The sequence below is a fragment of the Aliivibrio sp. A6 genome, from assembly GCF_028765505.1.
Taxonomy (GTDB): domain Bacteria; phylum Pseudomonadota; class Gammaproteobacteria; order Enterobacterales; family Vibrionaceae; genus Aliivibrio; species Aliivibrio finisterrensis_A.
This window is the reverse complement of the sequence record NZ_JARACR010000024.1, coordinates 1-57,671: the sequence shown is the minus strand read 5'-3', so window position 1 is coordinate 57,671 and position 57,671 is coordinate 1. Positions and strand designations below refer to the sequence as shown.

The window sequence follows — 57,671 nt, the reverse complement described above, 5'->3', positions numbered from 1 at the left end:
AAGAAGGCTATCCATTAAGGTTGATCGACTTCTCGCTGTATCGCTATAAAGGGGTTAAGTGCCTTTCTGAATTACGATTAACCGACGAGTTTAATGCCGGATTTTGGGAAAATAAGGCTGGTTATTGTAAAACAGGAAAAATCAAGGCAAAACGTTATCGTATCGTCGATTTACAAGAACATCGCTTCATTGAAGGAAACAAAGAAGTAACTGAATTTTAAGGATAAATAATGAGTCTTTTTTTAGCTATGGCAATGTTTGCCTTTGTCACCTCCCTCTCACCAGGACCTGTAAATATTCTTGCTACTATAACTGGTGCTAATCATGGATACACAAGAACAATTCCACATATTTTTGGGGCAACTGTTGGTTTTGTGTCTATTCTTATTATATTGGGGCTTGGGCTAATACAAGCCTTTGATGATTCGCATACAGCAACGCTAGTTCTAAATTACCTTGGTAGCGCTTTTCTACTTTATTTGGCTTATAAAGTAGCAACTAGCGAAAGAACCGAACAAAATAAAAACAAAAAGGACGATGCCCCAACCATGTTACAAGGCTTATTGTGTCAATGGTTGAATCCAAAAGCTTGGATTGTATCTTTGTCTGGTGTCACCGTATTTTCTAGTAACGGTGTGATTCCTATCGAAGACCTCGGGGCATTTAGTGTGATATTTTTTATCGTATGTTACTGCTGTATATCAACTTGGGCTTTATTAGGTTTAACCATTGGTAAATACCTTGAGCACCCTATTCATTATAAAATCTTTAATCGAGCGATGGGAGGCTTGCTTGCGTTAACAGTAGTGTATGTATTCTTTATATCAAAATAATAAATGGACGTTACGTTGGCTAATTCAAACCCTCACTTTTTAAGATCATCTGTTCTTCCGTTTGAACTACGGTATTCCGATAATTCAAACGCCTGCTATAAAAAACACACTCACCCAGAGTTTTCAATTGGAGTGGTAGATAGCGGGATTAGTGAGTATGTAAATCAAAATATAAAACAAACTATTCGACCGGGTTCAACTGTTATCGTGAACCCGGAAGAAGTCCATTCATGTAACCCACAAAAAGGCACTCACTGGAGCTACAAAATGCTCTATGTTGAACCAGACTGGATTGCCGATCTTCAATCTCAAATATCGAATGGAAGCAATCAAGAATTTCAACCAATTCAAATGACACACAGTGATTGCCCTTTCTTATATCGAGGATTCCAATCACTGGCTAAAACTCTAATAGAAGATGAATCTGCAATCAAAGTTGAACAAACCGCCATTAATTTTTTCTCTGAGTTAATTCTAAAAGGCAGTGATAACCCTTCTCTTGATATCATATCGAAAAAAGCCATTGAGTGTGCTTATCACTATATTTCAGATAATTTTGATAAAAACATTTCTATTTCTGAGATTGCTGAAACTTCTGGATTAAGTGATTATTACCTCATCCACTCGTTCAGAAAGCAATACGGCATTACCCCACATGCGTATCAAATAGTAATGCGGATAAATAAAGCCAAAGCCTTGCTAAAAGAAGGAGAAAATATCGCCTCTATTGCCACAGATCTTGGTTTTACCGACCAAAGTCATTTCCATCGCAACTTTAAAAACATGGTTGCCGCAACGCCGAAACAATATAAACAGAGTTTATAATTTCTAAATAGCACTTCTTTGTTGATATTTATGCGTTAGTGTTTCACTATGGTTAATTAATAATAATTCAAGGAATGACTCTTTATGAATTTACGTAATTTCTCATTCATTTTATGCGTGGTTACACCTTCGGCAATGGCTCAACTTGCAGATAAAGAAGGCATTAGTGGTGAAATTGCATTAACAACAGGCTTTGCATCTTCAACATCCAATTTTAATACCGAAGGTGAAGATACTATTAGCTCCGAGTACCAAAAAGGCTCTAGCGATAACGGATTTATGGCTTTTCCTCTTGGCAGCATAGCCTATACATTTGGCCAAGAGTTAAATCAGCAAGTGTATGCAGGTACCACTCGCCAAGATATCGCCACAGGTACTGTTGTTCTTGAGGTGGGTTATAAGTATCAATTTGATTCAAGAATGGTAGTTGACGTATCTATTTTACCAACCGTTATGTCAAGTAAGACATGGGCTAACCCATATTTAGTCGACTCAGCTCGAACAGAAACAGATGCATCAGGCAATGCATTTCGTTTTAAAGTGAATAATATTGCGGGCTCAAATTTTACTATTGATAGCGCTTATGCAACCAAAGATATCGAGAACGATGATGTCGTAGATGTACTAAAAAGAGACGCAGATACAATCTACTTAAAAGGTCAATATCGTTTACCATTAAGTCGTACTTCATTCGTCCTACCTTCTGTTATTTACCAATCTTCATCTGCGGACGGAAAAGCAAGCTCTTACGATCAATATGGTGCGGAAGTCAGTTTCTTTAAAATAATGCAAAGACACCAGTTAGTATTAACTGCCGGTTATAATCAACGAACATTCGGTGCTGAAAACCCAATTTATACTGAGATTCGCAAGGACAACAAATTGAGCTTCTTTGCCGCTTACGAGTACACTAAATTCATGGATTGGCAAGATTGGTCGTTCATCTCTTTTGCGGGTTACAGCTCAACCGATTCAAATATTACCTTCTATGACGAGTCAGAATACATTGTTACTGTAGGTCTAAATTATAAATTTTAATACTCGAACTGCCCTGCTTAACATTATTTAACTGGGCTTTCTCATAAACAATTAGTTAATATCAAAACAGCCTTCTAGTTTTAGGTCTATATAAAAAGCTATTATTTATCAATAAAAACGGTAATCACTTGTAAAGAAATCGAGCAGTTTATTAATCGCTATATCTCTATAAATGTCTTTCTCTATCAACATATCATGATAAGCGCCTTCAACTTGTTCTAAATGGCTTGAGTTACACTTCTCATGAAACTCCGACTGCGCAATATTACTCACAACAAGATCATCACCGGCTTGTAAGATCAGCATTGGAATTTTTATTTTATGTGCAGTAGCGATGCATTTTTTACCTGCTTTTATTGATTCTGTTATCCAATGCGTACTTGGTCCACCTAATCGTAATCTAGGGTTATTTACAAACAAGTCTACAAATATTTGATACCGTGCTTTACTGTGCGTAAGTACGTTTTCTTCGTATCTCACTTTTTTGAAATGACTTTGACCCAATGCATAATTTGGTTTACTTGCTAGCACATCAAGTAGATTCAATGTCTGCTTTTTTAAACCATGAGCTTTACCCGGAATATAGACCCCAAGCATAGGCGATGTAGCCGCTGACGCTTTCACCGGATGGTCAAATGTCGATAAATATTGAGTCATTACCGCAGCTCCCATTGAGTGAGAGAGCATAAAGCATTCCCCCTCCAAGTTTGGCCTCACAACTCTCTCCATAAAGATATAAAGATCCATAACATAATCATGAAAATCATCCACATGACCTAATTCGTGATCTTGAGTCATCCGTCCTGATTCACCTTGGCCACGGTGATCATAGGCATAAATATTGTAATACTGACTCAGCTCTAAAATGACTTCTTTATATTTCCAATAGCTTTCATTGCGTCCATTTACAATAACTAACGTTTGCTTTTTCTTATTAGGATTAACGTTAATCCATTTTAACGGAATACGCTCAACCCCAAGAACCTCCCCGCAAATTTTACTATTCCAAATAGCATCTATTTGAGTATTGTACTCTTGCTGTTTTCTTTCATCGGTGAAACGCTCTTCACGAGTCTGTATTAAGAACTGCTCTTGTTGAAGGTGCGATAAGCTCAATTTAGAAGCTATTGTTTCAAGAAATAAATTACCTAACGCTTTACCGTGTTGATAATCGGCATCTAATTGCTTTTTCGTACTACCAAGCACTTTAGATTGAAGCGCTTTATTTGGCGATATTTCATAAATGATGACATCGTCAGGAGGGTTCGCTAAAAATTCTTGGGTCTTACGATAGTTCTCTTCATGAGTCACTAGCATCGCAGCCATATGATCCAGTGTGTTGTTCTTTGTCATCTTAGCAAGAGAGATCAACCAATCATGATTCTCTTTAAAATCAACAGGTACGGTACGAATAACAACGATATGCCGAAAACCTCGATCATATGCCGCTTGCACTGGAATAGGCGTTGTTAAGCCACCATCAAGCCAACGTTTATCATCCATAATAACTGGCTGTTTATGCAAAGCAGGAATTGCGCACGAGGCCCGTAGGATGTCTTTCCAGTTACTGGTGGATAGGTCAAAATACTTAGTTTCAAAATTGGTTGCATGGGCGGCGACAGCAAGTACCTGCTTAGTCGTTAAATGTTCTTCCCCTACTTTCCAATTTAAAGGAATGTCAGATTCAGTTTTATCGATTAGCCAATCCAAATCCATCCCTTCGCCAGTCAATAAAAAGCGAGACAATTTGAAAAAATCAGGACTGCGAGTCACTTGATCAATAATGCGGTAAGCGTGTCCTTTATGCCCACAAATATAAGAGGCTAAATTCAGAGAACCCGCAGAAGTGCCAATTAATAAATCAAATGGATTAAAGTTTGCCTGTAAGAAGCTATCAAGTACTCCAGCAGTAAACACACCTCTTTGACCACCACCTTCCGTCACTAAAGCAATTTTATCGACTTCCCTTTTTGAAAAGCGCAAAACATCAAAGCTATTTTTACTGATCGAATAATGTTCACCCATCATATTTGACCATTTCCGATAGAGTAATTATGTTCTTCTATTATTGCATATTGCTATAAAATCAGGGGAAATAAATAGCCTTTCTATAAATAATGCCGTCATTCCTTTTGCAATACCAATCGTAGTAAATAACTGATCATCCTCGCTGGTTAAAATGATCGATAACTCGATATTTAAAATCCATCTATGTTATGGTTCTTGCAACAATTAAGGAGAGTTATGAACGACTATGAACTTTTCATCAAAATAAATGATGCTATTTTACTTGAGTTCGATGTCTTTAAAGCATGGGAAAAAACGTTGCTTTTAAATGCTCAAAACCAATTGATGGATAGGTTCCCGATCTCAGATCCACAAAGGGAACTACTCACTAATGTACTCGAGAAAAAAAGACCAAAAAAGAGAAAGAAAAGAAGAACATAAAAGCCATAATGATATTTCATCACTATGGCTTTTTTATAGATTACAATCTTGTACCAATGTAATTAATTAGCTGCTCATATTAGTGGAATTGATATTAATACAAGACCATTGTGAGATAACCAAGAACGAGCACTATCATAGAAGTAAGAGCATAAGGAACCGGGTAGCCTACCGCAGGCATATCACTTTGACATTCGTCCTGAGCCCCTTTCATTGCAGGGGTACTATTACGCCCACCAGCACAAGCACCAGCGAGAATCGCAGGGTTCATCTTACGGAAATAGAAACCATAAATCCAAGCAAGCAGCGGTGGAAGTAACGCAGCAACTAAACCTAGACCTGCAATTTTAATAACCACAATACCTTGGAACGACGCTAGAATCTTAGGACCAACAGTCGCAGCTAATACCGCAACAAACAAACTCAAACCAATATCTTGTAAGAAGCTACGAGCCCCTTCACTCATAGGGCCACCAAATGCAGGGTTACGAGTACGTAGGAATGAGAAGACAATCCCCGTCAACATACAACCTGCAGACGTACCTAAAGCAAATGGAATACCGCCTAAAGTGACACTCAAATGACCACATACATAACCAATCAATAAAGAAAGTGCTAAGTAGAAGGTTTCAGTCAGTGTACTTTCAACAATTGGATTACTATTAAGTTTCTTCGCGGTTTGCTGAACACACCAATCAGAGCCAGCAACACGGATCACATCTCCAACTTCAACTACGGTTTGCGGCAAAATAGGAAGTTGGTGCCCTTGTCTAAATAAGGCTTTCATATAGATGCCAAACCCAACTTCTTTGCTTATATCTTCAATTGTTTTGCCTGTGTAAGCCGATTTACCTAAGTGAATATCAGCCACTTCTATATCGACATTACGCGCTCTTGGTTCATCAACTTCAACACCAACCGTAGATTCCCCACCCTCGATTAAAACATGGTAATCACCACGAATACCGATAATATCACCAAGCTGTAACTGTGGATTATCAGCAGAATCAATAACCTCATCTCCACGAACTACTTTAAGAATCGCCGCATGAGGGTAACGATGAAAGAGTGTTTCTACATTTTGACCAACCAATTCTTGGTGATCAACACGATAAGCTCGAATATCTAAAGGAAGCACGCCTAAATTTGAAAAACCATTAGTGCTTGGCAATGCTTCTGTATCACCACCCGCACCAAACTCAGCCTCTGCATCTTTACCGGCTTTAACCGGATCGACACCAAACATGGCAGGCAGATATTTAATAAGTAAGATAATAAATACGCTAGATAAAATATAGCTGATGGCATAACCCGCAGCAATATTGGCACTTATTTGATCAAGCGTCATCCCCGCAGGCGCTTTAACCGCCCCAGAATCAATAGCAGATTGAGCAACCCCCATGACTGCGGTTACTGTGTAACTGCCTGAAATAATCCCAGCCGCATAACCAGGTGCTAAATCTAATAATTTCGAACCAAAGAAAACAATAAGAAAGTTACTAAACACTACAATGAGGCCTATAACGACAAAATCTAACCCTCCTCGTGCGAGACCTGAGAAAAATTGAGGCCCAACTTTCATACCAATAGCGTACATGAACATCATTAAGAAGATATCAGATACCAATCCCGGTGCATTTATATGTAAGCCATAAACAGAAAAAGCCGTTAATGCAATAGCAACACCTACAACCAAGGTACCCGCGGTTGACCCTAAATTAATTCCTTTAATGGTGACTTTTCCTAACGGATAGCCAATAGCAATACTTAAGAAAAGAAACACAAACGGATTGTGAGCAATATAAGAAAAGAGAAAACCAAAGACACCAGATGCATCTTGAGCAGCCTGACTTTCTAATGATTCAGCCAAAGCCAAATGACTAAAGAAGGTAACACACAGCAAAGTAAATAATTGAACCCAACCTTTGGAACGGACCCAAGTAAATGGACGACCTATTTGACCGATATTCATAATTATTTCCTATATTTTTAAGGAGGGAAGATCCTCTATAGAACAATAGAGGATCTAAAAACACTGTTTCTATTTAACCACTAAAGGGATTAACCGTGGTTAAAACCTGACGATTCCAACTCATCACTACCATGGGAAATAGGATGCTTAGCAAAAAACTCAACACAATGTTTTAAGTCCGCAACCAATAAATCAGCCTGATCTCGACTGAATCCATGACGAACCAAAATACGCATGATGACTAAGTCCTCACGTTTTGGCGGCATCGCATACGCGGCAATTTGCCAGCCTCGAGAACGAATTCGGTCCGATAGATCAAACAAATTAAAACCGGGATCAACGCCTTCCTTCAATGACCAGCTCATTGCAGGAATACCCCCTTTACCATCATAGATAATCTCAAACATACCCAGTTTTTCAATTTCAGATGATAAATAAACAGCCGTGTCGTAACAGGCTTGGTGGATCTTACGATACCCTTCTTTGCCTAAACGTAGGAAGTTGTAGTATTGCGCTACAATTTGGCCACCAGGGCGAGAGAAGTTCAATGCAAAAGTCGGCATATTGCCACCTAAGTAATTCACATTAAAAATCAGATCTTCATGTAAGGCTGACGCATCACGCCAAATAACCCAGCCCACACCGAGTGGACTTAAGCCAAATTTATGGCCTGACGCATTAATCGATTTAACTCGAGGTAAACGGAAATCCCACTCTAAGTCAGGATCACAGAATGGAGCCAAGAAACCACCACTCGCCGCATCAATGTGCATTGGGATGTCTAATCCTGTGTCTTCTTGTAGTTTATCTAGTGCTTCATGCACGGCTTTTACAGGTTCATACTGACAAGTAAATGTCACACCCAATGTTGGAACAACGCCGATGGTGTTTTCATCGCAACGTTTAATCACCTCTTCAGGCGTCATGATCAAACGATCACCTTCCATTGGGATTTCGCGTAATTCAATATCCCAGTAACGCGCAAATTTGTGCCAGCACACTTGAACAGGGCCACAGATCATATTGGGTTTATCTGTTGGTTTGCCGAGCTTTTTCATTTTTTCTCGCCAAGCCCATTTTAGAGCCATACCACCCAACATAGCCGCTTCACTTGACCCTGTAGTTGAGCAACCGAGTGTGTTTTCTGCATCTGGTGAGTTCCACAAATCGGCTAACATGTGCACACAACGTGCTTCAAGTTCAGCGGTTTGAGGATATTCATCCTTATCGATCATATTCTTATCGATGCACTCATCCATTAATTTATGGACTTCATCTTCAACCCAAGTTTGGCAAAATGTAGCTAAGTTCTGTCGAGAATTACCATCCATCATGAGTTCATCATGAATGACTTGGTAGGCATGACGAGGGTCATGTTCTTGTTCAGGCATTTTATATTTTGGCATAGATAACGAAAGGTCAGCTGACGAATAAACATCGTCAAGGAGATCATCTCTGACTGTATCTTTAGAATGAAGAGGCATACGTTTTAGCTCCATTGAATTGAATAAACAATTAAGAATATAAACTGTCGAATTTAAAAAATTCGGCCTTAATTACTGAGTAATTAATAACAATGTCAATTAGTTAATCAGTAATATTTATTTACATTTCTAGACCCTTTGATAATGAATGTCAATGTCATTTATAAAGTATGCATGCTGTTAAGTTGGCTATTTTGCGAGCGAATTATCTCTTCGTCTACCCATTTTAATAGCTGTTTAATCGCTTTAGACAACACCTGATTTTGCCTAACAATATAACCTAAACTAGTCGTTGGAAACTTAGGTAATGGCGTTACCGTCGCTTTAAGGTTACGCTTTGGATGAATCGAAAATTCAGGCACAATTGCCACACCAAAACCTGCCTCAGCCCAATCAATCTGAGCATCTACGCTTCCTACTTCCATTATTCGATATTTGGGCAAATTCAAAGACGGTAAAGCCAAATCAAGTAAATCACGAGTTCGAGTATCATGGCCTAACAAAATCAGTGTCGGTTCATCATCTAAGGTAATTGTAGGATCAAGATTCGCTTGCTGCCACTCTGCCAGGTGATTACCCAATGCACACCATTTGATTTGTTGTAATTCAGTAAAATGCAGGGGCTGACTTTCTTTCTGTGCAATAACAAACCCTAAATCGGCCTCTGCACTTTTCACTAATTCAGACGCTTGCGAAGAAGTGGTATTAAGTAGAGAAAAATCGATGCCTGGGAACTCTTGCTTAAATAATTGGAATGGCCCAATCAATAATAAACGCGAAATAATATCACTGGCTGCAATGGTTAATGTCCCACGACTCAAATCATTAATCGCATTCAAATCCGCTTGGCACACTTGTAATGCCATTAGCGTATCTTGACTGGTTTGTAATAAACGAGTCCCTGCTTCCGTTAAATGAAAAGGATTTCTCTCAATCAACTTTACTCGAGTCGAACTTTCTAACTGTTTAATATGTAAGCTGACATTGGGTTGCGTCATATGAAGGGCTGCCGCCGTTTTTCCAAAGTGTTTTAACTCTGCTAACGTGACAAATGTTTTAAGCCAGTTAAGATCAAGCATGCCTATACTCTCTTTTTGAATACATTTCACTCAATATGATATATGGATTTCTTATCAAGTCGATAATTATAATTAATTTCTCATATTGCAAATCTACACTTAACATAGCCTCTTAATCATTTAGGAGTTTGTGTTATGCCGTCTATTGTTGTTGTTGGTGCTAATTGGGGCGATGAAGGTAAAGGCCGTATCGTTGATTTTCTTGCTGCGGATGCGTCTGCAAGTATTCGTTTTCAGGGCGGTAATAACGCCGGTCATACTGTGGTAAATGACTTTGGTACCTTTAAGCTACACCAACTTCCAAGCGGTATTTTTAACCCAGACTGTACAGCGGTTCTTGGCCCTGGCATGGTAATTAGCCCTGCGGCATTAAGCGAAGAAATCGCAGAAGTTAAAGCGGCTGGTATTGAAGTAAAAATGCACATATCTGACCGTGCTACGCTTTGCCTTCCTATTCATGCACTTGAAGATACACTTGAAGAATTACGTTTAGGCGACGGTGCTTACGGTTCAACTCGTCAAGGTATTGCTCCTGCATACGGCGACCGTGTAATGAAAAAAGGCATCCTTGTTGGTTGGTTAATGCAACCTGAGGTTCTTCTAGAGCGTATCAAGTTCATGCTTGATTGGAAAATGCCACAACTTAAAGCACTTTACCCTACTTGTGATTTCAACCAAACAGCGGAAGAAATGACAGAATGGCTACTAGAAGTAACGGCACCTTGGCGTAAATTCATCTGTAACGTGACTGAGCCTTTAAAAGTAATGCAGAAGAACGATGCAAACTTATTGTTTGAAGCACAACTCGGTGCTGGTCGTGATTTAGTTTACGGTGAATACCCATGGACTACCTCTTCAAACGTAACAGCGGCTTATGCGGGTATCGGCAGTGGCTTACCTGCATTACGCCCTGAGCGTATTATCGCTGTAGCGAAATCATTTAGCTCGTCTGTTGGTACAGGTACGCTAGTTACTGCAATGGAAGAGCAAGATAACTTCCGTGAAGCAGCTAACGAGTATGGTGCAGTAACAGGCCGCCCACGTGACATGGGTTACTTCGATGCAGTAGCAACGCGCAACGGTGTTGAGCTACAAGCAGCAACTGAAATCGCACTAACAAAAATTGACTGTTTAAGTGGTATGGCGGATCTTAAAATCTGTACGTCTTACGCTGGCGAACACACTGAGAACCCAATCTGGCCTCAAACATCAGCACTAAGCCCTGTTTACGAAAACATGCAAGCATGGCAAGAAGACATCACTGGTTGTCGTACTTTCGAAAGTCTACCAAAAGCGGCTCAAGCGTATGTATTACGTATTGAAGAACTAATGGGCGTGCCAGTAAGTATGGTGTCTGTTGGTCCTGAGCGTGAGCAAATGATCATTCGTTAATCGGACGTTATCTAAGAATAATGAAGCCACGCAACCTTTTGGGAATTTTAGGTTGTGTGGCTTTTTCTTTTTAAGAAGAAATACATAAACAAGAATTAACGAATTTACGACTCTTCTCTATCAACATAGACGTCATGGTTTTCTTGATAGATACACATCACCATCCCAAGACCACAAGCTACTAATACAATGAAGACCCACATAATAATCCACATACTCTTCTCCTATTAATATAATCGAGCGCTGTTTTCTTTAACGTAATTCGTATCAATACGACCAAACATTTTTGAATAACACCACACTGTGTATCCAAGAATAACGGGGACAACCAATACCACGACAATTGAGATGATTTGCAGTGTCAATTCACTCGATGTTGCATCCCAAATAGTCAGACTATGATCAGGATTAATGCTCGACGGAATGATCATCGGAAACAGTGCAATACCAGCAGTTAAGATTACACAAGCCATTGCTAGGCTCGATGTTAAAAATGCAAAGCCACTTGAACGAACATAAGACAATACCGCTGTTAATAAATACATTACAATACCGAGCATTGGAATAATGTACAGTAGATGATACTCACTGTAGTTATGCAATAGACCATTAGTAACGCTAGCAACTTCTTTATGTAATGGGTTTGATGGTAAGTGAGTAATAACCTCACTTGTTATAATATAACCATTCATATTTACCGCTAAAAAACCACCGAGAATAAATAGTCCGACGCATACCATTGAACATATGATTGTCACTTTCTGACTTCTTTTTCTGATCCCTAGTATTGTTTTTAACTGTAGATAAGCTGCACCTTGAGATAGCACCATAAATAGAGATAGAAGTCCACAAACGATTGGAAAAACGGTTAGTAAATCCCAAAAACTACCACTGTAATGAATCATCATTAAATAGTTCATATCAAATGGCACGCCGACTAAGAGGTTCCCAAAACCTACACCGAAAATAATAGGAGGAACAATACCACTTATCATTAAGCCAATATCGCACTTTTTACGCCATGATGAGCTATCCACTTTTGCACGATACTCAAAACTTGCTGGTCGTAGCCACAATGCTGCAAGCGCTAACATCATTGCGATATAAAACCCAGAGAATGATACCGCATAAGCTGTAGGCCAAATGGCAAAGATGGCACCACCAGCCGTAATCAGCCACACCTGATTACCATCCCAATGTGGCGCTACAGAGTTAATCATTACTCGACGTTCATTGTTCGTCTTTCCAATAATAGGAAGTAATGCCGCAACCCCCATATCAAAGCCATCGGTTATAATAAATCCAATTAATAAAAACCCAATCGCTCCCCAAGTAAATAAACGTAACCATTCATAATCAAACATTATTTATTTCCTCCTTGGTATGAAATTAACATTAATTCATGTTCATCTGTGTTTTCTCTTTCAAAGTGATATTGACCTGTTTTTAGTGCACTAGGTCCAATACGCGCATACTTAACCATCAGACGAACTTCGATAATAAGTAAGAAGGTGTATAACCCAAAAGCAACGGCTAATGATGTGAGTATTTGATTAACGGTAAGATCCGATGCCGCCATTGCTGTTGGCAGTATTTCTTGAATCGACCATGGTTGACGACCATATTCTGACACTAACCAGCCGCACTCAATCGCTATCCAGGGTAGTGGCATTGCCAAAAGGCAGGCTTTTAATAACCAACGTTTATCTTCTAAACGATTTTTACACATATACCAGAAAGACAGAATGAATAAACCAAACATCAACATTCCGCATGCAACCATGATTCTGAAGCTCCAGAAAATTGGAGAGACATTAGGGATGGTGTCTTTTGCCGCTTGCTGTATTTGCTCCTCTGTCGCATCAATAACATTATCTGTGTATTTTTTCAGTAATAGGCCATAGCCAAGGTCGCCTTTTAGCTCGTTAAACTTATCCATATTCTCTGGTAGTGTTTTGAGTAACCCATAAGCGACCATACCATTACGAACACGTTGCTCATTCGTCTTCACCAGATCATTTAATCCAACAACAGGAGTATCGGTAGATCGTGTTGCAATCAGGCCCATTACATAAGGGATCTTTATTGCATAATCGGTTTCCATTGTATCTTGATTAGGCAAACCCAATAATGTGAATGATGCAGGAGCTTCTTCGGTTTCCCATTCGGCTTCCATTGCTGCCAATTTTACTGGTTGATATTGGCCTGCTTCATAGCCTGACTCATCTCCCAAAAATAGCGTTGAAATAATAGTTACTAAGCCAAAACAACACGCCACAGTAAAGGAGCGAAGTGCAAATGAGCGATCTTGCCCCTTCAATAAGTAATAAGCACTTATCCCCATAATAAACATGGCACCAGTGACATAACCGGCAGAAACGGTATGTAAGAACTTAACTTGAGTGATCGGGTTTAAAATAACATCCATAAAACTCGTCATTTCCATACGCATGGTTTCATAATTAAATTCCGCACCCACAGGGTTTTGCATCCAACCATTGGCAGTTAAGATCCAAAAACCTGAAAAATTAGAACCAATTGCGGTTAACCATGTACATAGAGCATGCTTTCCTTTGGACATACGATCCCAACCAAAGAAAAACATCCCTACTAACGTCGATTCAAGGAAAAAGGCAAGCATCGCTTCTATTGCTAATGGAGCACCAAAAACATCACCAGAATAATGGGAATAGTATGACCAATTAGTCCCAAACTGGAACTCCATAGTAAGTCCGGTTGCGACCCCCATGGCAAAGTTAATACCGAATAATTTCCCCCAAAACTTAGTCATGTCTCTATAAACCGTTTTTCCGGTAACGAGATAAATAGTTTCCATCACTGCTAATAAAAATGACAAACCAATAGTCAGTGGCACAAAAATGAAATGATATAAAGCCACACTTGCAAATTGAAATCGTGAGAGATCAACGACATCTGTTAACATAATACTTCTTTCCCAACGTCGATATAATCAGCGATATTTAACCGCTTTTGATTAATAACTATATAAAGTAATGAAAAATAGGGGTCAGCCTCCCCTATTAATCCCACTTATCCTTTTATTTCTTTACGGTTAAATTTCTTTTTCAACCAATAATCCATACTTACGTAACGGCCACCACCATAAATAAATAACACGGCAAGCATGACAAAATAGGTCGTCGCGAACTCCATGCCATTGTTCAGCATCACAGGGTCACCCAACTCTGTAATGTAGTTATAACGACCAGGGTAATTAGCAGATAACCACTCAATAAATCCATTCAAACGCCATGTTGATTCCATACTTCCTGTTGCTATCGCATCCCAGCCATGCTTCCAGTGCACCGTTAAGCTTGCAGCACTCATTAAAAAGATCATTGGGATAGAAATAATTCGAGTAAATAACCCCATAGCGATACAAATACAGCCAATAACTTCTGTCGCTGCTGCTGCAAAGGCCATCAAAGTAGGAAAAGGAAGACCAAGTTCGACCATTAATTGAACCGCACCATCAAAGCCTGTTACTTTTGAATGTGCTCCTACATAAATAACTGGAATAAGAAATAATCGAATACCAAGTAAAACAACAAAGTCCCATTTCTTGCATTTCACAATAAAATTGTCATACCCATCAATAATTGAATTAATCATGTTTATCTCCTAAAAACTGAATCGTAATAAGTTGGTTTTGAGTAAAAGAATGCACCCAATACATAAAATTAAACTCTGCTAAGTGTGTATGTATATGCTGCTCTGCTTTTGCTAATGTGATTTTGGGTGTTTGAGAAATAAGCTGAATAATCGCAACATCAATATCCCTAAGCTTTTGAGATACGACGATGTTTTCTTTTGTTCGATAAACACCGTACACAACAGAGTCTTCATCTTTAGAAAGAAAATTAACCGCATCTTCTTCAACTAAGAATGGAACCTCTATCAATTGCATCACTGCATTACAACTCAATGTAAAAGCGTTAGGTTGAGCTGAAATTTCTTCCCATGATGAGTGTGTTTCGTTCGTTCTTATCATTGCTATTTCGGCATTAAAAGTGACCCACTCGTACTCAATTAATTTCAACAGTCGTGGCATTAATTCCACTTTGTTTTGAATAAATTGAACAAACTCTGTCGCTATTTGATGAAACTCTGGTTCAGTTGCGCTGTGATAATAAATAAACTCATTAGCTAACTGATTAAGATCATCAGCACTCTGTGTCCCTGAGAATAAAGGGAAGGTATTTTCAATCACTCCTACAATATTTTCACAAATAAACTCATGGTAACGGCGAGTAGACTTCTGTTTTGGTTGCTGTCGAATCGCCTTAGAAAATAATTCAATTTCGGTCAACATCGTTGCAGGAGTATTAAGCATAATGACCTCCCTCACTTGCTTGATTCAATCCTCGTTGTTGATTGATAATATTCTGATGAATAGTGCAAAGCTCGCTTGTTAATTCATTTAATGGCGGTAAGTTATTATCTCTCTCAAGCAATAAAGGCTTACAACCATGAACCTCAAACGTATATTTTGCTAACTCCACCACCTCTTCTTGTACTGATTTACCGTGGGTATCTAAAAGGAAATTATTGTCATCTTTTAGGTGCCCAGCGATGTGGTAATAAGCAATTGAATCACTCGGTAAGGCTCTTAGCATTTCATAAGGACAGTAACTCTGATTATGGCTATTTACGTAAATATTATTTATATCTAGCAATAACTTACAGTCACTTCGCTTTATTATTTCCGAGAAGAAATCACCTTCTGGCATCTCATTCCCATAATCGTGATAGTAAGAGATATTCTCTAGTATTAATGGACGCTGAATAATATCTTGCACACACTGAATTCTATCGACTAAATAAGAGATATTTTCTTTACGTCTAGGGATTGGAAGAAGATCATATAAATACCCTTGCTTATCACGCGACATACTTAAATGATCGCTATACATCTCAATATTAAATTCATTAAGGAAACGAGCAACTTGTTGTATAAACTCTCTATTCAGAGGCTGGCCATCACCAATAGATAACGTTAGACCATGGGCTATCAATGGATAATGCTCGGAAATCTGCTTTAAAAATTCACGTCGCTGCCCTCCTATGTTCATCCAGTTTTCAGGCGCTAATTCAAGAAAATCAATGTCTTTATGTTTTGGAGATGTACATAGCTCTTCAATATGCTCACTGCGTAATCCAATACCTTTACTTGTATTGATTATTGACCGCATAATCCACCTGTAATTTTACTTTTATCTGCAATCACAGCAGGGGCATTAATACCCTCTCCTGACAGGCCGCACTTACCGTCTCTCGCTCTCACTAAACGACCTTGTGGATCACCGTTTAAATCTGCTTTTCCAAAACGTTTTTCAGTACCGCATTTACCCGCCGCACAATGACCACCATTACCAGAACTGACTTGCGCTACAATAGCTTCTTCTACTGGTTCTGCAGCAGAAACCATCCCTGAATTAAGCGCAATCACAGAGGTCATAACAATTGATAAAGTAAGTTTATTTTTCATTGGTTTTATCCTTAACTGCATTCATTGGAAAACTAGAGAGATCACGCGCCGCTATCACTTCACCTTTGTAATATTGTTTTATAATGTCTAGAGACTCTGCTTTATATTTCAAGCTCAAACCCATCATGTGATCAACAACAAGTAACTTAGGGTTTATTTGAGCGGTTATTTTCCCAACCGTCGATGGTTTTGCATGCATAAATGCCGAAACTTCTTCGTCTGCATTTTCAGCAATTGCCATTGGCATCATTAAAATGTCAGCGCCCTTTGCAAAATCAACAAACCCAGGGTTAGTTCCGTTTTGATCAGCAGAAACAACAAACACACCTTCACTAGTTTCAATTCGATAAGCAAGACAAGGAACATTGCCGTGAGGAATACCAAATGCAGTGATTACCACTCCATCTTTATCGTATACTTTGGTTTCATTTTTTGATTGGTATGGAACGTCAATCAAGGTGACAGGAAAGATCCCTTCGCCAGTAAGCAAGCCATTAAGGTAAGCATAAGCGCCTTTGTCTGAATTGAATTGCGCATCCATGTATTCAGTTAAACTTGGAAATCCAGCACCTGCGGTTGGTCCTGAAATATCTAACGCATCCTCACGATTAAAGAAGAATCCACCTTTTAAAATGGCAGGTAAATCTGTTACATGATCGGTATGGAAGTGAGTGATACCTAAAAAGTCTAAATCTTCAAGTTTTGCACCTGATTGTCCAAAGCGAAGATAGGCACCACCTCCGGCATCAATCATAAATCTAGATTTTCCTTTCCACCAAATCACAGCAGCGGAAGAGGCACGAAGGTCATCAGAAATAGGACCACCCGACCCTAATACTTGTAACGTGTATTCCTTGTCTAGTGGTTCCATACTAATGGCGTAGGCATTTGCTGCACCGAAAGTGAAACCAAGCGCAATAACAAGTGCTTTTAAAGGCTGTTTCATATTTATTACCTCATATCTGATTATGAAAACTTTTGGGTGAGCTACCAAAAGTTACGCTACTAAATCATTATTATTTGATGTAAATCAAAGCAAGACATAAAGTAAACGATCTTCATGGTTAAATATATATTTGTATTTTTAACCAACCATTAAGTTAAACTAAACGATGTAAGCGCTACTGATTCTTAAATGGAAAGAAAACAAAGTTATATTTACATAAATTAAAATACGTATAATTGCTTCGTTTATTACTTTTAATTTCAAACTGTCGCTTTTGTTCAATCTTTGTTTTTCTCTTTTATTTATTATCCACTCAAGAACAGCCCATCACTTATGGGCTTATCCATACAGTTACTAAATAGTTACCACCATCAAAGATAGGCAATAGAAAATGATCACTATCGAAAAAATTGAACAGCTAGAAGAATTAAGCACACTAAAAAAAGAATACGTTAAGCAAGCTACAGCGCCACTAGATGGTATGTGGTTATGCGGATTTGTGCCGATGGCAGACCATTTTGGTTTTTATAAAGATGCAGAGTTGATTGGATTTTGTTGTATAAATAGCGATGGTTACCTACTTCAGTTTTACATAAACCAACCAAATCAGGATCTTGCTGATGATATTTTCACTTCTATTATCAATAAAAAAAACGTGCTTATTGGTGATGTGACTGGCGCATTTTCTAGTACTGCAGAAACGCATTATTTATCATTATGTCTTGATCATGCGGCGAAAACCCAGGTAAATACGCTAATGTATCAACAAATCGAAAAACCCGTAAAGCAAAAGACTGACTTGCCAATGACAGCAGCAACGGTTGAACAGCTAGCCGAGTTTGTTGAATTTGCAAAAGCAAACATAGGTGCGCCTGAAGAATGGGTTACTGGGTATTATGCAAACCTAATTAGTCGCCAAGAGTTATTTGGTTACTGGAAGAAGAATAAGTTACTGGCTGCTGGTGAATGTCGCTTGTTTGACGAACATCAAACAGAGCATGCTGATTTGGGAATGGTTGTTGCTGAATCTGAACGCGGTCAAGGCATTGCAACTCAAGTGCTCACTTACTTGATTGCTTTAGCAAACAGTAAAGGGCTAACCGCCATGTGTTCAACTGAGAAAACGAATATTGCCTCGCAGAAAGCCATTACTCGTGCAGGTCTTACTTCTTCGCATCGTATTGTTCAGTTTGATTTTTAAACTCAGCAACAGATCAACTTAAATACTAAAGCTAGTGACTTATTCTTTGAGTCATTAGCTTTATATTCTTACTATAATGGTTATTGATTATTCAATTCCACCATATATATCAATCGTAAGATCTCGTTGCTTTGCGTACTCCCCAGGGGTAACTCCCAAGGTACTTTTCAAATAACGGATCAAATGTGGCTAATCACTAAAACCAAACTCGTAAGTAACCGTTAACCAATCAATATCGGTTTCTTCTCGCTGATACAGATACGTAATTAACGCTTCCAATCGATTCATTGACTGGCATTGTTTTAAAGTAAACCCAGTAACTCGAACAAAACTTCGCTCTAACGTTCTTTGTGAGCAATGCAATAACTCCCCTAATTGAGCAATGGGCGTTTTCGCTAATAGAGGTAGCGCTTTTGTTGTCAGTTGATAATGTTTATCTTCTTCCACTTTAGATAACCACGGTAACAATATCTCATCTAACTTAGTACAAAGCCTCTGAGGATCTTGTTTGGCTAGCTCAATCAGATCTATTTCATTTATCCCTTCAGTTCCAAATAACAGATTCAAATCTGCTGAAACAATAGTATCTGCTACTGATTGTTGTGGTTCTTGGTTTAATAAGTACAACGCACCAACATGAAATTTAACCCCGATGATCGCAAAGCCATGCGAGTGATCCATCTGTAATGTCTTGCTGTATGGGTATAGCCAATGTGACCCTTTTCCCTTTAATCGATCAGATGCAATATCATAATGATAGGGCTGCTCTGAAGCCGAAATGATCAAATGCCCTGCAGGCTCAGGGTTTAATTTGGGAAATGGGTTACTGTCTGTCTCTTCAGGTCTTTCTAAAAACCAATAACAATCGATCAGTTTAGCCACATCCGAATTTTTAGGGGGGTGAATCCAATTGATCATCATTAATACCGTAAAGAGAAAGAAATAACCATTCTAACTGACTTATCTCATTAACAGCACAACAGATCACCATAATTATCTATATGATCCTGTTCGTAGTTGAGCTAGAGATCTGATTTTTGACTAAAAACTCAACAGAGTACGATTGAAAAAAGAGGAGTTCAGGTACACTCTGCATTGCATATTTAAAAACCAAGGATAGGAAAATGAATTCGGTTCGTTTTGGAGAAAAATTAATTACTCCATCTAAATTATTATGTATTGGCCGTAATTACGTTGCCCATATTAATGAGTTAAATAATACGATCCCTGAGCAAATGGTGGTGTTTAATAAACCAAATTCATGCATCACTTCAACCCTATCTTCTTTCCATCAAGAGCGTTTACATTATGAAGTAGAGATCTGTTTTTTGATTGAAAAAGAACAGCTATCTGCCGTTGCAATAGGTTTTGATTTAACCAAACGAGACTTACAATCTGAGCTAAAAAGCAAAGGACTTCCTTGGGAGCGAGCAAAAGCCTTTGATGGCTCAGCGGTATTTAGCCGTTTCATCCCTCTTGATGGTATAGACATTAATCAACTTCAAATTGAGCTCTTTATTAACAGTATGAGAGTCCAATGTGGTCAAGTTAGCCAAATGATTTACTCTCCAGAAACTATCCTTGCTGATTTAAAATCCTATACCCAATTGTGTGATGGTGATGTCATCATGACTGGTACACCTCAAGGCGTTGGTGAAATTCACATGGGTGATATTTTTCTTAGTCGCTTAAAACTCGATGGAAAAACACTGATTGAAGCTGAGTGGGTTGCAAGATAAGCGAAATGACAAGTTACCGTGGTAATTTTATCAATTTACAAACATAAAAGTCGCATTGAAAACCAATTAATAACAAAACTATCATTATTTTTTAATATGCTGATTATTTATTCTATGATGGCACTTTAAAAATGGAAAAGTAGATCTCACTACTATAAAATCCGCCTCCTGATTTATAATTCAAAATAAAATAATGATTGATATTACTATTCTTCCGGTTTACTTAACCGCTGTTATCGCCCTACTTTTATTACCAGGCCCTGATATGCTGTTGATTGCTAGTTCAAGCATGAGTTACGGCCGTAAAGTCGGTTTATTTGCCAGCTTAGGTAATGCGACCTCAGGTATTATTTTAACCTTGCTTGCTGCTTTAGGCGTATCTGCACTGATTGCGATGAGCCCTATTGCCTTAAAAGCATTACATCTCGTTGGTGGTGCCTACTTATTAAAAATGGGTTGGGATTGTATTCGGGCAGAAGCGGATGAAGCACCAGAATTACAACAAGGTTCGACAATGGCAACTACGTTTTATCAACGTGCTTTAGTCAGTAATTTATTGAACCCTAAAGCGTTAGTCTTCTTTGTGATGTTTTTACCACAGTTTGTTTCTACCAATATTGCTGCAACCTCTGGCGAGCAAATGTTGGTGCTTGGCTTATTGCTTAACGTTCTTGGTTTATTGTTTAACTTAATCTTGGTAGCGTTAGTAGGAACACTTGGAAAGTCGCTAATCAATAACGTGAAATTCAGAACGTATCAGCATAAATTCATGGGCGGGATTTTTATCATTCTTGCATTGTGGATGTTAAGTTCTTTTGTTACTGCACTTTAATTCAATTCAAAATATAAAAACGGTGAGCATTGAGCCCACCGTTTTTATTTCTATCCTACTTTTTAAAAGCTTAGTTTCTTGATCTTCTCACTTTTAAACTAGGCTCTTTTGATGCTCTTCAATTAAATAACCCATCGCTTCATTGGCTTTCGTTTGAATAACCGAGTATTCATCTGTTGGTGCAATCGCTGCCACCACTTCGTAATAACACTTCAGTTTTGGCTCAGTACCTGATGGGCGAACAATAATACGAGAGCCGTCTTCTAAATGATAAATCACGACATCACTGGCTGGTAAATCGATTGATTCTGTCGTGCCATCTGAGAGATATCTCAATGACGCTTTTAAATCTTCAGTAACCGCAATATTCACTCCAGCAATTTGCTTTGGTGGATTCGCTCTTAGCTTATCGCCAACCGGTGGAGAATTTGGTGCTAAAGCGATACTGCGCTGTGCATTTATATACAATCCGTGAGTGCGATAAATTAATTCCAACTCATCCCAAACGCTCTTACCTTGTGTTGAAAGTTCTGCCGCTAATTGAGCAAAAGCAACTAAAGCAGATAAACCATCTTTATCCCACACTTCACTGCCAATGGTGTATCCAAGTGCTTCTTCATAAGCAAAAAGAAATTGTTTTTCTTCACTTTGCTTTTGCATCGCAACATTAGTGAGCCATTTGAAGCCCGTTAGCGTTTGGAAATACTCGGCCCCTTTCGATTCAGCAATCTTTTTCAATAACGTGGACGAAACAATGGTATTACCAACAAGCTGCTTACTTGGTTCTGTATGTTTCAACAGATAATGTCCAAATAGAATACCTACCTGATCACCTGTGAGCATTTGATAGTTACCGTCATCTTTTCGTGCAGCCAGTGCAAAACGGTCTGCATCAGGATCATTAGCGCATGCAAGCTCTGCCTGTACTGAATCAGCTAACGCGATAACCATATCCATAGCCCCTTTTTCTTCAGGGTTAGGGAAATTTACCGTTGGGAAGGTTCCATCTGGTTCTCTTTGTTCTGCCACGCTTACCACATGATTAAATCCAGCATCACGCAATAAGGTTTCTGCCATATCGGCACCCACACCATGCATCGCTGTATAAGCAATTGAAATTGCTGATGGGTTGGTATGGTTTGAAAGCAGCGGATTGCTGTTCATTGCATTACGATAACATTGATAGTATTCGTCATCTAACCACACTAAAAGCCCTCGAGCCTCAGCATCACTCAATGACATCAGTGGAATAGGCTTTGTGGCTGCAATATCGATCTCATTGGCAATACCTGAATCATGCGGCGGAATAATCTGCGCTCCATTCTCCCAATACACTTTAAAGCCATTATATTCTGGTGGATTATGACTTGCCGTAACCACTACCGCTCCTGCGGCGTTAAATTTCTTAATCCCATAAGCCACAATAGGGGTTGCCGCAACTTTGGTTGTTAAAAAAACTTTAATCCCTAAAGCCGTTAAAACGCTAGCGGTATCATGAGCGAATTGTTGAGAATCAGTACGACCGTCATAACCAATAACAACACCTCTTTCGCTAGCATTCGTGATGTTGTCTATTAAATAATGACCTAATCCTGTGGCTGTTTCTTGAATTACCAGCCGATTCATTCGGTTAGGTCCTGCTCCTACCATTCCTCGTAATCCAGCGGTACCAAATTGAAGTCGAGAAGAGAAGCGATCTTTTAGTTCTGCCATGTTTCCGATATCGACAAGATACTGAAGTTCTTCTCGAGTTCTTGGTTCTGGATCTCTACTCAACCAATTTGTTATTTTCTGCATCATAATAAAAAACCTCATTACTGAATATTCATTAAGTCTAGATGATATCTATTATCAATTACATGAGCGCAATCGCTAAACTCAGGAAAATAATAGTTAACTATGAACAAATTATAGTTCTGATACGTAAATACTCTTAATACCATAAGTATTAAAACATTTTATTCATCAGTTTTATCTTATTTTTAGTTAAAGAAGTGGTAAAGTGGAAAGAGTTAGCATTATTATAACCTGTTTATTTGTAAGGATATTATATGAAAATCGCAATGTTCAGTACTAAATCTTATGATGAAGTTTCTTTCAATAGTATCAATCAAAATTACCAATTCGAATGTCAATATTTCAACTTCCAACTCACTGAAAGTACAGCCCCAATTGCAGATGGTGCCGATGTGGTTTGTGCATTCGTTAATGATGATTTATCTGCTCCTGTCCTCACTAAACTTGCGAATCAAGGCACCAAATTAATCGCTATGCGTTGTGCGGGATTTGACCGTGTAGACCTTGATGCGGCAAAAGAACTCGGTCTCCAAGTGGTTCGAGTGCCCGCTTACTCACCAGAAGCCATCGCCGAACATGCTGTCGGAATGATGATGTGCTTAAACCGTCGTTTCCATAAAGCATATCAACGAACTCGTGATGCCAACTTCTCTCTAGAAGGGTTAACAGGTTTCAATTTCTTTGGTAAGACGGTTGGTGTTATTGGCTCGGGTAAAATTGGGCTCGCAACAATGCGAATTCTTAAAGGATTAGGAATGGAAATCTTGTGCTATGACCCATACCCAAGCCAAGTAGCGATAGATTTAGGAGTGAGATACACTACCCTTGATGAGATTTTTGCGAAATCAGATGTAATAACACTGCATTGTCCATTAACGCCTGAAAACACGCACTTATTAGACACAGATTCATTTGAAAAAATGAAAGATGGCGTAATGATCATTAATACCAGTCGTGGTGGGTTATTAAACTCAGCCAACGCTATCGAAGCCTTAAAAGCAGGTAAGATCGGTGCGCTCGGTTTAGATGTTTATGATCATGAGAAAGAGCTATTCTTCCAAGATAAATCAAACGACATTATTACCGATGATGTTTTCCGTCGTTTATCTGCTTGCCATAATGTACTTTTCACTGGCCACCAAGCCTTCTTAACGGAAGAAGCATTAGATAATATAGCTGCAACAACACTAGGTAGTATTGATGCCTTTTCAAAAGGTGAGCACTCCGGTAACGAATTAATTCAAGCGTAGTAACCTATAAAAGCGCCTTACATAGTTTGCTTATGTAAGGCGTTTTAATTTGGTACTATCTTAATCGGCTAAGAACAACTTGTTGATCTAAATGTTCTTGATAGTCAGTATATTCCAACCCTTTATCAAAAATATATTCCGTCACTAAACGAGTAACTAACACTCTTAATTCGTCCCCGTTCCATGGTTTTTCAATATAGCTTTCAATACGCGCTCGATTAATAGCGATAATTGTATCTTGATGAGTTGCTTGCCCTGTTAACAGAACTTTTTTTGTTCTTAAAAAGCGATAATCGTGGGAAACATCAGTCAATAATTCAACACCATTTTTTCCTGGCATTACGTGATCGGATAATACTAAAGCGATATATCCTCCTTCACTGTCTAGCTCATCCATCAAGTCTAATGCTTCATCCGCAGATTCACATTCCTCGATATTAATCCATGATTTAAGTGGTGCAAGATCTTGCAAAACGGCACTCAGCACTTCCCTTTGATCGTCTACACAAATCAGATTAAGTTTTTCCATGACCGTCCTCGACTGGCAATTTAATTCTAAAAATGGTTTTCTCTTGATTGCTCTTTACTGCAATTGAACCACCGTATCCTGTTATGATTCGTTTTACGATGGCTAGACCGAGCCCTAAACCAAAAGAAAGTCCGCCCTTTTTGGTGGTAAAATTCGGTTGGAATATTTTACGTCGAGTCACTTCATCTATTTCAGGACCATTATTCGCAATCGTCACTAAAACAAATCGATCTGATACTCGCGTCGATATTTCAATTTCTGGTGATTGTATTTTCTCCATTGCATCGCTGGCATTTTTAATCACATTAGCCCACACCTGAACTAACTCAGTGGCTGATGCTTTTACCATTGGCATTGCTGCTGGGCTCATATGCACAGAGACGCGTCTCAAATCACTCTGTAATAAGACGAGCGCTTTATTAATGCTGTCATTCACATCAAGGATTTCATCGGTATCTATATCTGTTCTGCCTAGTTGTTTCACCGAGCGAACAATACCAACAGAATGCCTTGCCGCTAACCTCATGTCATGAAGATCTCGACCGATATTCCAATAGCGTATGGCTTTTTCAGGAGCGCTTAACCAGTACGTTGATAACTCACCACTAGGCACCGCACGAGCTAATTCACGCGCGAGATCTCTTTCAAGACCATAACGTTCTTCTATTTCACGCCCTCTTGTGCGAACTTCTGATGAGCTAATGTTTTGACCATTCATTAAACCTTGATCAACAAAACTACTCGCTTCTGGGTGTATCTCTTCTAGTAACTCTAAAATGATAGACTGCAGACGCTCTGTTTTACTGCTTAAGACTCCAACCGCATTATTAAGCTCATGAGCAATACCCGCAGCCAATTGACCAAGTGTGGTCATTTGCTCTGCAGAGTAGAGTTTTTGTAGCGCTTTTTCTTTCTCTATCGATTCTTGCATGGCTCTGCGCTGACGACGAGAAAGCTCATTAACAATAATAGGCGTAAACTGCGCGGTAAGTGGTCCATAGCGCTCTAGCTCAACTGCCGTGGTCTTTGTATCTATCCACCCAAGTTCACTTTCTGTTTTACTCACTACGGTTGATGAAGCAATTAAGGTTTCAGAAAAGAAACTATGAACGCCTATGAATGCGCCTTCAGAGGCACTAAATACCATAACTTGGCTTTCACTCTCTTCTTCTTGATAGAACCCTTCTAACTCACCAGAGCAAACATAGTATAGACGGTCATTGTCTGCACCCTGCTCTAAGATCGTTTCACCCGCAGGAATAACAATTCTTCGCTCTTCTTGACTAAAATAGGCATCAATCAAACGTTGTAATTTTTCTTGATTCATAGGCTATCCAATATGGCCCACAGTATGAAGGATCCATACCATTACAAAACTTAATAACACACCAACGACGCCCAATATCACACCTGTTTTTGCCATTTGATTACTTTCTACATTACCGGTTGCATGCGCCAATGCATTTGGTGGTGTACTGATTGGTAATGACATACCTAGAGAAGCGGCAAATGTAACTATCAGTATTAAGGTTAGCTCACCACCTAATGGGGTCAATGACGTCATTGAAGTACCTAACGCTGCCATGATCGGCATCAATAAGTTCGCCGTTGCTGTATGAGACATGAAGTTTGCCATGACTAAACATAAGAATGCCGCACCAAATAAAACCACATAAGGAGAATAAGCATCAAAAGGAATACTGTGAACCACTAACTTAGCCAAGCCTGTTTTATCTAACGCTAAACCAAGAGCAATACCACCTGAAACTAACCACAGCACATCCCATGATATTTTCTTAAGATCTTCTTTGTTGATGATCCCCGTCAGAGAGAAAACCGCAACTGGAATTAGCGCAACAGTATATGAGTTCATGCCATGACTTGATCCCATTAGCCATAAAAGGATCGTACCTGCGAATGTGATGTACACCATGATCGCTTTTGGTGTTTTTAAGAACTTCCCTTTGATATCTAAATTCATTGTGGTTTGTTTTGCTGGGTATAAGTAGGTAATTAGGAACCAAGCAAGCGCCATCATCACGATGACAAATGGCACACCAAATGCCATCCACTCACCGAATGTGATTAGGTTGTCTCCAACAAGATATTTCAAGGCAATGGCATTTGGTGGGGTTCCAATCGGGGTTCCAATACCACCAATGTTCGCCGCAATAGGAATACACAAAGCAAACGCAACTCGGCCTGGATCTTTCGGACCAAATACGGCAATAACAGGCGTTAAGATCGATAGCATCATCGCCGTTGTTGCCGTATTCGACATAAACATTGAGAAAATGCCTGTAATCAACATTAAGCCAAGCATGACAAACTTAGGGTTGGTTCCAAATGGTTTTAACAATACTCTGGCTAAGTTGACATCCAATCGATATTTCGTTGCCGCCATTGCTAGGAAAAAACCACCTAAGAACAGCATAATTATCGGACTGGCAAAGGTTGCCATAATATCACTGTAATTTAGCAACTCTCCAAAATCAGGTGCATCTTGATTCATCTTAAATAAGATAAAACCTTTATCAGAAACCATTAATAGTTCGAGAACAATAATGACTACTGAGGTTGCGTAAATTGGAATTGGCTCAAATACCCAACACAGTGCTGCCAATAAAAAGATAGCAATCACACGCTGCTGAATTATTGTCATTCCTTCAAAAGGAAAAGCGGACAAAGGGAGTAATAAAATAATTAAAGGAATAACTGTTGGGATTAAATACTTCATGTATTGACGCATAACGCTACCGACTTCCATAGAACAGTAAAAATATATTGTCTTTATTATGGTCTTAGTTGCTGTTCGGTATACCGAGTTAGATCAATGAATATAGTAAAATAATTAAAAATATGAAGAGTTATGATTTAATCACATAAAAAAAGGAGCCCATGTCTGAGACTCCTTTTTAACTTTTAGTTAGCTATTTTCAAAAAAAGATTATTTATCTTCTTTCTCGGCTTTTGGTTTTTTACGCTTATCCGTAATTGCCCACTTGCCGTCGATGTATAAACCAGTCCAACCTGATGGCTTGCCATCACTTTCAGTACGAACATAGTTCTCTTTCGTTTTACGACTGAAACGAATCACTGCTGGCTTACCATCTGGATCGTGCGTCGGTGCTTCTGTTAAGTACAAGAACTTAGGAGACAGACGCTCTTTAAAGCGAACAAGCTCTTCCACTAATGGTGCACGAGTTTCACGTGATTTAGGGAACGTACTTGCTGCTAAGAATAAACCTGATGCGCCATCACGTAACACAAAGTACGCGTCTGATTTTTCACATTCCAATTCAGGAAGGTGTACAGGATCTTCTTTTGGTGGCGCAACTTCACCATTTCTTAGGATCTTACGTGTGTTTTTACACGTTTCACTCGTACAATCCATATATTTACCAAAGCGGCCGTTCTTAAGTTCCATGTCTGAACCACATTTGTCACATTCGACAATTGGACCATCATAACCTTTAAGTTGGAACTCACCTTTCTCAATAATGTAACCTTCACAGTTCGGGTTATTACCACAAACATGAAGCTTACGATCTTGATCAATTAGATAAGGATCCATCGCTGTTTCACACTTAGGACAACGTTTCTTCGCTCGTAATGCTGCGGTTTCTACGTCTTCTTCAAGAACATTAACAATGCCCTCTTCACTGCCTAAGTTAATCGTTGTTTTACAACGTTCTTTTGGTGGTAATGCGTAACCCGAACAACCAAGGAATACCCCAGTTGATGCAGTACGAATACCCATATTACGGCCACATGTTGGACATTTAATATCGGTTTCTACGATATTATTTGGTGACATGCCACCTTCAGATTCATCAAGCTCCGCTTTGGCAATATCATCAGTAAAGTCTTGGAAGAAAGCGTTAAGTACGTCTTTCCAATCTTTATCACCTTCAGCAATTTTATCTAAGTTGCCTTCCATACGAGCCGTAAAATCGTAATCCATTAAATCATCAAACGATTGATTTAGACGGTCTGTAACGATTTCACCCATTTTCTCTGCATAGAAACGGCGACTTTCAACACGAACATAACCACGGTCTTGAATGGTTGAGATGATTGATGCGTAAGTCGATGGACGACCAATGCCTTTTTTCTCAAGTTCTTTAACCAATGCAGCTTCTGTGAAACGCGCTGGTGGCTTAGTAAAGTGTTGTTTTGGATCAAGCTGTTCTAGTTTTAGCTTATCGCCAAGTTGAACCGCTGGTAATAGCTGATCTTCATTTTTACCCATTGGACGTTGTACGCGAGTCCAACCATCAAACTTCAGGATACGTCCTTTTGCCTTTAAGGTGAATTCATCGGCTTTTACGCTCAATGTGGTTGAATCGTATTGCGCAGGTGTCATTTGACAAGCAACAAATTGATTCCAAATTAGGTTATAAAGTTTGTGAGCGTCCGCTTCCATACCTTGTAGGTCATCAACTTTCACATCAACACTTGAAGGACGAATCGCTTCGTGAGCTTCTTGTGCGCCTTCTTTGCTACCGTAAAAAATCGGTGCTGAAGGCAAATAGCTGTCGCCATACTCAGAACCAATGAACTCACGTAACGCCTCTACAGCCTCTTTACTTAAGTTAGTTGAGTCAGTACGCATATAAGTGATGTAACCGCCCTCATAGAGGCGCTGAGCTAACATCATGGTCTTTTTCACACCATAACCTAGACGTGTACTTGCTGCTTGTTGCAATGTTGATGTGATATACGGTGCTGATGGCTTACTTTTTGTTGGGCGATCTTCACGTTTACACACTTCATATTCTGCTTTTTCAAGAATACTAACCGCTGCAAGCGTATCCGCTTGATTTAACGGTTTGAAGGCAGAACCATTACGTTGTGCAACTTGTAGGCGGAAGTTTTCTTTATCCGCAGTTAACGTATCCGCATGAATATCCCAGAACTCTTCAGGAATAAATGCATTGATTTCACGCTCACGCTCAACCAATACCTTCACAGCAACTGATTGAACACGACCAGCAGATAAACCACGAGCCACTTTTTTCCACAACAATGGAGAAGCCATGAAACCAACCACACGATCTAAGAAACGACGTGCTTGCTGTGCATTTACACCTGGCATACTCAACTCACCTGGAGTTTCAAAAGCCTGCTGAATTGCATTTTTAGTGATTTCATTAAAAACCACACGTTTAAAGCGTGAATCATCACCACCGATGATCTCGCGAAGGTGCCACGCAATAGCTTCCCCTTCACGGTCCAAATCGGTTGCGAGATAAATAGTATCTGCGCTTTCCGCTAATTTTTGTAATTCAGCAACTACTTTTTCTTTACCTGGAAGAATTTGATAGTTAGCTGCCCAATCATTGTATGGGTCAATTCCCATTTTATTGATTAGATTTTTTTTATCTCTTTCTTTTTTAATGCGTGCTTTTTCTTCAACACTTAAGCCTTTAGTCGATGCCGCAGCCGCTTTTTTACCTGTGCTCGTTGAGCCCATAGGTAAATCACGTACGTGACCTACACTGGATTTTACGATGAAGTCTTTGCCAAGGTATTTATTTATTGTTTTTGCTTTGGCTGGTGACTCCACGATAACTAGAGATTTACCCATAATGTCTCACTAACGTCCTCGTGCTGAAATACAATGCTGCTCAAAATAACGATATCAACAGCTATAAATTAAACTTTATCTATATATTACTATTGAGGGAGGATGGCACTACGTCAACCACTTTTTTTACATTCGTTACTGAATGGTCGTAGTTTGGACAGTTGTTAATTAGATGTAATTTAGACACACCCTACCATCAAACTCCCTTTTTAATTAGGCCGACTCTATTATCATTTACACGTCCATAGCTCAAAAGGTGAGTTAAATATCTTGCACTTGCTCACAATAAAATTGTCAATCTTCACTGAATTTTTATTTTACTAGCCATGATTTACATCAATTGTATTTTCCAACCGTTATGCTTAAAATCCCTCTTTTATATAGCAAAAAATGAGTGAGATATGAGCGATAAAAAATCCATTTCTGAGGCTGATTTACTGTTAATCGCCAACCAAATCATTCAAGATCACGAGAACTACGTTGAAGGTATGCGAGCAACTAGTGTAGAAGAAAAAGATGAAGTATTAGTATTCAAAGGCGAGTACTTTTTATCCGATCAAGGCCTACCAACAGAAAAAACCACCGCTGTATTTAATATGTTTAAATACCTTGCTCATCAATTATCAAAAGAATTTAGCGTTAAGTAATTTTTGCTAATTACAAACAAAAAAAGGCTGAATAATTCAGCCTTTTTTATATTAAAAAACATCCGTGCAATTAAAGAATTGGACGTTGTCCTTTACTAATTAAACGCATAAATACATTCTCTGCTGATTGACCAGCGATACCTGCAATTTTAGCGCCTAGCTTTTTCTTCTGTACGTAATGAATCGCTAATACTTCACGATCCTTACACGCTTTTGTTAAGTAATCGTCGGATGTTTGAATCGCATCAATTAAGCCTAACTCTAGCGCTTGTTTACCAAACCAATGCTCACCTGTTGCTACTTTTTCAAGATCCAAACCAGCGCGATGTTCGTGAATGAAATCTTTAAATAATACGTGTGTTTCTTCCAACTCTAATTGAAATTTTTCACGTGCTTTATCGCTGTTTTCACCAAACATAGTTAGCGTTCGTTTGTATTCACCTGCTGTCAGCTGCTCAAATTCAATATCGTTCTTTTTCAACAACTTACTAAAGTTTGGTAATTGTGCAACCACGCCAATTGAGCCAACAATTGCAAATGGTGCTGCGATAATTTTCTCACCGATACACGCCATCATGTAACCACCAGAAGCTGCTACTTTATCAACAGAAATCGTTAGTTTGATATTCGCATCACGTAAACGATCAAGCTGAGATGAAGCCAGTCCATATCCATGAACCATACCACCTCCACTCTCAAGACGAACAAGGACTTCATCACCTTCTGCTGCAACCGCTAAAATAGCTGATACTTCTTCACGAAGCCCAGCGACTTCTTTTGCATCGATACTGCCTTTAAAATCTAAAACGAATAAACGAGCATCGCGTTTTAGCTCTAAATCTCCAGATTTTGTAGCCTGTTTCACTGCCTTTTGTTTTGCTTTTTCGGCTTCTTTTGCAGTTTTTTTCTCTGCTTTTGCGCGTGCTTTTAACTCAGCATCATCAAATAGATGGTGTTCTAGTTCTTCAATCGTTGACTTATATTGTTCAGTCAAATTCGTAACTTCTAACTCACCTTTTGATGCTGAAGAGTTACCACCCACAGCTTTAGCGGCAATCAAAATGGCGATAATAGAAACAACCACTGTTGCTATCTTTGCTAAAAAGAGACCGTAATCAAACAAAAATTCCAATGTAATACCCTCTTAAGTATGTTTCGTGTATTGTACCTAACTTAACCCAAAGTTAATTCATCTAATGATAGAAATTCGTACTAAATGTCTATTTTTACGGCTATAAATCGCAAAAAAGAACAGAAGGACTTAGGATGAATGTTGAAATACAAGGATTACAGAGTGGACTATCAGGTTTCTGCTGACGCATTAAAAAACAAAACAATTCTCATAACTGGTGCAGGGGATGGCATTGGTAAACAAGCAGCATTACATTATGCTCAACATGGTGCTACGGTTATCCTTTTGGGGCGTACCGTTGCAAAATTAGAAGCGGTCTATGATGAAATTGAAGCGGCAGGTTATCCAACGCCAGCGATTGTGCCTTTAGATTTAAAAGGCGCAACAAAGCAGAATTATATCGATATGGCTGAAACCATTCAAAGTCAATTTGGTAAACTCGACGGCTTACTGCATAACGCAGGTTTACTTGGTATGTTGAGTCCATTCGAGCAATTTGAAGAAGCGATTTTCGACGAAGTCATGCAAATTAACGTTAAAGCGCAATTCTTAATGACTCAAGCACTACTGCCTGTTTTACAACAATCTGATGATGCTCGAATTATCTTCACCACCTCTACTGTAGGTCACCAAGGTCGTGCTTTTTGGGGAGCTTATGCTATCTCAAAATTTGCTACTGAAGGCATGATGCAAACATTAGCACATGAAATGGAAGGCACTCAGGTTAAAGTAAACGCAATTAATCCAGGTGGAACTCATACACGTATGCGTGCTCAAGCCTTTCCAGCTGAAGACATTAGCTTACTTAAAACACCAAAAGATTTAATGCCGTTATATGTCTATTTAATGGCACCTGAAAGTATTAACGTAAATGGTCAGTGTATTGATGCACAACCAAAATAGTTATTATTAGTATAAATAAGTAACACCAAGCAAAATAAAAAAAGGGTTGAAACCATATGGCTTCAACCCTTTTTATTTGTCTGTTTTCTAAGTCAACTCATCAATTCAACTTAACGCTGTCTTGGTGCTGATTTAGGTGCTTTACCATTTGGTGAAAATTTACTTCTCACAGGCTTAGAACCCGCTGCTGGCTTCTTACCCTTACCGCTTGGTTTGCCTGTTGGTTTACCACTTGGTTTACTTGTTGGCTTGCCTGTTGGTTTAGCGTCACTATTTGAATTGCGCGGTAATGAGCTACCTACTGGCTTTTTATTATTACGACCACGGCGACCACCAGAAGTATTACGATCTTCAACGGTACGTTCATCATGACGCTTCACTGCACGACGGATTTTTTGAGATTTAGACTTCGCGCGCTTACGAGATTCTTTATCTACATCCAATAGGCTTTCTTTTTCATGTGGAAGTTCAACCATTTCACGAAGGTAATTTACTTCCTTCAGTTCAAGTTCCATCCAACCACCACGAGGCAGTGCTTTTTCTAAGAAGATATCACCATAGCGAACACGCTTTAGGCGGCTAACCGTTACACCTTGAGAATCCCATAGGCGACGAACCTCACGGTTACGGCCTTCGTTAATTACTACATAGAAAGTATGGTTCATACCTTCACCGCCAGCATACATAACGTCTTCGAAACGTGCTTCACCATCTTCCAGTTTTACACCAGAAACTAGGTTTTTAACCATCTTGTCGTTAACTTCACCAAATACACGACACATGTATTCACGTTCAACTTTACGACTCGGGTGCATAAGACGGTTTGCTAACTCACCATCAGTGGTGAATAACAATAGACCTGCGGTATTGGCATCAAGACGACCAACAGATACCCAACGTGAGTCTTTAATTTTTGGTAGGCGATCAAAAACAGTACGACGACCTTCTGGGTCATGACGAGTACATAGCTCACCTTCTGGTTTATGGTAAGCAAGCACACGACAAATCACATCAGTAGACTCTTTTACTGATACAACATGGCCATCAATACGAATTTTTGCATCGACATTTTCTAGGCGATCACCTAGCTTTGCTATCTGACCATCAACACTAACACGATTAGACTGAATCATCGTTTCTAATTCACGACGAGAACCAAGGCCTGCTCGTGCTAATACTTTCTGTAATTTTTCGCTCATTTTTTACCTTATGATGTCGCCTTCACAGGCGTCAATTAACTTTTATTAATCAAGAACCTACCAAGTTCAGATAGTATTTCTCAATCATTTTAGAATTCTATGGGTGATGATTATACAATAAGGTTGTGATGAATAGTAAAAAATTAAACAAAATTTTATACCATGAAGTGTTTTTCCGTATGATTAAAACTGCTGTGTTTAAAACAGCATTCATTCATACTAAAAGGAAATCCAAATGGAAAAGTTAATTCGTTTTTTTAATGCTCTACCTTCTGAATCCACTGATTCGATTACACAAAAAAAACCTGCAAGATCAGTTTATCAAACTTGTTGACTCTCACTGCAACAAAACTGGAAAATCAACACTTTTAAAAGAGATAATAGAAAATAGAAAGACTACGATTCTAAACCAACTGCACGGCTCAAATATTGGTAACCTAGCGGATATATTTTCAACCCAAACTGCTAAAAATATTATTGGAAAGCAAGCAAGTCCAATTCTTCCTGAAGATTACTTTCTTATTGAAAAAATCGCTCATCGACTTTTTGGTTGTTTATTATCTTTCTGGACAGAGTTAGAAATATTTCGCACCATTCAAAACTCAATGGCTATCAATCAGCCCCCCCTCAATACACCAGACAAAACATACACATCAAAAAAAATAAATGATGACTACCACTATGAGATTGTTACTGATATAGCACTAGATAAACGCGTTTTCTATACCGACTTTTGTGAACAACCGTTATTACTTTCAGATGCCATTGTCCTCATCAATATTGCGACATTCATCAAGCAACATAAATGGTATGAAATGCTTAGTATTCTAGATATTTCATCAAAAGGAGAGCACTTTATTCTGTACCAATTTGATAATGATAATCCCTACCCTACTATCATTTCATCTGCACTGATTGAACCTTATCATGACAAAGTCAACTGGTTATTTTTCGATAATTTCTTTCAATCTGACAAATGGGAAAAAACACAAAATATACATAAAGTTGCACAATTATTTCCCAATATGACCTCCTTATCTACCCAACAAGATCAAACTTTAGAACAATTAACTTGCTCAGAACTAGAAAACGAAATTTTTTCTTCTATAGTAGAAAAATCAACTGTCTGCGGGGTAATTCGCTTTACCGTCAATGGAGCAAAACCTAAAATGAATTACCATATGTATCTTGCACAGAAAGGATTAGCAATGGCTCTTTTTCATTCGAAAAGAACATTAATTTTTTCAATTATAGAGCAACCTGCAATGGTACTTTTCTACCAATCTATGGCTTGCATTGAAAACGATGACGTACCTTTCGTTTTTACTGGTAGCCAAGATATCAATCAGTCCGGTTTAGTGACACATAAAGGAATTTGCTTTACAAAAAATGCAAGTAGCGCTTTCAATCGATATAATTTTAGAGAATACAATGCTAAAATAATCGAAAAAAGAAGAGAATTAAAACAACGATGAGTTTACTATAAATGCTAATTAGCCCCCCTAAAGATAACTTGTTGTTATTCATCGCCGTATTTGTCTTATTATGGGTGGCTTTTTTCATCCGGTCTTTATTTAAAGATCGGATGGAAGTAGACCCAAAGATTTACCATCCTTATATTGCATATTCTATTTTTATAGTTATTTGGATTTTAACTAACTACTACTTCCAATCCAATTTATTACTTAGATTCAGTGAGCAAACTTCTGTAAATATAGCAATTATTGCTAATTTAAGTTCTTATTTCGCTTTTGGCTTCGCTTTCCTATTCTCTTGCCGACTCAGTTCTGAAGACAAAAAACTAAAAGTTTGGCAGATTATACTGTTCTTTATCGAAACCACTTTTGCTCTAATTATCAATTTAATACCAAATTTAACGATAACCGGTATTACGGTTGTTGATAAAGGGATATTCACTATTCATTTTGGTCCATTTGCTACATTGTTTTTCCTAAATGCTTTCGTATTTATAGGTATCATCATTTATAATTTTACAAAGCTAAGAAAAAGTAAGCTCAAACTCAATAAAGAAAAATCCATCTACTTGTTATTTGGTATATTAGTCTTTATGTCTTCAACCATCATCTCTCAAATTATTATCCCTATAATATGGCAGGACTTTTCATTCGCTTGGGTTCCACCAGCATTATCTGTGACTGAAGCCGTCTTAATTGGCTATACATTGCTTTATCATCGCTTATACAGCTTTCGCTATATCTCATTCTGGCTCTCTTCTTATGTGATGAATTTAGTCATCTTTTTAGTCCCATTCTTATATTTTCACAACACCAACTCAGGAGCAGATTTTCCTATCAGTATTATTTTCATTATTTTTACTGGTATATTTTGGAATAAAACCCTTTTAAAATCAAAAGGCATTGCTAGCCTTATGATATATAAAGATAAAAAGACACCTGTTGATAAAATATATGAATTAGCTGATGAATTTAAATACTCAAGTCAGCACGCAATTACTAAGTTAGCTTTATTGCTCGATACACCACGAGATGACCTACTCTTGGTTGGAAAGAATACCAACTACAATATCTTTATTCCTCATTTAGAACAGTCTAATTCAGCCTTAGTCAAAGATGAATTAGATTATCAAATCCATTACGCTCCAGACTCTAAGCATTCTGAGTTGCATCAAGTTCAAAAAGAGATGGACTCTCATAAAACAGCCTTAATTCTTCCTATTTTTGGGAAAAACAAGCTGATTTCACACTTGCTTGTTTCGGCAAAAAAACGGAATGGATCAACATTTTCAAATGAAGAAATTTCAGCGCTTCAATGGGTATTAACTAAAGTTCAAGGTTATATTGAAAGTGAGCGTAAAGTGCGCCAGTCTCAAGCACTTGCAAACTCTATTGCTCACGAAATGAGGAATCCACTGTCACAGTTAATGTATCACTTTGAACGTATTGGAATTCAATCAGATAAAAATGGCATTAGTAAAGAATTAGAACAGGGAAAATTAGCTATTCAACGCGGTTCACAGTTAATTGATATTATTCTTAACGAGAGTAAAGGTGTTGATATTAATCAATCTCTCTTTAAAACTTATTCTATTTCAGTGTTAACAGAGCAGTTTATTTATGAATATTCTTTTGAATCTGAAGATATTAAAAAGCGAATACATTTAGATCTCAATGATGACTTTCTTATTAATGTTAATGATACCTTATTCGGATTTATCGTATTTAATTTATTACGTAATGCCATTCATTACTTTGAAGACCCTAACTGCTCTATATCAATACAATTAGTAAAAGGAAATACAACCAATTCTTTGATATTCAGAGATACAGGCCCTGGTATTAATTCAAATATTCTACCAAATATCTTTGATGATTTTTTCACTCATAATAAACAAGGAGGCACAGGTTTAGGCCTCTCTTACTGTTTACGAGTAATGCACTCCTTTAAAGGCAATATTGCATGTTACTCAAAACAAGGTGAGTTTACTGAGTTTGTTCTTAGTTTTCCTAAAATAAATACAGATCATCAAGCAATCACTATTGAACCGACAGCAATACAACAAGAATCCTTCGGCATAGCTAAGATTAGAAATAATAGTTCGAAAAAAACAGTTCTTATTGTTGATGATAAAAAAGTACAAAGAATGTTAATTCAAACATTTATTGCGAATGATAATCTTGTCATTGTCCAAGCAGAAAATGGGGCTGAAGCACTTAAAATAGTTAACGAAAGGCACATAGACCTGATTTTTATGGATTCACGTATGCCAGTAATGAATGGAGCGGAGGCTGCTGCGCAAATTAAAGCAGGTCATCCATTGCTTCCTATCGTTGCGCTTACTGGTGAATCAGGCCATGAAGAAATACTTAAAATAACAGCAGTAATGGATGCATACTTAACTAAGCCAATCTCCAAGCCTCAACTATTACAAATGCTTGAAAAATGGATATAATACCAATCTACATAAGTATTTGATCATTCTTGCTTGTTAAAATCGATTATATCTGCGTTATAAATTTTGTAATTAGAGCCACTAGTTACTGTAATTTATGCCTTGCTCTAATCGATTTTTCCTACGCAATTATCTGAACAACTACTCATCCAGAATGGTATAAATAGCCAGTCAATGCTGGCTATTTATACTTACTTGTCTTTTTAATTATTGAAATGGGCTTGGATCACCAGCGCCAATACGAACCACATTGATTTCATCGTCACTAAAATCAACCACGGTTGTTGGCTGTTCACCTAAATAACCACCATTCATAATTAAGTCCACGGCGTGCTCAAGCTGATCTCGGATCGCTTCTGGATCTGACTCTGCCATGTCATTACCTGGTAAAATCAATGTTGTCGACATTAGCGGTTCACCTAATGCTTCTAACAAATCAAGAGCGATCTTATTATCCGGTACACGCATACCTATTGTTTTACGCTTTGGATTCATAAGACGACGTGGAACTTCCTTAGTCCCTTTAAAGATAAAGGTATAAGCCCCCGGTGTATTGTTCTTCAGTAATCGGAAAATGCTATTGTCGACACGTGCATAAATTGATAACTCTGACAGATCTCGACATAACAATGTAAAGTTGTGCTTATCATCTAAACGACGGATCTGGCAAATACGCTCTAATGCTTGTTTATTCTCAAGCTGACAACCTAAAGCATAACCCGAGTCGGTTGGATAAATAACGACACCACCATCTCTAATGATGGCAACCGCTTGACTAATTAAGCGTGCTTGTGGGTTTTCTGGATGTACGTAAAAAAATTGGCTCATTATTCCTCCTGACGAGCAGGTCGTTGTTATTATTTAAGGATTAAGCCCTACTCAAACGTTGGTAAATCCCATTCTTGCCATACTGGAACTACCCCTTCAGGTAGCCATAAATTTCTTCCTAATTCTGTCCAAGGCGACGGATAATGAAAATCAGACCCTTGTGATGCCGCTAGTTCATATTGAATTGCATAATCTGCAAGAACTCGACGCTCTTGAACACCTTGTTGAGGTAGGGCAACTTCCATTGCATCCCCTTTTGCTTCAACAAATGCAGCTAATAATCGCTTCACCCATTTTGCGGTCAACTTATAACGACCTGGATGAGCAAGTACAGCTGTTCCTCCCGCGTTATGAATGACCTTAACGGCTTCTTCGATTGAACACCATTCTGGTGGAACATAGCCTATGTTATTGCGTGTTAAGAACTTTTTGAATACCGCTTGCATCGTTTTCGCATGGCCTTTGTCAACTAACCACTTGCCAAAATGAGCTCGGGTTAGTGAGCCTCCATCAGCCAGTGCCATTGCGCCTTCTAACGCCCCGACATAACCCGCTTTTTCAAGACGTTCTGCCATTTTTCGAGCGCGATCATCTCTACGTTGCGCTTGTTCTTCTATCAATGCAATTAATTCAGGGTGATTTACATCAATATTAAGGCCAACAACATGAATATCCTTGTTGCTCCATAATGTTGAAATTTCAATACCATCAATTAAATGCACTGGTAATGCTTTTTCTTTAATCGTTTGATGCGCTTCAGCTAATCCTGCAACGGTATCATGATCAGTAATAGCAAGTACTTTCACATCAAAAGTAACCGCTCTTTCTACTAATTCAGCAGGAGACATGCGTCCATCTGACGCTGTTGTGTGACTATGTAGGTCTATTTTCATAATAATTCTTGACTTTCACCTCTCGCACTAGTTTACTAGTACGCAGTTAAACGCTTTCTCACCAAATTTAATATTGGTCTTTGTTTTAATAGTAGGTACTTTATGTCACAGCTTAGCAAACAACAAGCATTCTTAAAAACTAGCGTGATGACAAAACGATGGTGGCACTACTTCGGGTAGTGTTTTTGTGCTGAATTAACGATTTTGACATAAAAATTATTACCCGTATTTAAGCGGGTTTTTTTATGCCTAAATGTACCAGCACCCTCAGTGATAGATGGAAATCTAAACAGTCAGTCATTCAGCTCTCACAAGTTTTAAGAAAAGAGTGGCAACAAAAGTGAAATATGCGACTATGAAAACCAATAAAAATGTAACATCAATTCAACGCATTAGCAGGGAGGCTGAAATGCAGTCAGTAATGTCCAATGATGGTCAACTAGAAGTGCTTTCCTTTGACGTTCCATACGTCTCTGATCCAACCCAACTTTATTCCACTCTATGTGAAAATAAAGAGATGAGCCTATTACTCGAAGGGGCAGAAGTTAACTCAAAACAAAACATTATAAGCTTGATGCTAATAGATGCAGCGGTACGAATTCATTGTTTTGATAAAGAAGTAACACTAGAAGCGTTAACAGCAAATGGAGAATCCTTATTACACTCCTTAGCTCAATCTATTCCTGCTTCTCTTATTGCCCTTTCTTCTAACTCTATATTGACATTACAGTTCCCAAATATTAATCAAGATCTGGATGAGGACAGCCGTTTACGAGAACTCTCCTCTTTTGATGCGTTACGGTTTATTCAAAATCAATTCAATGTAACTGGTTTACCCTCTAATGCACTCTTTTTAGGTGGACTATTTGCTTATGACTTAGTCGCTAACTTTGAAAACCTTGGTGAGGCAGAGACAACAAACAAATGCCCTGATTATGTATTTTATGTAGCCGAATCATTGTTAGTTATCGATCATCAAACGGAAACGTCAGTACTTCAAGGCTCATTGTTTAATGCTGATGCAACAATCAAAACAAACCTTTCTGCACGACTTACTGAAATTAAAGCGTTTTGCTCAGAGCCACATACCGTACCCGAAGCACCAACGCTAGAAAGCTGTGAAGCAATTCCAAGTGTCTCCGATGAAGATTTCTGTCAAACCGTATTAAATTTAAAAGAATTTGTAATTAAAGGCGATATTTTCCAAGTTGTTCCTTCTCGTCGATTCACACTTCCTTGTCCTGCGCCATTAGCGGCTTATCGTGAACTCAAAATCGGCAATCCAAGTCCTTATATGTTTTATCTGCAAGATCGTGATTTCACCCTATTTGGAGCATCGCCTGAATCTGCATTGAAATACGGTAAAGAAACAAACCAAGTTGAAATTTACCCAATCGCAGGCACTCGTCAACGCGGTAAAAACAGCGATGGCTCTATCAACCATGATTTAGACAGCCGCATTGAATTAGAACTGCGTTGTGATACCAAAGAAAACGCAGAGCACATGATGTTGGTTGACTTGGCTCGTAATGATGTCGCTCGTATTTCAGAAGCAGGCACTCGCTATGTGGCTGATTTATTAAAAGTCGACCGCTACAGCCATGTTATGCATCTGGTTTCTCGTGTTGTTGGTCAGCTTCGAGGGGATCTTGATGCCCTTCATGCTTACCAAGCGTGCATGAATATGGGGACATTGACTGGCGCACCAAAAATTCGTGCTATGCAGCTCATTCGTGACGTAGAAAAAACACGCCGAGGCACTTATGGTGGCGCTGTTGGTTACTTAACGGGGGATGGCAACATGGATACGTGTATTGTTATTCGTTCAGCCTATGTTGAAGATGGTATCGCTCAAGTTCAAGCCGGAGCTGGTGTGGTTTATGATTCCAACCCACAAGCTGAAGCTGATGAAACTCGTGGAAAAGCACAAGCGGTGATCTCTGCGATTCAAAAAGCACACTTAGCTCAACCAATAAATACTAAGGAGAATAACTAATGGCTCATATTGTATTGCTCGATAACTTTGACTCCTTTACTTATAACTTGGTTGATCAATTTCGCTCACTTGGTTACCCAGTCACTATTTATCGAAATAGTTTGTCAGCCGTAGCTTTTGAAGAAGCGGTAAATAAATTAGAAAATCCGGTAGTTGTACTATCTCCAGGACCAGGCGCGCCATCAAAAGCCGGCTGTATGCCTGAAGTCATTCAACGCTTAAAAGGCAAAGTACCTATGATTGGGATTTGTCTTGGTCATCAAGCGATTGTAGAAGCGTATGATGGGATAGTTGCAGGTGCTGGCGAAATCGTTCATGGTAAATCGGCAATGATGAGCCATAACCAACACGCTATTTTTGATGGGTTACCAAATCCACTCTCTATTGCCCGTTACCACTCTTTAGTGGCGACGAAAGTAACAGAGCAATTAACCATTACAGCAACCGTTGATGATTTAGTTATGGCGGTGATCCAAGAAGAAGATAAAGTGTGTGGATTCCAATTTCATCCTGAATCCATTTTAACGACGCAAGGCGCTGAGCTACTCATTAACACATTAAACTGGGCTTTAAATTTAGATTCAAGCCGTTCAGATAATAAAGAATAAGGATATTCGCATGGCTCAAATTGAAGCCATTTTTACTAAATTGTATGACCAAACTTCGCTTTCAGAAACAGAAAGCCAAGTTCTTTTTGATGCCATAATTAAAGGCGAGTTAGAGCCTATTCTACTTACCGCTGCCCTAACCTGTTTGAAAATCAAAGGTGAAACACCAAACGAAATTGCAGGTGCAGCAAAAGCACTGCTTGATAATGCCAATGAATTCCCTCGCCCTGATTACGATTTCGCCGACATTGTTGGTACAGGCGGTGACGGTTCAAATACGATAAATATTTCCACCACAGCGGCGTTTGTAGCAGCAGCCTGTGGATTAAAAATCGCAAAACACGGTAACCGTGGTGTTTCAAGTAAATCAGGATCTTCTGACTTATTAGATTCATTTGGTATTAATTTAGCCATGTCAGCAGAAGACACACGAAAAGCGGTTGATGATTTAGGTGTTGCCTTCTTATTTGCACCGCATTATCACGGTGGTGTTCGCCACGCGATGCCAATTCGTCAAACCATGAAAACACGCACCATCTTTAATATTCTTGGCCCTTTAATCAACCCTGCTCGTCCAAACATTGAGTTAATGGGTGTGTACGATGAGTCACTGGTTCGCCCAATAGCAGAAACCATGGTGAACATGGGAATGAAACGCGCAGCCGTTGTTTTTGGTTCTGGTTTAGATGAAGTCGCGATTCATGGTCCAACAACCGTTGCTGAAATCATTGACGGTAAAATCAAAGAATACACATTAACGCCTGAAGACTTTGGTTTAAACACACACCCGCTTGAAGCGATTAAAGGCGGAGAGCCAGAAGAAAACAAAGCGATTATTACCGATATTCTGACAGGTAAAGGAACCGACGCTCAATTAGGTGCCATTGCGGTTAACGTTGCGCTACTAATGCGTTTATTTGGCCATGAAGATTTAAAAACCAATGCACAAAAAGCAATCGATGCGATGAATTCAGGTAAAGCATTTGAGCTAGTTCAACAACTGGCTGCACGAGGATAAGAAAGATGACACAACAATTGTCTGAGCACATTTCAGTAGAAAATACCCAAATGGCCGAAGTGCTAGTAAAAATAGTTAAAGACAAAACCGTTTGGGTAGACGAGCGAAAAAAAACTCAACCACTCAATACGTTTAAAGATGGCCTGACCAATTCAGATCGCAGTTTTTACCAAGCATTAAAAACAGGAAAAACTGAGTTTATTCTTGAGTGTAAAAAAGCATCGCCATCAAAAGGATTAATCCGACAAAATTTCGATTTAGGTTACATCGCCTCTGTCTACAACAAACACGCCAGTGCGATTTCTGTGTTAACGGACGAAAAGTATTTTCAAGGCAGTTTTGATTTCTTACCAATTATTCGAGCCCAAGTTAATCAGCCTATTCTGTGCAAAGATTTTATGATTGATACATACCAAGTCTATTTAGCGCGTCATTACGGTGCCGATGCGATTCTACTGATGCTTTCTGTACTTAATGATGAAGAATACAGAGCGCTTGCTGCAGTTGCACACTCATTCAATATGGGCGTACTTACCGAAGTCAGTAATGAAGAAGAGTTACATAGAGCGGTCGCATTAGAAGCGCAAGTGATCGGAATTAACAACCGTAATCTACGTGATTTATCCACTGATTTGAACCGCACTAAAGAGCTTGCACCGCTACTGCCAAAAGACACAACCATTATTTCTGAGTCTGGTATCTATAATCATCAGCAAGTAAAAGATCTAGCTAAACACGCTACAGGCTTTTTAATTGGCAGCTCATTAATGGCAGAAGAGAACCTAGAACTAGCAGCACGAAAAGTGATCTTAGGTGAAAACAAAGTCTGTGGGCTTACTTCGGTTGAAGACGCAAAAGCAGTTTATGACTCGGGTTCCGTATATGGCGGGCTTATCTTTGTTGAGAAGTCACCGCGTTTTGTTTCATTAGAAACAGCCAAAGCCATCACTCAGGAAACTACATTGCATTATGTCGGCGTGTTCCAAAACGAGACTGTATCTACGGTTGCACAACGAGCACATGAGCTATCTCTTGCGGTGGTTCAGCTACATGGTTCTGAAAGTGAGGACTATATTGCAGAACTAAAACAACAGCTACCAACGGATTGCCAAGTGTGGAATGTTATTTCTGTGTCAGATGAGGCGCAAAGTATTTCCCTTCCGCAAAGTCTTGCTGATAAGGTATTGGTAGATTGTAAAGTGGGCTCTCAAGCCGGTGGTACTGGCATAAGTTTTGATTGGAACAAACTGCCACATCACGACATTATGCTCGCCGGTGGCTTATCACTAGAGAATACCAAACAAGCTGCGCAACTTGGCTGTTACGGATTAGATTTCAACTCTGGTGTCGAATCGGCTCCAGGTAAAAAAGATCACAAAAAATTACGCGCCGTATTTAGCGCATTACGAGATTATTAAGGAAAATATCATGGCAAAATTAGATGCCTACTTCGGCGAATATGGTGGTCAATACGTTCCACAAATCTTAGTTCCTGCTCTTGATCAATTAGAACAAGCATTCATTGATGCACAAGCAGATGACGATTTCCGCGCTGAGTTTATGACGTTACTGCAAGAATACGCAGGTCGTCCTACTGCCCTAACGCTTTGTCGTAACCTAACCAAGGGCACTAAAACGAAACTGTACCTAAAGCGTGAAGACTTACTGCACGGTGGCGCTCACAAAACTAACCAAGTATTAGGTCAGGCGCTACTTGCAAAACGCATGGGTAAAAACGAAATTATTGCAGAGACTGGTGCAGGCCAACACGGCGTTGCAACTGCACTTGCTTGTGCTCTGCTTGGCTTAAAGTGCCGTGTTTACATGGGCGCTAAAGATATTGAACGTCAAAGCCCAAATGTATTCCGTATGGAATTAATGGGCGCAACAGTGATCCCTGTTCATTCAGGTTCTTCAACGCTAAAAGATGCTTGTAATGAAGCACTACGTGACTGGTCTGCAACTTATGAAACTGCGCATTACCTATTAGGTACAGCCGCTGGCCCTCACCCATTCCCGACGATTGTGCGTGATTTCCAACGTATGATTGGTGAAGAAACAAAAATGCAGATCCTTGCACGTGAAGGTCGACTTCCTGACGCTGTAATCGCATGTGTAGGTGGCGGTTCAAATGCGATTGGTATGTTTGCTGATTTTATCGAAGAAGAAAGTGTGAAACTGATTGGTGTAGAACCTGCAGGTAAAGGTATTGATACCGACCAGCATGGTGCACCACTTAAACACGGAAAAACAGGCATCTTCTTTGGTATGAAAGCCCCACTAATGCAAGATGAACATGGCCAAATTGAAGAGTCTTATTCTGTTTCTGCAGGGCTTGATTTCCCATCGGTTGGCCCACAACACGCGCATTTAAATGCCATTGGTCGTGCTGAATATGGTTCAGTCACTGATGATGAAGCACTAGAGGCATTCCAAACCTTAGCAAAAGACGAAGGTATTATTCCTGCATTAGAATCATCTCACGCTCTGGCTTATGCACTTCAACTAGCGCATGCTGAACCAGAAAAAGAGCAGTTGTTAGTTGTTAACCTATCAGGCCGTGGTGACAAAGACATCTTCACTGTTCATGACATTCTAAAAGAAAAGGGAGAAATCTAATGGATCGTTATCAAGACCTATTTGCTAAATTAGCAAACAAAAACCAAGGTGCCTTTGTTCCTTTTGTAACCATTGGCGATCCAAACCCTGAGCTTTCTTATCAGATCATGGAAACCTTAATTGAAGCAGGTGCCGATGCTCTTGAACTAGGTATTCCGTTTTCTGACCCCTTAGCAGATGGCCCTACTATTCAAGGCGCAAACATTCGAGCATTAGACAGTAAAACAACACCTGCCGTTTGTTTTGAGTTAATAGCTAAAATCCGCGCTAAATACCCTGAAACGCCAATTGGCCTATTGGTTTACGCTAACCTTGTGTTCGCAAATGGCATCGATACTTTCTATGCTAAATGCCAACAAGCCGGTGTAGATTCCGTGTTAATCGCAGATGTACCAACCAATGAGTCTGAAGAATTTAGAGCAAGTGCACTCAAGCATAATGTTCATCCAATCTTTATCGCACCACCATCAGCATCAGATGAAACGCTAGAGACCGTTGCTAAATTAGGTGGCGGCTACACTTACCTTCTTTCTCGTGCAGGTGTTACAGGTGCAGAAACTAAAGCAGGTATGCCTGTTGCTCAACTATTGGAACGCTTAAACCAATTTGATGCTCCTCCTGCCATTCTTGGTTTTGGTATTTCAGAGCCGGCACAAGTTGAAGAAGCAATTAAGGCGGGTGCAGCAGGCGCAATATCAGGCTCAGCAACGGTAAAAATAATTGAGCAATACCAAGATAACTCTACGGTATTACTTGAAGCCCTATCTTCTTTTACTACCGCAATGAAACTTGCTACACAAAAATAACATTTACCTTTAATACCATTTTTATGTAGATTGGTATAACCCCTTCCTAAAAGAGCTCATTATGAGCTCTTTTTTATCTACAATCAAAATACGCCTCTAATACCAATCGTAGTAAATAACTGATCATCCTAGCTAGTTAAAATACTCGATAACTGCGTTGAAATTTTTGATTGTAGAATAACTACTTATCGAAAAATTTCGCCTTGTTCTCAAGCATTTTTCCTTCGCTATTTCTGATCACTTACTTACTGCGATTGGTATAATACGTTAATTGTCAATTAATAAAATAGAATAAAAACCTTAAAGCAATCGCTTGCCAACCAATGAAGGATACAAAAAAAACACAAAAACATTCATATAATGAAATCTATTTGATAAAATTGTTGATAGATGTAAATTTTACGTGTACAACAGCTACCGATATATTTAACTAACGAATTACTTAGTAATAAGAGATATAAACTACCTCTTATTGCAAAAATAACGCAGAGGTAAATAAAGTGTTACTACAGAAAGGACTTCTCAACAATATCGGTGTTCAAGTCGTTATTGCGATGATCGTAGGTACAATGGTTGGTGCAACAATGGGCCAATCTGCTGCTATGTTCGCCCCACTAGGAACAATCTTCATTAACCTAATCAAAATGCTGGTTATCCCATTGGTTGCAGTCGCTCTAATCTCTGGTGCTGCTGGGCTAGGTAATAGCAGTAATGCAGGCAAAGTTGGTTTAACGACTTTAGGTTACTTTGGTATCACTTCAGCACTTGCTGTCGCACTTGCACTGTTCATGGGTGAAATTTTTGAGCCGGGTAAAGGCATTGATGTTTCTGGCGTTGAAGGTATGTTCTCTACAGCTTACGCCTCTAAAGGTGAGTTACCTACTTTCTGGGCGACCATCACAGGCATGATCCCAACCAACGTTTTCCAATCATTAAATGAAGCAAACATTCTTCAGATCCTCGTTTTCTGCTTATTTTTTGGTATTGGTCTTTCTAAATTAGAAAAAAAACGCCGCGAACCAATGATCAATGGTGTTAACGCTATTGTTGATGTAATGGTTTGGATGATCAATATAATCAAAAGAAAAACACCGCATATGAAAATTTGAAGTCAACCCATTGTTATAAATGGAAAAACAAAAGGGTTTTAATATGAAAACTCTTCTCTTTTTGTGTTTGTAAAGCCCCCTTTCAAGATTCAATTAACCCCAACCCAGAAAGCAAAAAACCACTCGTCTGAGTGGTTTTGATATGATTCAGTTGCTCTTGGTTGCCGACATACTAAGCTGCTTTTTGAACTAACTCTTTCAAGAGTTGTTCAGATGAACCCTCTTTTCGGAACTGTATAGCCAAATGATAATCAACCAAATGGCATACTTTCTTACCGTTAATATTCAGAAAGATCGGAAGCTTGTATTGCACCTTACTCATAGAGAATAACCTCTTTTGACCTTAAACGGTGCATTACCAATTTTTTAATGCTTACAGTGTTCCCTACACGTAATTTATGGCTATCCTGCCAATGACACTTGCCCTCAGACAAACAGGTAAGTCGGACAATCACAAGAGCGAAAGTATTGTTTCACAACCTGCTGTAAAACAAAACAAGATTATTATTAATCTTCGCATCATTTAAATGCTCTTTTTCGTTGATAGCACCAACAACAAAGTAAGTTTTTAAACCTTTGGTCGATAAGCGATAATATTCACAGTCCCTTTACCTTTATATTTTTTCATATCAAACTCATCTTTAAGGAGTGCTATTACCTCTGGCAATTTTGATACTCCATAGCTACGTGGATCAAAATCAGGTTTTGTTCTTTTTACAAATCCCCCTGTTGAAGCTACGTTTGCCCAACCAGTATCATCTTGAAATCGTTCCCATGCTTTGTTTAATAAAGAAATCAATGACACAAGTTGTTCCTGATTTTCATCATTTGTATTAGTATCTTTTACCTCAGATTCACATCCTAAATTTTCTATAAAAATAAAATCATCACAAGCATTTCTGAAAGAGATTGGTGTCTTGCTTTCCCCTACTCCAAAAACAAAAATATCAGATTCTCGTAGGCGAGAGGCCAACTTTGTGAAATCACTATCACTTGATACAATAGCAAACGCATCAAATTTATCAGAATATAGCAAATCCATTGCATCTATGATCAGATATGCATCTGTGGAATTTTTTCCCTGAGTGTAGGCAAACTGTTGAATTGGTTGGATAGCAAGTTCGTTGAGCGGTTTTTTCCAATTTTTTAAGTAATCACTCGACCAATCCCCATATGCCCGTTTAATAGCCATATGACCATGTGCTGATATTTCATCAAGAATCATATGTAGTTTTGAATGCTGGGTGTTATCAGCATCTATTAACACTGCAATCTTTTTATGCTCATCTAAATCTTTCATAACCAACCTCTATACAATGATTTTATAAATGCCATATTCCTTAACAGTTGATGCTTATTAAGTGCAAGGACCTTGGAAAGCGAATAAACGTGATGTTTGATTATCAAGTTCAAATTCTGAACAAATCAAGTAATCTGAACCGCCAAAATACTCAATCATTGCAACAGGGCATTCTATTGGTTTTGCAGAAGTTAACTCTAACGAGGCTTTTGACAATGACCCATCTGACCCAATCTTTAACCCATTATTTGTGTATATACTATTCTCATCTGCACCAATAACCATACTGTTCGCTGGGACAGAAATCTCTTTTAGAATCTTGTCATCATCTGCAAACTCAACGACAACATCCGTACCCTTCAGAAAGCCATTTGAATTTAAGCTTGGTAATGTTGAAACTTTCTCCTGTTTCATCCACCCACAAGGTCCGTCAAAATAACCTTCTTTATTCCAGTATTCTTCTGTATGTTGTTCAGTGATTATTGGTTCATCTTCACTTGAAACCCATGTATCGACTGAATAAGAACAACCTACCAAGAATGAAGAAAACAACATTAAAAATACATATCTATTCATTGAATAACCTATTGAGGAAGCAAATCCACGTATAAATTTACCGATTTAGTAGCCAATAAACTGTGAGAGTAAACATGTTTTCAGAAAGTGTAATTGATAACTTTAACTAATAACAAAATAGTGAATACAAAAGAACCTCAGACTTTCATCACCACTGTCTTTTAACTTCCATACAGTCATTTACGGCTTCTGAAATTGATCTGCCGTTACCTTGGCATACTTCGTAATTAAACCATCACAAACCCTTTCTCAGAGACTAACTTAAATAACCGATAATAGCGTATTATTATATGATGAAGACAAAGTTTCATTCTCGAAACTTATAGTTAACTACTTAATACATGTAAGATTTATAATGACATTTAATAATTCCAAGTATAAAATTACGCCAATACTCATACATATCGAGACCATAAAACAATTATAAAACATCACAAGTAACGGCTCAATGACAACTTCAAAATTAACATTCACCCCTCAAATAAACGACAAAAAACTTACTGGGGTATATATAAGTTCGCTTAACGAAGGGAACAATATCGATGTCACCTCATTTAATTCAATTTTAGATGAATTAAATGCACAAGAAGAAAAAGTAAGTATAACAATCAAGGTTGACTTGTCGATGATGTTAGATAGTGACTTTATTTCTTCATTATCCAAGAAAAACTACTCTAACCCAATCTATTTAGAATTTGAAATTCCTAATAACATTAATAAGATTTTATTAGAACAAATAGATGTAAATATTAAAAGAATGAAAGATATTGGTATTTTTTCATCATTACATTACTCAGAGTACAATCGTTTACAGATTGAGCTAATCTCTTCATTGAGTCTCGACCAAATTAATTTCGCCTCAAACCTCATTGATGAAATCGACCAAAAATATTTCAAATACAAGTACTTAAAATATTTAAATGATATTGCAATATCATTTGGAATAAAAAAAATAACGTTTAATGGTGTCAACACTCAAAAGTTGCGTGAATTAACTCTTTTAATCAACGAAAACAGTAGCGTTCAAGGTTCAATTTATAAAAATAGCAATAGCTTACACTCAATAATTGATAATTACACGCCGAGTTCTAAAGAAATAGATTCGAACAACAATAACGACTCTGAATGGTTGATTTACAATTACATAAAATCCAACCATCAGTCTAAAGTTTTAAATAATATAATACCATTATTGCCTGCTTATAATATAAATGGCAATGAGCAAAAAATACTGAAAAACTTGATGACATACCATCATGCAGACAAGACCGAGATACAGTTTTTTATTTTTAATGTTTTAAAAAATAGTGAACGAATATTCGCTCTAAGAAATTCAGATGGTGTAGTACTATTTGAAAACAAAAGTCATGAAAATTTCTTTGGTCGTTCTTTGATAGGAGTACCTGTAAAAGACGTTATTAGTATTGTCCCCGATTATTCTCTTTGCATAGATGATGACAAACATTTACTAAATTCTGCTGAAATGTTTTCAGTAAAAAAAGAAATAGTTAATAATCAACTATACTTTACCATTAGACAAAAAGTTTTATTAGAAAACAAAGTGTATATTTCTGTTACTGTTTATGAAGAAAACAAAGGCTTATTTATTGGAAAAGATAATCTAACTGGATGTAGAAGCAGAGACTGTATAAAAGGTATAGAAAAAAGCTTTTTCTACGAAAATAAAGTTTTAGCATTCATTGACTTAAATGGATTTAAAAAAATCAATGATGGTTATGGTCATGATATAGGTGATAGTGTTCTTGTTGAATTTAGTGAGATAATGCAAAGTCATATAAGATCAGATACACAAGAAGATATCATTGTTCGATATGGTGGTGATGAGTTTATAATTTTTTTCAACACGAACGATTTGGAACAAATAAATATTAAACTAAAACAAATAAATCAATATGTAAAAAATCACTTTGATAAAAAAGGGTTTAGATTATCATTCTCTTATGGTTTGTCCATTAACTTAAAAAATAACGTTGATAATGCAATAAAAATAGCTGACCAATCAATGTATATCGAAAAACGTTTGTTCAAAGAAGATTGACATAGAATTCACGTTCAGTCTACTAATGCAAATTTAACTTTAGAGTTAAAATAGTTAAAGAGTTATTTCAATGATTAATGATGCTGCAGAAAATTTAATTTACATTATGGAGAATAAAATCAATGAAATCAGAACTGACCTATTGAATATTAAAGACAAAAAAGTAATTGATGAATTGATAAATGACATAAAACCACAGATACTAAACTTATATATAGAATTCGATGGTGTTGATGAAGAAAAACTTGAACACATAAGAAATTTAAAAAAAGAGTACTTGCTACTATTAAGCTTATATGAGAGATAAAATGAACATAAAAAATAAATTATACTTGATACTTTCCATTACGGTTATTTCTTTGCTTGTTTCTTTTTCAGTACTATATTTTTCATTGGAAAAAACGAAAGAAAACAAAGATTATCTAATAGACCAAATAATTGGTTCTTATCGTTCAATTAGTAATATAGAAAACTTATTAAATGAAAAAAGAAGATATGAACTATTGGCTATAAACAATATAAATAAAACCACAAACTCAAATGTTGCTAATGAATTAACCAATTCATTAAAATTAGAATTCAACGTTTACGAAAAATATGATGCTAACGATGAAGACATTCGCACATTAAATTCACTGAAAAATCAAGTATTAGAATACGACAACAAGATTAAAAACTTATTACAGACTTATACTGAGGAGGGATATAAAGATTCGTTGACCTCACTCACTACAATTTTCAAAAGCACTGATAGATTGAAAGAAATCAATGAAATTTACATTACCGATTTTAACAAAAAATTTGAAAATGACATTCAATATTATGAATATCTTTCATTGTTAATTTATTTTTTGATTATAATTTTAGTTTCATTCCTAATAATTCAGTCTATAAGAAGTATTGTTACTCGACTAAATATAATTAATAGTTCAGTAAAAGAGTTTACTAACTTAAACATTGCTGAAGGTGAATTATGTGACTTTATTCGCAGCGATAAATTCAAAAAAGATGAAATAGGAACTTTAATGAATTTGTTAAAGGATTTTAGGATTGAAATTTGTGGCTTAATAGAGCTAACTAAAACTACTTGCAATGCAACGTCTGAAAAACTACAAACCTTCAACAATCAGGTGAATAACAATGCTAAATCAATGCAAGTCGCACAAGATAACATGAATCAATTGGTTACAGCGATAAATGAAATTGCTGCAACAGCAGAAGAAACGTCTAATAATATTTCAATGTCATCAGAATTAACAAATAATTCTCTTGCCACATCAGAAATCACTCAATCGTTCGTAGAAAAAACTTCAAGCAACATTTTAAATACGAATAACAAACTTGAAGCTTCAAATCAAGTAGTTCAGCAATTACAAGATGATTCAGAACGAATTTCATCAGTATTAGAAATGATAAGCACCATTGCAGATCAAACAAATTTACTCGCTCTAAATGCGGCAATTGAAGCAGCAAGAGCAGGAGAACAAGGTAGAGGATTTGCTGTCGTTGCGGATGAAGTAAGAATGTTGGCTCAGAAAACTCAAGAATCTACTTCAAACATTGAAGAAATAATAACTCAATTACAAAATAGAGCAAACGCTGTAAAATCAGAAGTACATAGTTGTTTTGAATTGATGGATTCTTGTATAGATTCATCAACAGAAGCGTTAAAAAACATGGAAGAAGTAAGCTCTAATATTTCAAAATTGAATGAAATGGAAGTACAGGTCGCAACTGCTGCCGAAGAACAGACATGTGTCATTAATGAAATAAACGTAAATGCGGTAAACATCAGCGATATCACATCATCAAGTTATGAAGTATCTAATGATTTAACAATTCAAATTATCGATATCAACAACGAAATGACCCAACTGAATGAAATGTTAATGAAATTCAAAACAGCGCATTGATAAGTCATCTCAACTAAGTTATTATAGATCGTATTATTATTAATCAAAAACCTTAGTCCCTACTTCGCTAAGGTTTTTTAAGGCAACATATGAAAAACAAAGGCTTTACACTTATCGAATTAGTGGTCGTAATTGTCGTCCTTGGAATTCTCGCCGTTACTGCAATGCCGAGATTTTTAAATCTACAAAGTGACAGCAGAAAAGCAACTCTTGCTGCTACCAAAGGTACATTGGAAAGTGCATTTCAGATTTTTTCAGCTAAAGCCCAAGTTCCATCCGCTGATATTAAATTGAATGACAAAGGAGAGAAAATACTTACATTAAATGGATTTGAATTTGGACTTACGGATGACTTTTATCCAATTCTACCTATATTTCCATCAATAAAAAGTTTAGAACCATTATTATCAATTGTAAATTTAGATGTGAGTCTGGATGACAAAAGTGATGGACTAATTTATACATGGGACCATAATGGAGGAATTATTCTTCACTATGGGATAACTGATTTCAGTGATAGCCGCTGTTTTATTTCATACGCACCAGATAAATTTCATAATAATGACATATCATCTAATTCGAGAACTGATGGGTATTTTTATGTTCTCGATGATGGCTGTTAATTTTTAATTAAGATTAAAACGTACTTGATAAATAAACTCATATGGTACGTTTTCTTTTTTTATCTTGATACATCAACTTATCAACAATATTTAGCGTATTTTCAAGATTTATAGAGTATCGATGGTATCCGTAAGAAAATCCTAAATCAACATAATGGCTAAAAAAGTCAGTGAATTTATTTCTTATGACTTCGACCTTTTCATCGAAGTTAATCTGATTGTCATGAGTATCTACTATAACTAAAAATTCGTCCCCTCCTAATCTGATGATATGATCTTGGTTCTTCCTGAATGAATCTTTCAATATATTTGAAAAGTTCACTAAAATTTGATCACCTACTAAATGACCATAAACATCATTTATTATTTTAAAATTATTTAGATCGATGTAAATAAATACATCTGAATTTTTAAAATCTAAACGTGTAAATATCTTTCTATTATGTAACCCAGTCAACTCATCTGTAACTGCTTGTATTTCATAATTTTTGGTTTCATTGTATAGCTTTGTGATATCTTTTCCTTGAGTGAATATATACACTTTTCCCTGATACTCACATTTGAACTTCATAATATCAAAGTATAAAACAACATCATCTTCAATAAATTTGATAATTTTGTTATTGGTATTGATATCATACATATAGCTTATAGTTAAATCATGACATTCTTGAAAAACTTCAGCTACATTAGGGTCTAAGTCCTTTGCAATTTCTTCATTTGTCAGTCCAATAACATCAATGTCTGTAAATTTTCTAATCCATGTTTTAAACGTTTCATTCAGATAGACTAACCTATGTTCTTCATCTCTGATAGATAAGAACCCAGGAAAAGACGTCATAAAAAGATCATACAAACCACAAAAATCCGCATCAGATTCATTAAACATAAATCAACCTACAATAATTTTTAAACACATTATTTGAAAAACTCATCATCAAAAATCACTTTTTTTGAAAAATCTTTTTTGCCAAATTACCTATAGTAATAGCAACATCGTCATCATAAATTAGTTTGTTAACATCATTATTTTTAACAAAACAATTCAATTCTGAACTATAAATACTACCTTCTGATGATATGTTATTACTCATAAAATTAAAAACATGTTTATACAGTTCCTCAACTTCTCTCTCAACACCTAATATTACCGTTTCACTAAACTTGTTTTTATATTTGATTTTTAATTCCGATAATTTCATTGGCTTTTCTAAATAGTAACCTTGAATTATAGCGTTAGGATTAATCAATTTTATCAATTCAAATTGCTTGATGTTTTCTACTTGCTCAAAAACGACTAATGCATCTAAAAGATCTACAATCATAGAGTTGATATGATTAAGCAGTTTGAGTTTTAACTTCTTGGATTCTATACCTTTGATTAATGCTCCGTCTATTTTCACTTTATCTACTGGAACATGAACTAAACTTTCACTGTTGGAAAACTGTTGTCCAAAATCATCTATCGCAATTTGAATTCCAAAAGTTCTTAAATAGCGCATATAAAAAAATGTTAACGAGTCAAATTGATAAGATTCATACTCTATGATTTCAAGAACTATTCTCGTACTGGTTTTCATCCTGAGCATTACGCATAAATGGATAAAATCATAATGATTTAAACTACTTGGGTGGACATTGATATGAACCTCTTTAATATATGAATGGGATTGAACATCTGAAATTACAGCTTGTATCACGTCTTTGTCCAGCTGTAATGTGCTAATGTAAGATCCGATAAAAGATATAATACTTAAAGAGCTATCGACTGGACGTAGTAATGCCTCTACTGCTACGATTCTATCATTTTGAAATAATGGCTGATATACCATGTAAAAGTTATTTGACATTTAATTTCCACAACAAATACGCTTTATTATTTTACATTATTTACATGAGCTTTAAGCGGAAATTTATTTATCGTCTCTATGAAGTTTTTCGATTGATAAGAAATAGAAAATTGCTCGTAAACCGTTTAAAAATTCATCATGTAATCAAAACATAGCTATACATAAAGATATGCAACGTCGGATTTTTAGAGCCGATCTTTTCTTACCAGCAATGAACTTGCTAATTCAATTGAAACCAGCGTAGTAATGCTTGAAGAGCTTGAATATAGGAACCAATAAAAAGTTGGTGGTGATACTTACACCGTACCAAAAACTATGGTTTATTGAGGAATTGATCTGTAAGTATATTTGAAAAGAAAACGAGTGATAATGATCACTCGCTTTCTTTTATGTGAAACTTTCAAATGTCCCTTTTAAAATCTCAATTGTTGCATTTGCATTAAAGAGTGCAGCACAGCCAATCAAACCAAGAATCACTTTGAATGCGTCAGTTTTCTGATTATGTGATTCGCTACTTTTCTTCATGTAAACCATAATGTTGATGAACCAGATGAATCCGAGCAATTGAAGCGTATAGAACGCAGATTCTATCCACTTTGAAACAGATTTTTGTTCCTCAGAATCAAGTTTTGCTTTAAGTTCTGGTGATAAAAAGTCAGCTCCCTCACCTTTCCAGCAATTTGATGAAATTTCCGTTGCACTATCAACACTCTCTTCTAACCCGAAACAAAAACCAGCGTCATCTCCAATGAATGACAGACTGAATGATGCAATCATTTGTGAATAGCTCATCAAAACTGAACCTACAAACAGAAATACAAATGGCGTTGAGCCGACTCTGCTTTGGTTTTGATTATCTCCATAGTCTTTCAGCTTTTTAAGCCCAAAAAATATTGATGACAAACCGATCAAAACAGCGACCCAAGTCGCAACAGAGTATGCACTTGCGACTAACTGATCATAGCTTGATGTTTCAGCAGCAAAGCTAAAACCAAACATTGTTGTTATAAATAAAATTTTTCCTTTCATAATTTTTAAGTTCCTTGTTTATATAAACATTGAACCACAGAATAAAAATCATTCAATTTATGAAAAGATTTGTAAGACTGAAAATGCTTTACTTAAAAGAAAAACTTAATGAAAAAAGTTTTTTAAAAGGTGAAAAATGTATAGCAAAAAAAGCATAACAACAGAAAT

General features: G+C 37.6%; 50 protein-coding genes and 1 pseudogene (1 of these 51 running past the window's edge). 25 read left to right on the top strand and 26 right to left on the bottom strand.

What is annotated here, in order from left to right; all coding sequences use genetic code 11:
• The 4 genes from PVK70_RS14025 to PVK70_RS14010 form a co-directional block, all read left to right on the top strand.
• Positions 1-221, top strand: partial view of a molybdopterin-dependent oxidoreductase gene (locus tag PVK70_RS14025; RefSeq protein WP_130048636.1) — the final stretch only. Its footprint begins 421 nt before the window's first position; 221 of the gene's 642 nt are visible here — the last part of the coding sequence; its start codon lies beyond the left edge, outside the window; the stop codon is at positions 219-221.
• 9 nt (positions 222-230) lie between these two features.
• A complete protein-coding gene (locus PVK70_RS14020) occupies positions 231-833 on the top strand; it encodes a LysE family translocator (RefSeq protein ID WP_130048635.1) in 603 nt (200 codons plus the stop codon).
• A gap of 15 nt (positions 834-848) precedes the next feature.
• Positions 849-1,658, top strand: coding sequence for an AraC family transcriptional regulator (locus PVK70_RS14015; protein WP_242504801.1), 810 nt, complete (start codon positions 849-851; stop codon positions 1,656-1,658).
• An 84-nt stretch (positions 1,659-1,742) separates the two neighbouring features.
• On the top strand, positions 1,743-2,696 hold the full coding sequence (locus PVK70_RS14010) for a DUF2860 domain-containing protein (RefSeq protein WP_130048633.1): 954 nt from the start codon (positions 1,743-1,745) through the stop codon (positions 2,694-2,696).
• Positions 2,697-2,804: 108 nt separating this feature from the next.
• On the opposite strand, the gene PVK70_RS14005 is transcribed toward PVK70_RS14010, so the two are convergent.
• Positions 2,805-4,724, bottom strand: coding sequence for an alpha/beta fold hydrolase (locus tag PVK70_RS14005; RefSeq protein WP_242504800.1), 1,920 nt, complete (start codon positions 4,722-4,724; stop codon positions 2,805-2,807).
• Positions 4,725-4,940: 216 nt separating this feature from the next.
• Here PVK70_RS14005 and PVK70_RS14000 point away from each other — a divergent pair, with 216 nt between their 5' ends.
• Positions 4,941-5,144: a hypothetical protein gene (locus tag PVK70_RS14000; RefSeq protein ID WP_130043407.1), complete on the top strand. Its 204-nt coding sequence runs from the start codon at positions 4,941-4,943 to the stop codon at positions 5,142-5,144.
• A 94-nt stretch (positions 5,145-5,238) separates the two neighbouring features.
• Here the strand turns inward: PVK70_RS14000 and PVK70_RS13995 are convergent, their stop codons facing one another.
• From PVK70_RS13995 to PVK70_RS13985, 3 genes are all read right to left on the bottom strand, one after another.
• On the bottom strand, positions 5,239-7,116 hold the full coding sequence (locus tag PVK70_RS13995; protein ID WP_130048632.1) for an aspartate:alanine exchanger family transporter: 1,878 nt from the start codon (positions 7,114-7,116) through the stop codon (positions 5,239-5,241).
• 89 nt (positions 7,117-7,205) lie between these two features.
• Positions 7,206-8,600, bottom strand: a complete 1,395-nt coding sequence (locus tag PVK70_RS13990; protein ID WP_130048631.1) for a glutamate decarboxylase — start codon at positions 8,598-8,600, stop codon at positions 7,206-7,208.
• A gap of 161 nt (positions 8,601-8,761) precedes the next feature.
• Entirely contained in the window at positions 8,762-9,679 is a 918-nt protein-coding gene (locus tag PVK70_RS13985) for a LysR family transcriptional regulator (protein WP_130043404.1), read from the bottom strand.
• A gap of 135 nt (positions 9,680-9,814) precedes the next feature.
• Here PVK70_RS13985 and PVK70_RS13980 point away from each other — a divergent pair, with 135 nt between their 5' ends.
• Entirely contained in the window at positions 9,815-11,071 is a 1,257-nt protein-coding gene (locus PVK70_RS13980) for an adenylosuccinate synthetase (protein WP_130048630.1), read from the top strand.
• A 227-nt stretch (positions 11,072-11,298) separates the two neighbouring features.
• Here PVK70_RS13980 and cydB read toward each other — a convergent pair whose 3' ends face one another.
• The 7 genes from cydB to PVK70_RS13945 all read right to left on the bottom strand — a co-directional run bounded on the left by cydB (position 11,299) and on the right by PVK70_RS13945 (position 17,526).
• Entirely contained in the window at positions 11,299-12,435 is a 1,137-nt protein-coding gene (cydB, locus tag PVK70_RS13975; protein WP_130048629.1) for a cytochrome d ubiquinol oxidase subunit II, read from the bottom strand.
• Positions 12,435-14,015, bottom strand: a complete 1,581-nt coding sequence (locus PVK70_RS13970; protein WP_130048628.1) for a cytochrome ubiquinol oxidase subunit I — start codon at positions 14,013-14,015, stop codon at positions 12,435-12,437. The genes cydB and PVK70_RS13970 overlap by 1 nt, the downstream gene beginning before the upstream one ends.
• Before the next feature lie 107 nt (positions 14,016-14,122).
• Complete coding sequence (locus PVK70_RS13965) at positions 14,123-14,704, bottom strand: HvfX family Cu-binding RiPP maturation protein (RefSeq protein ID WP_130048627.1); 582 nt, start codon at positions 14,702-14,704, stop codon at positions 14,123-14,125.
• Positions 14,697-15,425 carry an HvfC/BufC family peptide modification chaperone gene (locus PVK70_RS13960; RefSeq protein ID WP_130048626.1) on the bottom strand — a complete coding sequence of 243 codons (729 nt, stop codon included), beginning with the start codon at positions 15,423-15,425 and terminating at the stop codon, positions 14,697-14,699. The genes PVK70_RS13965 and PVK70_RS13960 overlap by 8 nt, the downstream gene beginning before the upstream one ends.
• Positions 15,418-16,284, bottom strand: coding sequence for a DUF692 domain-containing protein (locus tag PVK70_RS13955; RefSeq protein ID WP_130048625.1), 867 nt, complete (start codon positions 16,282-16,284; stop codon positions 15,418-15,420). Before PVK70_RS13955 ends, PVK70_RS13960 begins: the two co-directional genes overlap by 8 nt.
• Entirely contained in the window at positions 16,272-16,580 is a 309-nt protein-coding gene (locus PVK70_RS13950) for a hypothetical protein (RefSeq protein WP_130048624.1), read from the bottom strand. Before PVK70_RS13950 ends, PVK70_RS13955 begins: the two co-directional genes overlap by 13 nt.
• Positions 16,570-17,526 (bottom strand): MBL fold metallo-hydrolase, encoded by a 957-nt coding sequence (locus PVK70_RS13945; RefSeq protein ID WP_130048623.1) that lies wholly within the window; start codon positions 17,524-17,526, stop codon positions 16,570-16,572. The genes PVK70_RS13950 and PVK70_RS13945 overlap by 11 nt, the downstream gene beginning before the upstream one ends.
• A gap of 391 nt (positions 17,527-17,917) precedes the next feature.
• Here PVK70_RS13945 and PVK70_RS13940 point away from each other — a divergent pair, with 391 nt between their 5' ends.
• Positions 17,918-18,727 carry a GNAT family N-acetyltransferase gene (locus tag PVK70_RS13940; protein ID WP_130048622.1) on the top strand — a complete coding sequence of 270 codons (810 nt, stop codon included), beginning with the start codon at positions 17,918-17,920 and terminating at the stop codon, positions 18,725-18,727.
• A gap of 87 nt (positions 18,728-18,814) precedes the next feature.
• On the opposite strand, the pseudogene PVK70_RS13935 reads toward PVK70_RS13940, so the two are convergent.
• Positions 18,815-19,645: pseudogene (locus PVK70_RS13935) on the bottom strand (helix-turn-helix domain-containing protein).
• A 206-nt stretch (positions 19,646-19,851) separates the two neighbouring features.
• On the opposite strand from PVK70_RS13935, the gene PVK70_RS13930 reads away from it, so the two are divergent.
• On the top strand, positions 19,852-20,466 hold the full coding sequence (locus PVK70_RS13930; RefSeq protein ID WP_130048621.1) for a fumarylacetoacetate hydrolase family protein: 615 nt from the start codon (positions 19,852-19,854) through the stop codon (positions 20,464-20,466).
• Positions 20,467-20,659: 193 nt separating this feature from the next.
• On the top strand, positions 20,660-21,298 hold the full coding sequence (locus PVK70_RS13925) for a LysE family translocator (protein ID WP_122035246.1): 639 nt from the start codon (positions 20,660-20,662) through the stop codon (positions 21,296-21,298).
• A gap of 93 nt (positions 21,299-21,391) precedes the next feature.
• Here PVK70_RS13925 and PVK70_RS13920 read toward each other — a convergent pair whose 3' ends face one another.
• Positions 21,392-23,098 carry a phospho-sugar mutase gene (locus PVK70_RS13920; protein WP_130048620.1) on the bottom strand — a complete coding sequence of 569 codons (1,707 nt, stop codon included), beginning with the start codon at positions 23,096-23,098 and terminating at the stop codon, positions 21,392-21,394.
• A 251-nt stretch (positions 23,099-23,349) separates the two neighbouring features.
• Here PVK70_RS13920 and PVK70_RS13915 point away from each other — a divergent pair, with 251 nt between their 5' ends.
• Positions 23,350-24,345, top strand: a complete 996-nt coding sequence (locus PVK70_RS13915) for a 2-hydroxyacid dehydrogenase (RefSeq protein ID WP_130043397.1) — start codon at positions 23,350-23,352, stop codon at positions 24,343-24,345.
• 55 nt (positions 24,346-24,400) lie between these two features.
• On the opposite strand, the gene PVK70_RS13910 is transcribed toward PVK70_RS13915, so the two are convergent.
• The 4 genes from PVK70_RS13910 to topA form a co-directional block, all read right to left on the bottom strand.
• On the bottom strand, positions 24,401-24,874 hold the full coding sequence (locus tag PVK70_RS13910; protein ID WP_130043396.1) for a response regulator: 474 nt from the start codon (positions 24,872-24,874) through the stop codon (positions 24,401-24,403).
• The gene (locus PVK70_RS13905) at positions 24,861-26,201 is read right to left on the bottom strand and encodes an ATP-binding protein (RefSeq protein ID WP_130043395.1); all 1,341 of its coding nucleotides are present in this window, start codon (positions 26,199-26,201) and stop codon (positions 24,861-24,863) included. Before PVK70_RS13905 ends, PVK70_RS13910 begins: the two co-directional genes overlap by 14 nt.
• 3 nt (positions 26,202-26,204) lie before the next feature.
• A complete protein-coding gene (locus PVK70_RS13900) occupies positions 26,205-27,623 on the bottom strand; it encodes an SLC13 family permease (protein WP_130048619.1) in 1,419 nt (472 codons plus the stop codon).
• Positions 27,624-27,821: 198 nt separating this feature from the next.
• Entirely contained in the window at positions 27,822-30,464 is a 2,643-nt protein-coding gene (topA, locus tag PVK70_RS13895; protein ID WP_130048618.1) for a type I DNA topoisomerase, read from the bottom strand.
• A 401-nt stretch (positions 30,465-30,865) separates the two neighbouring features.
• On the opposite strand from topA, the gene PVK70_RS13890 reads away from it, so the two are divergent.
• Entirely contained in the window at positions 30,866-31,111 is a 246-nt protein-coding gene (locus PVK70_RS13890; RefSeq protein WP_130043392.1) for a YciN family protein, read from the top strand.
• A gap of 70 nt (positions 31,112-31,181) precedes the next feature.
• Here the strand turns inward: PVK70_RS13890 and sohB are convergent, their stop codons facing one another.
• On the bottom strand, positions 31,182-32,243 hold the full coding sequence (gene sohB, locus PVK70_RS13885) for a protease SohB (RefSeq protein WP_130048617.1): 1,062 nt from the start codon (positions 32,241-32,243) through the stop codon (positions 31,182-31,184).
• 162 nt (positions 32,244-32,405) lie between these two features.
• Between sohB and PVK70_RS13880 the strand changes: the two genes are divergently transcribed.
• On the top strand, positions 32,406-33,146 hold the full coding sequence (locus PVK70_RS13880; RefSeq protein WP_130043447.1) for a YciK family oxidoreductase: 741 nt from the start codon (positions 32,406-32,408) through the stop codon (positions 33,144-33,146).
• Positions 33,147-33,256: 110 nt separating this feature from the next.
• Here PVK70_RS13880 and rluB read toward each other — a convergent pair whose 3' ends face one another.
• Entirely contained in the window at positions 33,257-34,345 is a 1,089-nt protein-coding gene (gene rluB, locus PVK70_RS13875; protein ID WP_130043390.1) for a 23S rRNA pseudouridine(2605) synthase RluB, read from the bottom strand.
• A 260-nt stretch (positions 34,346-34,605) separates the two neighbouring features.
• Between rluB and PVK70_RS13870 the strand changes: the two genes are divergently transcribed.
• Positions 34,606-35,820 carry an acyl-homoserine-lactone synthase gene (locus PVK70_RS13870; RefSeq protein ID WP_242504799.1) on the top strand — a complete coding sequence of 405 codons (1,215 nt, stop codon included), beginning with the start codon at positions 34,606-34,608 and terminating at the stop codon, positions 35,818-35,820.
• 110 nt (positions 35,821-35,930) lie between these two features.
• Complete coding sequence (locus PVK70_RS13865; protein ID WP_274441574.1) at positions 35,931-38,276, top strand: hybrid sensor histidine kinase/response regulator; 2,346 nt, start codon at positions 35,931-35,933, stop codon at positions 38,274-38,276.
• 207 nt (positions 38,277-38,483) lie between these two features.
• Here the strand turns inward: PVK70_RS13865 and PVK70_RS13860 are convergent, their stop codons facing one another.
• Together PVK70_RS13860 and rnm are read right to left on the bottom strand one after the other, a co-directional pair.
• Positions 38,484-39,104, bottom strand: coding sequence for an L-threonylcarbamoyladenylate synthase (locus PVK70_RS13860; protein WP_130048615.1), 621 nt, complete (start codon positions 39,102-39,104; stop codon positions 38,484-38,486).
• A 47-nt stretch (positions 39,105-39,151) separates the two neighbouring features.
• Positions 39,152-39,997: an RNase RNM gene (gene rnm, locus PVK70_RS13855; RefSeq protein ID WP_130048614.1), complete on the bottom strand. Its 846-nt coding sequence runs from the start codon at positions 39,995-39,997 to the stop codon at positions 39,152-39,154.
• Positions 39,998-40,406: 409 nt separating this feature from the next.
• On the opposite strand from rnm, the gene PVK70_RS13850 reads away from it, so the two are divergent.
• The 7 genes from PVK70_RS13850 to PVK70_RS13820 all read left to right on the top strand — a co-directional run bounded on the left by PVK70_RS13850 (position 40,407) and on the right by PVK70_RS13820 (position 48,153).
• A complete protein-coding gene (locus tag PVK70_RS13850; RefSeq protein ID WP_422836527.1) occupies positions 40,407-41,993 on the top strand; it encodes an anthranilate synthase component 1 in 1,587 nt (528 codons plus the stop codon).
• A complete protein-coding gene (locus PVK70_RS13845; RefSeq protein WP_130048612.1) occupies positions 41,993-42,601 on the top strand; it encodes an aminodeoxychorismate/anthranilate synthase component II in 609 nt (202 codons plus the stop codon). The genes PVK70_RS13850 and PVK70_RS13845 overlap by 1 nt, the downstream gene beginning before the upstream one ends.
• A 19-nt stretch (positions 42,602-42,620) precedes the next feature.
• Entirely contained in the window at positions 42,621-43,619 is a 999-nt protein-coding gene (gene trpD / locus PVK70_RS13840) for an anthranilate phosphoribosyltransferase (RefSeq protein WP_422836528.1), read from the top strand.
• A gap of 5 nt (positions 43,620-43,624) precedes the next feature.
• On the top strand, positions 43,625-45,037 hold the full coding sequence (gene trpCF, locus PVK70_RS13835; RefSeq protein WP_130048610.1) for a bifunctional indole-3-glycerol-phosphate synthase TrpC/phosphoribosylanthranilate isomerase TrpF: 1,413 nt from the start codon (positions 43,625-43,627) through the stop codon (positions 45,035-45,037).
• Positions 45,038-45,047: 10 nt separating this feature from the next.
• Positions 45,048-46,238, top strand: a complete 1,191-nt coding sequence (gene trpB, locus PVK70_RS13830) for a tryptophan synthase subunit beta (RefSeq protein WP_130048609.1) — start codon at positions 45,048-45,050, stop codon at positions 46,236-46,238.
• Entirely contained in the window at positions 46,238-47,044 is an 807-nt protein-coding gene (trpA, locus tag PVK70_RS13825; RefSeq protein WP_130048608.1) for a tryptophan synthase subunit alpha, read from the top strand. Before trpB ends, trpA begins: the two co-directional genes overlap by 1 nt.
• 500 nt (positions 47,045-47,544) lie before the next feature.
• Complete coding sequence (locus PVK70_RS13820) at positions 47,545-48,153, top strand: dicarboxylate/amino acid:cation symporter (protein ID WP_274441568.1); 609 nt, start codon at positions 47,545-47,547, stop codon at positions 48,151-48,153.
• 568 nt (positions 48,154-48,721) lie between these two features.
• Here the strand turns inward: PVK70_RS13820 and PVK70_RS13815 are convergent.
• The gene (locus PVK70_RS13815) at positions 48,722-49,453 is read right to left on the bottom strand and encodes an NYN domain-containing protein (RefSeq protein WP_130043380.1); all 732 of its coding nucleotides are present in this window, start codon (positions 49,451-49,453) and stop codon (positions 48,722-48,724) included.
• 57 nt (positions 49,454-49,510) lie between these two features.
• Positions 49,511-50,029 carry a hypothetical protein gene (locus PVK70_RS13810; protein ID WP_130043379.1) on the bottom strand — a complete coding sequence of 173 codons (519 nt, stop codon included), beginning with the start codon at positions 50,027-50,029 and terminating at the stop codon, positions 49,511-49,513.
• A gap of 448 nt (positions 50,030-50,477) precedes the next feature.
• Here PVK70_RS13810 and PVK70_RS13805 point away from each other — a divergent pair, with 448 nt between their 5' ends.
• The 4 genes from PVK70_RS13805 to PVK70_RS13790 all read left to right on the top strand — a co-directional run bounded on the left by PVK70_RS13805 (position 50,478) and on the right by PVK70_RS13790 (position 54,624).
• Positions 50,478-52,088 (top strand): GGDEF domain-containing protein, encoded by a 1,611-nt coding sequence (locus PVK70_RS13805; protein WP_130043378.1) that lies wholly within the window; start codon positions 50,478-50,480, stop codon positions 52,086-52,088.
• Positions 52,089-52,158: 70 nt separating this feature from the next.
• Positions 52,159-52,395 (top strand): hypothetical protein, encoded by a 237-nt coding sequence (locus PVK70_RS13800; protein WP_130043377.1) that lies wholly within the window; start codon positions 52,159-52,161, stop codon positions 52,393-52,395.
• A 1-nt stretch (position 52,396) separates the two neighbouring features.
• Complete coding sequence (locus PVK70_RS13795; protein WP_130043376.1) at positions 52,397-54,001, top strand: methyl-accepting chemotaxis protein; 1,605 nt, start codon at positions 52,397-52,399, stop codon at positions 53,999-54,001.
• Positions 54,002-54,090: 89 nt separating this feature from the next.
• Positions 54,091-54,624, top strand: coding sequence for a prepilin-type N-terminal cleavage/methylation domain-containing protein (locus PVK70_RS13790; RefSeq protein WP_274419585.1), 534 nt, complete (start codon positions 54,091-54,093; stop codon positions 54,622-54,624).
• A gap of 37 nt (positions 54,625-54,661) precedes the next feature.
• Here the strand turns inward: PVK70_RS13790 and PVK70_RS13785 are convergent, their stop codons facing one another.
• The 3 genes from PVK70_RS13785 to PVK70_RS13775 form a co-directional block, all read right to left on the bottom strand.
• Positions 54,662-55,513, bottom strand: coding sequence for a GGDEF domain-containing protein (locus tag PVK70_RS13785; protein ID WP_130043375.1), 852 nt, complete (start codon positions 55,511-55,513; stop codon positions 54,662-54,664).
• A 55-nt stretch (positions 55,514-55,568) separates the two neighbouring features.
• On the bottom strand, positions 55,569-56,474 hold the full coding sequence (locus PVK70_RS13780; RefSeq protein ID WP_130043374.1) for an EAL domain-containing protein: 906 nt from the start codon (positions 56,472-56,474) through the stop codon (positions 55,569-55,571).
• A gap of 387 nt (positions 56,475-56,861) precedes the next feature.
• Positions 56,862-57,503, bottom strand: coding sequence for a hypothetical protein (locus PVK70_RS13775; RefSeq protein WP_130043373.1), 642 nt, complete (start codon positions 57,501-57,503; stop codon positions 56,862-56,864).
• Between the last annotated feature and the right edge of the window lie 168 nt (positions 57,504-57,671).

Coding starts and splice junctions, on each gene's coding strand:
- PVK70_RS14020 (WP_130048635.1), top strand. CDS start 231: ATGAGTCTTTTTTTAGCTATGGCAATGTTTGCCTTTGTCACCTCCCTC.
- PVK70_RS14010 (WP_130048633.1), top strand. CDS start 1,743: ATGAATTTACGTAATTTCTCATTCATTTTATGCGTGGTTACACCTTCG.
- PVK70_RS14005 (WP_242504800.1), bottom strand. CDS start 4,724: ATGATGGGTGAACATTATTCGATCAGTAAAAATAGCTTTGATGTTTTG.
- PVK70_RS14000 (WP_130043407.1), top strand. CDS start 4,941: ATGAACGACTATGAACTTTTCATCAAAATAAATGATGCTATTTTACTT.
- PVK70_RS13995 (WP_130048632.1), bottom strand. CDS start 7,116: ATGAATATCGGTCAAATAGGTCGTCCATTTACTTGGGTCCGTTCCAAA.
- PVK70_RS13990 (WP_130048631.1), bottom strand. CDS start 8,600: ATGCCTCTTCATTCTAAAGATACAGTCAGAGATGATCTCCTTGACGAT.
- PVK70_RS13985 (WP_130043404.1), bottom strand. CDS start 9,679: ATGCTTGATCTTAACTGGCTTAAAACATTTGTCACGTTAGCAGAGTTA.
- PVK70_RS13980 (WP_130048630.1), top strand. CDS start 9,815: ATGCCGTCTATTGTTGTTGTTGGTGCTAATTGGGGCGATGAAGGTAAA.
- cydB (WP_130048629.1), bottom strand. CDS start 12,435: ATGTTTGATTATGAATGGTTACGTTTATTTACTTGGGGAGCGATTGGG.
- PVK70_RS13970 (WP_130048628.1), bottom strand. CDS start 14,015: ATGTTAACAGATGTCGTTGATCTCTCACGATTTCAATTTGCAAGTGTG.
- PVK70_RS13965 (WP_130048627.1), bottom strand. CDS start 14,704: ATGATTAATTCAATTATTGATGGGTATGACAATTTTATTGTGAAATGC.
- PVK70_RS13960 (WP_130048626.1), bottom strand. CDS start 15,425: ATGCTTAATACTCCTGCAACGATGTTGACCGAAATTGAATTATTTTCT.
- PVK70_RS13955 (WP_130048625.1), bottom strand. CDS start 16,284: ATGCGGTCAATAATCAATACAAGTAAAGGTATTGGATTACGCAGTGAG.
- PVK70_RS13950 (WP_130048624.1), bottom strand. CDS start 16,580: ATGAAAAATAAACTTACTTTATCAATTGTTATGACCTCTGTGATTGCG.
- PVK70_RS13945 (WP_130048623.1), bottom strand. CDS start 17,526: ATGAAACAGCCTTTAAAAGCACTTGTTATTGCGCTTGGTTTCACTTTC.
- PVK70_RS13940 (WP_130048622.1), top strand. CDS start 17,918: ATGATCACTATCGAAAAAATTGAACAGCTAGAAGAATTAAGCACACTA.
- PVK70_RS13930 (WP_130048621.1), top strand. CDS start 19,852: ATGAATTCGGTTCGTTTTGGAGAAAAATTAATTACTCCATCTAAATTA.
- PVK70_RS13925 (WP_122035246.1), top strand. CDS start 20,660: ATGATTGATATTACTATTCTTCCGGTTTACTTAACCGCTGTTATCGCC.
- PVK70_RS13920 (WP_130048620.1), bottom strand. CDS start 23,098: ATGATGCAGAAAATAACAAATTGGTTGAGTAGAGATCCAGAACCAAGA.
- PVK70_RS13915 (WP_130043397.1), top strand. CDS start 23,350: ATGAAAATCGCAATGTTCAGTACTAAATCTTATGATGAAGTTTCTTTC.
- PVK70_RS13910 (WP_130043396.1), bottom strand. CDS start 24,874: ATGGAAAAACTTAATCTGATTTGTGTAGACGATCAAAGGGAAGTGCTG.
- PVK70_RS13905 (WP_130043395.1), bottom strand. CDS start 26,201: ATGAATCAAGAAAAATTACAACGTTTGATTGATGCCTATTTTAGTCAA.
- PVK70_RS13900 (WP_130048619.1), bottom strand. CDS start 27,623: ATGCGTCAATACATGAAGTATTTAATCCCAACAGTTATTCCTTTAATT.
- topA (WP_130048618.1), bottom strand. CDS start 30,464: ATGGGTAAATCTCTAGTTATCGTGGAGTCACCAGCCAAAGCAAAAACA.
- PVK70_RS13890 (WP_130043392.1), top strand. CDS start 30,866: ATGAGCGATAAAAAATCCATTTCTGAGGCTGATTTACTGTTAATCGCC.
- rluB (WP_130043390.1), bottom strand. CDS start 34,345: ATGAGCGAAAAATTACAGAAAGTATTAGCACGAGCAGGCCTTGGTTCT.
- PVK70_RS13870 (WP_242504799.1), top strand. CDS start 34,606: ATGCTCTACCTTCTGAATCCACTGATTCGATTACACAAAAAAAACCTG.
- PVK70_RS13865 (WP_274441574.1), top strand. CDS start 35,931: ATGGAAGTAGACCCAAAGATTTACCATCCTTATATTGCATATTCTATT.
- PVK70_RS13860 (WP_130048615.1), bottom strand. CDS start 39,104: ATGAGCCAATTTTTTTACGTACATCCAGAAAACCCACAAGCACGCTTA.
- rnm (WP_130048614.1), bottom strand. CDS start 39,997: ATGAAAATAGACCTACATAGTCACACAACAGCGTCAGATGGACGCATG.
- PVK70_RS13850 (WP_422836527.1), top strand. CDS start 40,407: ATGCAGTCAGTAATGTCCAATGATGGTCAACTAGAAGTGCTTTCCTTT.
- PVK70_RS13845 (WP_130048612.1), top strand. CDS start 41,993: ATGGCTCATATTGTATTGCTCGATAACTTTGACTCCTTTACTTATAAC.
- trpCF (WP_130048610.1), top strand. CDS start 43,625: ATGACACAACAATTGTCTGAGCACATTTCAGTAGAAAATACCCAAATG.
- trpB (WP_130048609.1), top strand. CDS start 45,048: ATGGCAAAATTAGATGCCTACTTCGGCGAATATGGTGGTCAATACGTT.
- trpA (WP_130048608.1), top strand. CDS start 46,238: ATGGATCGTTATCAAGACCTATTTGCTAAATTAGCAAACAAAAACCAA.
- PVK70_RS13815 (WP_130043380.1), bottom strand. CDS start 49,453: ATGAAAGATTTAGATGAGCATAAAAAGATTGCAGTGTTAATAGATGCT.
- PVK70_RS13810 (WP_130043379.1), bottom strand. CDS start 50,029: ATGAATAGATATGTATTTTTAATGTTGTTTTCTTCATTCTTGGTAGGT.
- PVK70_RS13805 (WP_130043378.1), top strand. CDS start 50,478: ATGACAACTTCAAAATTAACATTCACCCCTCAAATAAACGACAAAAAA.
- PVK70_RS13800 (WP_130043377.1), top strand. CDS start 52,159: ATGATTAATGATGCTGCAGAAAATTTAATTTACATTATGGAGAATAAA.
- PVK70_RS13795 (WP_130043376.1), top strand. CDS start 52,397: ATGAACATAAAAAATAAATTATACTTGATACTTTCCATTACGGTTATT.
- PVK70_RS13790 (WP_274419585.1), top strand. CDS start 54,091: ATGAAAAACAAAGGCTTTACACTTATCGAATTAGTGGTCGTAATTGTC.
- PVK70_RS13785 (WP_130043375.1), bottom strand. CDS start 55,513: ATGTTTAATGAATCTGATGCGGATTTTTGTGGTTTGTATGATCTTTTT.
- PVK70_RS13780 (WP_130043374.1), bottom strand. CDS start 56,474: ATGTCAAATAACTTTTACATGGTATATCAGCCATTATTTCAAAATGAT.
- PVK70_RS13775 (WP_130043373.1), bottom strand. CDS start 57,503: ATGAAAGGAAAAATTTTATTTATAACAACAATGTTTGGTTTTAGCTTT.